The organism is Nocardiopsis sp. NPDC055551 (assembly GCF_053619415.1).
Genome location: NZ_JBSHJJ010000005.1, coordinates 287102 through 344772, shown reverse-complemented (window position 1 = coordinate 344772; position 57671 = coordinate 287102). Strand labels below are relative to the sequence as shown.

52 protein-coding genes and 1 tRNA gene (2 of these 53 running past the window's edge) are annotated in these 57671 nt (G+C 69.3%); 18 read left to right on the top strand and 35 right to left on the bottom strand.

Annotated elements, in window-relative coordinates; translation table 11 throughout:
- From atpE to ACWGSK_RS11850, 17 genes are all read right to left on the bottom strand, one after another.
- Window positions 1–128: the 5' portion of an ATP synthase F0 subunit C gene (atpE, locus tag ACWGSK_RS11930; RefSeq protein WP_211714590.1), read on the bottom strand. Its footprint begins 100 nt before the window's first position; the window shows 128 of its 228 coding nt (coding positions 1–128); its start codon is at window positions 126–128; its stop codon lies beyond the left edge, outside the window.
- A 125-nt stretch (window positions 129–253) separates the two neighbouring features.
- Window positions 254–1084 (bottom strand): F0F1 ATP synthase subunit A, encoded by an 831-nt coding sequence (gene atpB / locus ACWGSK_RS11925; protein WP_358512291.1) that lies wholly within the window; start codon window positions 1082–1084, stop codon window positions 254–256.
- A 105-nt stretch (window positions 1085–1189) separates the two neighbouring features.
- Complete coding sequence (locus ACWGSK_RS11920) at window positions 1190–1420, bottom strand: AtpZ/AtpI family protein (protein WP_358512222.1); 231 nt, start codon at window positions 1418–1420, stop codon at window positions 1190–1192.
- Between the two features lie 105 nt (window positions 1421–1525).
- Window positions 1526–1948: a hypothetical protein gene (locus tag ACWGSK_RS11915; protein ID WP_358512225.1), complete on the bottom strand. Its 423-nt coding sequence runs from the start codon at window positions 1946–1948 to the stop codon at window positions 1526–1528.
- A gap of 224 nt (window positions 1949–2172) precedes the next feature.
- Window positions 2173–3339, bottom strand: a complete 1167-nt coding sequence (locus tag ACWGSK_RS11910) for an MraY family glycosyltransferase (protein ID WP_358512228.1) — start codon at window positions 3337–3339, stop codon at window positions 2173–2175.
- Window positions 3340–3350: 11 nt separating this feature from the next.
- Window positions 3351–4184 carry an L-threonylcarbamoyladenylate synthase gene (locus ACWGSK_RS11905; protein ID WP_358512231.1) on the bottom strand — a complete coding sequence of 278 codons (834 nt, stop codon included), beginning with the start codon at window positions 4182–4184 and terminating at the stop codon, window positions 3351–3353.
- An 83-nt stretch (window positions 4185–4267) separates the two neighbouring features.
- Window positions 4268–5131, bottom strand: a complete 864-nt coding sequence (gene prmC / locus ACWGSK_RS11900) for a peptide chain release factor N(5)-glutamine methyltransferase (protein WP_358512233.1) — start codon at window positions 5129–5131, stop codon at window positions 4268–4270.
- Window positions 5128–6198 (bottom strand): peptide chain release factor 1, encoded by a 1071-nt coding sequence (gene prfA, locus ACWGSK_RS11895; RefSeq protein WP_452455818.1) that lies wholly within the window; start codon window positions 6196–6198, stop codon window positions 5128–5130. The genes prmC and prfA overlap by 4 nt, the downstream gene beginning before the upstream one ends.
- A gap of 114 nt (window positions 6199–6312) precedes the next feature.
- Window positions 6313–6522: a 50S ribosomal protein L31 gene (gene rpmE / locus ACWGSK_RS11890; protein ID WP_358512239.1), complete on the bottom strand. Its 210-nt coding sequence runs from the start codon at window positions 6520–6522 to the stop codon at window positions 6313–6315.
- 197 nt (window positions 6523–6719) lie between these two features.
- Window positions 6720–8540, bottom strand: a complete 1821-nt coding sequence (locus tag ACWGSK_RS11885) for an L-lactate permease (protein WP_358512242.1) — start codon at window positions 8538–8540, stop codon at window positions 6720–6722.
- A gap of 200 nt (window positions 8541–8740) precedes the next feature.
- The gene (rho, locus tag ACWGSK_RS11880; RefSeq protein WP_452455817.1) at window positions 8741–10762 is read right to left on the bottom strand and encodes a transcription termination factor Rho; all 2022 of its coding nucleotides are present in this window, start codon (window positions 10760–10762) and stop codon (window positions 8741–8743) included.
- Window positions 10763–11200: 438 nt separating this feature from the next.
- The gene (gene thrB, locus ACWGSK_RS11875; protein ID WP_452455834.1) at window positions 11201–12139 is read right to left on the bottom strand and encodes a homoserine kinase; all 939 of its coding nucleotides are present in this window, start codon (window positions 12137–12139) and stop codon (window positions 11201–11203) included.
- A 51-nt stretch (window positions 12140–12190) separates the two neighbouring features.
- The gene (gene thrC / locus ACWGSK_RS11870) at window positions 12191–13249 is read right to left on the bottom strand and encodes a threonine synthase (RefSeq protein WP_358512294.1); all 1059 of its coding nucleotides are present in this window, start codon (window positions 13247–13249) and stop codon (window positions 12191–12193) included.
- Window positions 13250–13482: 233 nt separating this feature from the next.
- Window positions 13483–14769, bottom strand: a complete 1287-nt coding sequence (locus ACWGSK_RS11865) for a homoserine dehydrogenase (protein ID WP_358512250.1) — start codon at window positions 14767–14769, stop codon at window positions 13483–13485.
- A 71-nt stretch (window positions 14770–14840) separates the two neighbouring features.
- Window positions 14841–16226, bottom strand: a complete 1386-nt coding sequence (gene lysA / locus ACWGSK_RS11860; protein ID WP_358512253.1) for a diaminopimelate decarboxylase — start codon at window positions 16224–16226, stop codon at window positions 14841–14843.
- A gap of 121 nt (window positions 16227–16347) precedes the next feature.
- Complete coding sequence (locus tag ACWGSK_RS11855) at window positions 16348–17454, bottom strand: DALR anticodon-binding domain-containing protein (RefSeq protein WP_358512256.1); 1107 nt, start codon at window positions 17452–17454, stop codon at window positions 16348–16350.
- On the bottom strand, window positions 17451–17849 hold the full coding sequence (locus tag ACWGSK_RS11850) for a response regulator transcription factor (RefSeq protein WP_358512259.1): 399 nt from the start codon (window positions 17847–17849) through the stop codon (window positions 17451–17453). Before ACWGSK_RS11850 ends, ACWGSK_RS11855 begins: the two co-directional genes overlap by 4 nt.
- A gap of 119 nt (window positions 17850–17968) precedes the next feature.
- Between ACWGSK_RS11850 and ACWGSK_RS11845 the strand changes: the two genes are divergently transcribed.
- Both ACWGSK_RS11845 and ACWGSK_RS11840 read left to right on the top strand, forming a co-directional pair.
- Window positions 17969–18040, top strand: a tRNA-Arg gene (locus ACWGSK_RS11845).
- A gap of 88 nt (window positions 18041–18128) precedes the next feature.
- Window positions 18129–18590, top strand: a complete 462-nt coding sequence (locus tag ACWGSK_RS11840) for an SgcJ/EcaC family oxidoreductase (protein WP_358512262.1) — start codon at window positions 18129–18131, stop codon at window positions 18588–18590.
- 19 nt (window positions 18591–18609) lie between these two features.
- Here ACWGSK_RS11840 and ACWGSK_RS11835 read toward each other — a convergent pair whose 3' ends face one another.
- Complete coding sequence (locus tag ACWGSK_RS11835) at window positions 18610–19311, bottom strand: exonuclease domain-containing protein (protein ID WP_358512264.1); 702 nt, start codon at window positions 19309–19311, stop codon at window positions 18610–18612.
- A 159-nt stretch (window positions 19312–19470) separates the two neighbouring features.
- On the opposite strand from ACWGSK_RS11835, the gene ACWGSK_RS11830 reads away from it, so the two are divergent.
- A complete protein-coding gene (locus ACWGSK_RS11830; RefSeq protein ID WP_358512266.1) occupies window positions 19471–19914 on the top strand; it encodes a hypothetical protein in 444 nt (147 codons plus the stop codon).
- A gap of 9 nt (window positions 19915–19923) precedes the next feature.
- Window positions 19924–20421 (top strand): LURP-one-related/scramblase family protein, encoded by a 498-nt coding sequence (locus ACWGSK_RS11825; protein WP_358512268.1) that lies wholly within the window; start codon window positions 19924–19926, stop codon window positions 20419–20421.
- A gap of 242 nt (window positions 20422–20663) precedes the next feature.
- On the opposite strand, the gene ACWGSK_RS11820 is transcribed toward ACWGSK_RS11825, so the two are convergent.
- From ACWGSK_RS11820 to ACWGSK_RS11805, 4 genes are all read right to left on the bottom strand, one after another.
- Window positions 20664–21563: a bile acid:sodium symporter family protein gene (locus ACWGSK_RS11820; RefSeq protein WP_358512271.1), complete on the bottom strand. Its 900-nt coding sequence runs from the start codon at window positions 21561–21563 to the stop codon at window positions 20664–20666.
- Between the two features lie 188 nt (window positions 21564–21751).
- Window positions 21752–22303, bottom strand: coding sequence for an ATP-binding protein (locus tag ACWGSK_RS11815; protein ID WP_452455816.1), 552 nt, complete (start codon window positions 22301–22303; stop codon window positions 21752–21754).
- Window positions 22304–22521: 218 nt separating this feature from the next.
- On the bottom strand, window positions 22522–24045 hold the full coding sequence (locus ACWGSK_RS11810) for a glycerol-3-phosphate dehydrogenase/oxidase (RefSeq protein ID WP_452455815.1): 1524 nt from the start codon (window positions 24043–24045) through the stop codon (window positions 22522–22524).
- Window positions 24042–24650, bottom strand: coding sequence for a TetR/AcrR family transcriptional regulator (locus ACWGSK_RS11805; RefSeq protein WP_452455814.1), 609 nt, complete (start codon window positions 24648–24650; stop codon window positions 24042–24044). The genes ACWGSK_RS11810 and ACWGSK_RS11805 overlap by 4 nt, the downstream gene beginning before the upstream one ends.
- A gap of 17 nt (window positions 24651–24667) precedes the next feature.
- On the opposite strand from ACWGSK_RS11805, the gene ACWGSK_RS11800 reads away from it, so the two are divergent.
- A complete protein-coding gene (locus ACWGSK_RS11800) occupies window positions 24668–26314 on the top strand; it encodes an FAD-binding oxidoreductase (RefSeq protein ID WP_358513292.1) in 1647 nt (548 codons plus the stop codon).
- Window positions 26315–26368: 54 nt separating this feature from the next.
- Here the strand turns inward: ACWGSK_RS11800 and ACWGSK_RS11795 are convergent, their stop codons facing one another.
- Window positions 26369–27043, bottom strand: a complete 675-nt coding sequence (locus tag ACWGSK_RS11795; protein WP_452455813.1) for a hypothetical protein — start codon at window positions 27041–27043, stop codon at window positions 26369–26371.
- A gap of 91 nt (window positions 27044–27134) precedes the next feature.
- Window positions 27135–28043 (bottom strand): hypothetical protein, encoded by a 909-nt coding sequence (locus ACWGSK_RS11790; RefSeq protein WP_452455812.1) that lies wholly within the window; start codon window positions 28041–28043, stop codon window positions 27135–27137.
- A 242-nt stretch (window positions 28044–28285) separates the two neighbouring features.
- On the opposite strand from ACWGSK_RS11790, the gene ACWGSK_RS11785 reads away from it, so the two are divergent.
- Complete coding sequence (locus ACWGSK_RS11785; protein ID WP_358513298.1) at window positions 28286–30829, top strand: ATP-binding protein; 2544 nt, start codon at window positions 28286–28288, stop codon at window positions 30827–30829.
- The gene (locus ACWGSK_RS11780) at window positions 30810–31487 is read left to right on the top strand and encodes a response regulator transcription factor (protein WP_358513300.1); all 678 of its coding nucleotides are present in this window, start codon (window positions 30810–30812) and stop codon (window positions 31485–31487) included. Before ACWGSK_RS11785 ends, ACWGSK_RS11780 begins: the two co-directional genes overlap by 20 nt.
- Before the next feature lie 44 nt (window positions 31488–31531).
- Here ACWGSK_RS11780 and ACWGSK_RS11775 read toward each other — a convergent pair whose 3' ends face one another.
- Both ACWGSK_RS11775 and ACWGSK_RS11770 read right to left on the bottom strand, forming a co-directional pair.
- Window positions 31532–32452: an aminoglycoside phosphotransferase family protein gene (locus ACWGSK_RS11775; RefSeq protein ID WP_358513302.1), complete on the bottom strand. Its 921-nt coding sequence runs from the start codon at window positions 32450–32452 to the stop codon at window positions 31532–31534.
- Between the two features lie 253 nt (window positions 32453–32705).
- On the bottom strand, window positions 32706–33383 hold the full coding sequence (locus tag ACWGSK_RS11770; protein ID WP_452455811.1) for a sirohydrochlorin chelatase: 678 nt from the start codon (window positions 33381–33383) through the stop codon (window positions 32706–32708).
- Window positions 33384–34229: 846 nt separating this feature from the next.
- On the opposite strand from ACWGSK_RS11770, the gene ACWGSK_RS11765 reads away from it, so the two are divergent.
- The 3 genes from ACWGSK_RS11765 (at window position 34230) to ACWGSK_RS11755 (ending at window position 36900) form a co-directional block, all read left to right on the top strand.
- A complete protein-coding gene (locus ACWGSK_RS11765; protein ID WP_358513306.1) occupies window positions 34230–35042 on the top strand; it encodes an aminoglycoside adenylyltransferase domain-containing protein in 813 nt (270 codons plus the stop codon).
- A gap of 86 nt (window positions 35043–35128) precedes the next feature.
- Window positions 35129–35686: a peptide deformylase gene (gene def / locus ACWGSK_RS11760; RefSeq protein ID WP_358513308.1), complete on the top strand. Its 558-nt coding sequence runs from the start codon at window positions 35129–35131 to the stop codon at window positions 35684–35686.
- Between the two features lie 257 nt (window positions 35687–35943).
- Window positions 35944–36900, top strand: a complete 957-nt coding sequence (locus ACWGSK_RS11755; protein WP_358513310.1) for a coiled-coil domain-containing protein — start codon at window positions 35944–35946, stop codon at window positions 36898–36900.
- Between the two features lie 77 nt (window positions 36901–36977).
- On the opposite strand, the gene ACWGSK_RS11750 is transcribed toward ACWGSK_RS11755, so the two are convergent.
- From ACWGSK_RS11750 to ACWGSK_RS11740, 3 genes are read right to left on the bottom strand one after another with little or no spacing between them, the layout of a single operon-like run.
- Window positions 36978–38225: an MFS transporter gene (locus ACWGSK_RS11750; RefSeq protein ID WP_358513312.1), complete on the bottom strand. Its 1248-nt coding sequence runs from the start codon at window positions 38223–38225 to the stop codon at window positions 36978–36980.
- A 32-nt stretch (window positions 38226–38257) separates the two neighbouring features.
- A complete protein-coding gene (locus tag ACWGSK_RS11745) occupies window positions 38258–39076 on the bottom strand; it encodes an alpha/beta hydrolase (RefSeq protein ID WP_358513314.1) in 819 nt (272 codons plus the stop codon).
- A 20-nt stretch (window positions 39077–39096) separates the two neighbouring features.
- A complete protein-coding gene (locus tag ACWGSK_RS11740; RefSeq protein ID WP_452455810.1) occupies window positions 39097–40485 on the bottom strand; it encodes a CPBP family intramembrane glutamic endopeptidase in 1389 nt (462 codons plus the stop codon).
- Window positions 40486–40667: 182 nt separating this feature from the next.
- Between ACWGSK_RS11740 and ACWGSK_RS11735 the strand changes: the two genes are divergently transcribed.
- On the top strand, window positions 40668–42815 hold the full coding sequence (locus ACWGSK_RS11735) for an elongation factor G-like protein EF-G2 (RefSeq protein ID WP_452455809.1): 2148 nt from the start codon (window positions 40668–40670) through the stop codon (window positions 42813–42815).
- Window positions 42816–42821: 6 nt separating this feature from the next.
- Here ACWGSK_RS11735 and ACWGSK_RS11730 read toward each other — a convergent pair whose 3' ends face one another.
- Entirely contained in the window at window positions 42822–43541 is a 720-nt protein-coding gene (locus tag ACWGSK_RS11730; RefSeq protein ID WP_358513320.1) for a M48 family metallopeptidase, read from the bottom strand.
- An 84-nt stretch (window positions 43542–43625) separates the two neighbouring features.
- Complete coding sequence (locus ACWGSK_RS11725) at window positions 43626–45554, bottom strand: amidohydrolase (RefSeq protein WP_452455808.1); 1929 nt, start codon at window positions 45552–45554, stop codon at window positions 43626–43628.
- Window positions 45555–46035: 481 nt separating this feature from the next.
- Here ACWGSK_RS11725 and ACWGSK_RS11720 point away from each other — a divergent pair, with 481 nt between their 5' ends.
- Entirely contained in the window at window positions 46036–47202 is a 1167-nt protein-coding gene (locus ACWGSK_RS11720) for an acyltransferase family protein (protein ID WP_452455807.1), read from the top strand.
- 310 nt (window positions 47203–47512) lie between these two features.
- Here ACWGSK_RS11720 and ACWGSK_RS11715 read toward each other — a convergent pair whose 3' ends face one another.
- Window positions 47513–48436: a CDP-alcohol phosphatidyltransferase family protein gene (locus ACWGSK_RS11715; protein WP_452455806.1), complete on the bottom strand. Its 924-nt coding sequence runs from the start codon at window positions 48434–48436 to the stop codon at window positions 47513–47515.
- 244 nt (window positions 48437–48680) lie between these two features.
- Here ACWGSK_RS11715 and ACWGSK_RS11710 point away from each other — a divergent pair, with 244 nt between their 5' ends.
- Complete coding sequence (locus ACWGSK_RS11710) at window positions 48681–50120, top strand: GuaB1 family IMP dehydrogenase-related protein (protein ID WP_358513328.1); 1440 nt, start codon at window positions 48681–48683, stop codon at window positions 50118–50120.
- A gap of 63 nt (window positions 50121–50183) precedes the next feature.
- On the opposite strand, the gene ACWGSK_RS11705 is transcribed toward ACWGSK_RS11710, so the two are convergent.
- Both ACWGSK_RS11705 and ACWGSK_RS11700 read right to left on the bottom strand, forming a co-directional pair.
- Window positions 50184–50960, bottom strand: coding sequence for an endonuclease V (locus tag ACWGSK_RS11705; RefSeq protein WP_452455805.1), 777 nt, complete (start codon window positions 50958–50960; stop codon window positions 50184–50186).
- A gap of 87 nt (window positions 50961–51047) precedes the next feature.
- Window positions 51048–51884 (bottom strand): M23 family metallopeptidase, encoded by an 837-nt coding sequence (locus tag ACWGSK_RS11700; RefSeq protein ID WP_358513333.1) that lies wholly within the window; start codon window positions 51882–51884, stop codon window positions 51048–51050.
- Between the two features lie 191 nt (window positions 51885–52075).
- Here ACWGSK_RS11700 and ACWGSK_RS11695 point away from each other — a divergent pair, with 191 nt between their 5' ends.
- Genes ACWGSK_RS11695 through ACWGSK_RS11680 form a run of 4 tightly spaced genes read left to right on the top strand, consistent with a single transcriptional unit; the run spans window position 52076 to window position 55974 of the window.
- Window positions 52076–52774, top strand: coding sequence for an ATP-binding cassette domain-containing protein (locus ACWGSK_RS11695; RefSeq protein WP_358513335.1), 699 nt, complete (start codon window positions 52076–52078; stop codon window positions 52772–52774).
- Window positions 52775–52826: 52 nt separating this feature from the next.
- Entirely contained in the window at window positions 52827–54869 is a 2043-nt protein-coding gene (locus tag ACWGSK_RS11690) for a YhgE/Pip domain-containing protein (protein ID WP_358513365.1), read from the top strand.
- Between the two features lie 12 nt (window positions 54870–54881).
- On the top strand, window positions 54882–55526 hold the full coding sequence (locus tag ACWGSK_RS11685) for a TetR/AcrR family transcriptional regulator (RefSeq protein WP_358513337.1): 645 nt from the start codon (window positions 54882–54884) through the stop codon (window positions 55524–55526).
- 43 nt (window positions 55527–55569) lie between these two features.
- The gene (locus tag ACWGSK_RS11680; protein ID WP_358513339.1) at window positions 55570–55974 is read left to right on the top strand and encodes a DUF3592 domain-containing protein; all 405 of its coding nucleotides are present in this window, start codon (window positions 55570–55572) and stop codon (window positions 55972–55974) included.
- Window positions 55975–55977: 3 nt separating this feature from the next.
- Here the strand turns inward: ACWGSK_RS11680 and ACWGSK_RS11675 are convergent, their stop codons facing one another.
- Window positions 55978–57078, bottom strand: a complete 1101-nt coding sequence (locus tag ACWGSK_RS11675) for an antibiotic resistance protein VanZ (RefSeq protein WP_452455804.1) — start codon at window positions 57076–57078, stop codon at window positions 55978–55980.
- 458 nt (window positions 57079–57536) lie between these two features.
- Here ACWGSK_RS11675 and ACWGSK_RS11670 point away from each other — a divergent pair, with 458 nt between their 5' ends.
- Window positions 57537–57671 carry the start of a nitrate- and nitrite sensing domain-containing protein gene (locus tag ACWGSK_RS11670; RefSeq protein WP_452455803.1) on the top strand. 2424 nt of this gene lie beyond the right edge of the window, so 135 of the gene's 2559 nt are visible here — the first part of the coding sequence; the start codon lies at window positions 57537–57539; the stop codon falls past the right edge of the window.

The window sequence follows — 57671 nt, the reverse complement described above, 5'->3', positions numbered from 1 at the left end:
GCCTCGGGCTGGCGGGCGATGGCCTGCATACCGAGACCGAACACGATACCGACACCGATACCGGCGCCGATGACGCTGATGCCGTAACCGATGGTGTTGATGTTGCCGGTGATCGCAGCGATGTCCATTGTGTTTCCCTTTACTCGACGTCCGGCGTTGCGGTACGCAATAGGTCAGTTCGCCGGTTTGGACGGGTCTTAAGCACTCCTCGTCCCTGTTCCGATCGGGGGACCGGGGGAACTCGGAGGGGGTCTTAGTGAGCCGCTTCGAGCGACTGGTTGAGGTACAGGCTCGCGAGCAGAGTGAACACGAAGGCCTGGATCAGCATGATCGCGATCTCGAAGAGGAAGAAGGCGACGTAACCGAGCAGCGCGGCGCCGGAGAAGACCACGGAGACCGCGGCGAGGACCGGCTCGGCCGAAAGGTTCAGCATGTACCAGCCGCCGTAGGCGAACACGGCCAGAAGCAGGCTGCCCGCGAACATGGTCGCGAACAGACGCAGGGCGTGCGTGACCGGGCGGATGAGGAAGACCGAGAGGATCTCGATCGGGGTGACCAGGACGTAGATCCACTTCGGCATCCCGGGCGGGAAGATCTGGTTACGGAAGTAACCCCAGCCGCCCTGGTTCTTGATACCGATCACGATGGTCATCACGTAGATGACCAGTGCGAACATCGCGGTGAAGGCGAGGTTGCTGTTGACCGGCAGCATGCCGGGGATCAACCCGGTGAAGTTCATGGCCAGGATGAGGGTGAAGACGCCCGTCATGAACGGGATGAAACTGTCGCCCTTGGCACCCATGGTGGGCCGGGTGATGTTGTCCCTGATGAACAGGACCAGCATCTCCCCGACACTCTGCCTGCGGCCGGGGACGAGGCTCAGCTTCTTGCTGAACCACGACCACAGGAGCAGGACGGCACCGACCGCGACGAGCAACAGAACCAGGTACAGGTCGATGCCCGTGCTGAGGGGGATATTGGCGAACCACGGTTCGGGGAAGAACATCCCGATGGTGGGGGCCTCGAACCCGCACCCGTTGTCACCGAAGAGATGGCAACCTGGTTCGGCCGCGAGAATGCGCACGTCAGCACTCACGGCGAATCCTTTCGTCGTGACGCAAGAAAGCCTCGTTGATGGTTGTTACTGCTAGCGTCGTCGCGGAACGGGCGACGCGGGACTGCGGGGTGCTCAGATGTGACGCGTCTTGGCGACGATCAGATAGATCGAGCCGGCCATACCGAGAACCGCCCCGATGGGCAGGAAGAGGGCCTGGAAATCCAGGAGCCTGTCCGCACCCCAGCCGATCGCGCTCCACACGAGAACACCCGAAAGCAGAGTGGAGAAGAGCGCCCAACCATCGGCCTCGCGTGGCGCGGGTAGCGCTTCGGGGCCCTTCTTCTCGGTTGGCTCGCTGCTCATCTCGCTCCGGAATATAGCATGTGGGGCGCGGCTGGAAGGTGGCCTTCCGCCTGCCGTGGAACAGGTTATAACGCCCGCTCCAACGGAACGCGGCGGGGCACCCCATCACGAGTTCTCCGAACTCTCACTGGGGTCCACGTGGAGGATCTTCGCCTGGGAGGTGGCCCAGGTCTGCCCACCAAGCCATGCCAGCACCACGACCAGCGCGCTGTAGACGAAGGCGTTGGTGCTGAGGTCGGCGATGAGAGGGCTTCCTCCGAGGGTCACCAGCAGGATGCCCAGCAGCGCCATCTTGACCACGAAGCCGATGAGGTTCGCGGCAAGGAACAGGTCCTTGTTGCGCCGGGTGACCAGGATGACCGCCCACTGCCCCAGACCGAAACAGGCGATGACGATGGCCACCGCCAGGGCCGAACCGAGAGCTCCCGCGGTACCTGCGAGCAGGGCCGAGATCGCAATGGCCAGGGCTCCGCACGCGGCGCTCGGAAGCGCGGCGCCGCGGAGGATCCGGGCGTCGTGTCCCTGCATGACGAAGCTCCGTGGGGTTAAGTGGTTACCTGCTCGTGAAAGCTATCACAAGGTTTTCGGTACGAAATCCAGGGACCCCTTAACGCACCCTTAACGCGGCGCGAAAGGCCCGTACCGGGGCCTCTTCGGACCTTGTGTCACCTTGAACACACTCGGCTCGACCTTCACAAGCAGGCACATTCGGACCGCCCGAGAGGACCTCCGTCCCGAACGTGATCGGCCTTTTATCCATCGGTTGACGAATGGTGATCTGTTCGCGATCGAGAAGCCTTCCGCCGGCTCCCGGGCAACAACCCACGACGGTGCAGACGCGGCAGGGCGATGAGACCGACCGCACAGGTGGCCACCAGCACGGTGACCGAGAGGACGATGAGCGCGGAGTCGAAGATCGACAGGGACACCGCGGCGAACGCGACGATGCCCGCCCACAGGTACATCAACAGCACCGCGCGGGTATGGGTGTGCCCCATGTCCAGTAGACGGTGGTGCAGATGCCCCCTGTCCGGGGCGAAGGGGGACTTGCCCGCGAGTGTGCGCCGCACGATCGCCAGCACCATGTCGGCGAGGGGCAGCGCGATCACCAACAGCGGCAACAGGATGGGAAGGAAGACGACCAGGCCGGAGGAGTTGAACTCCTCCCTGGCGGTGTTCGCGTCGAACTGACCCGTCACCGTGATGGTGATCGAGGTGAGCAACAGACCCAACAGCATCGAACCGGTGTCGCCCATGAACACCCTGGCCGGGTGGAAGTTGTGGCAGAGGAATCCCAGGCAGGTGCCCGCCAGGATGATCGCGATCATCGCCGGGTAGGACTGGCGCTCGAACCCCTGGTCCACCGCGACCACGTAGTAGTAGGCGAAGAACGCCAGCGAGGAGATCGCGACGATACCGGCTGCCAGGCCGTCCAGGCCGTCGGCGAAGTTGATCGCGTTGATGGTCGCCACGATGAGCAGGATCGACACCATCGCCCCGAGCCACGGGCCCAGGGACAACTGGGTGCCGGGCAGTGGCAGCCACAGCAACTGCACGCCCTGCCAGACCAGGATGCCCGCGGCGGCGGTCTGGCCCGCCAGCTTGCTCAGCGCGTCCATCCCCCATCGGTCGTCGATGACGCCGATGACGGTGATGAGCCCGCCGGCCAACAGCAGGCCGATCCAGGTCTTGGCCACGAACACGTTCTGCAGATGCGGTAGCTGCGCCGAGATGAGCAGCGCCGCGGCGAACCCGCCGTAGATGGCGAGTCCGCCCAACCGTGGAATGGGTTCGGTGTGCACGTCACGGTCGCGCACGGGGGGCGCCGCGCCGAAGGCGATCGCCAACCGACGTACCAACGGCACGAGCAGGTAGGTCACCGCGACGGCGATGACGAAGGTGAGCGCGTACTCCCGCACGGCCGGCCCCTCTAGTTCTTGTCGCTACCGGACGTGTCGGACTCGGTGCCGGTGGACGACGACTCGGCGGTGTCCTCGGTCTTGCCGGAACCGTCTGTCTCGCCGTCGTTGTCGGCGTCGTCGAGGGCCTCGGCGGCGGCGGTCTCCGCGTCGATCTCGGCGGCGTCGTCCTTCTTCGGTTTGGCCCGACCCTTGCGCAGCTCACCGATGACGGTGCCGCACACGGCCCGCAGCTCCTCGATGGAGATGGCGCCCGACCGCAGCACACGCGGTACCGCGTAGGTCAGGTCGACGATGGTGGAGGCCACCGGATTGTCGCTCTCACCACCGTCCAGGTAGACGGCCACGTCCTCGTCGCCGAGCTGCTCGATGGCCTCACCGGCGTTGGCGGCGGCCCGCTCCCCCGACTTGTTGGCGCTGCTGACCGCCATGGGGCCGGTCTCCTTGAGCAGCTCCAGGGCCACCGGGTCCATCGGCATGCGCACGGCCACGGTCCCCTTGGTGTCGCCCAGGTCCCAGGACAGGCTGGGGGTGGCGGTGCACACGAGGGTGAGCGGACCGGGCCAGAACTCCTCCATGAGGTCCCGGCCGTGGTTGCCCAGGTCGTCGATCAGGGCACTGGCGGCCCGGATGGAACCGACCAGCACGGGCGGTGGCATGTCCCTGCCGCGCCCCTTGGTCTCCAGCAGGCGCGCGACCGCCTTCGGACTGAAGGCGTCGGTACCGATGCCGTACACGGTGTCGGTGGGCAGTACCACCAGGTCGCCTCGGCGTACCGCGGACGCGGCGTCGGCGATGCCGTCCTTGCGGGCGGTCTCGTCCGCGCAGTCGTAGATGCGGCTCACCCTGGGTTCACCTCGATCTCGAACGGGTCGACCGGACAGATGTCGGTTCGACGGTGGGGTTGGGGGGTGAGGGCGAAGGGCGGCTAATCGTCCTCGTCGGCCCGGCGCATGACCACGAAACGGTCGCGCCTTGCCATGTCCTTGCGGTTGAGGACGTCACGCCAGCCCTTGTCCTCGGGGAACAGCCGGGGGATGTCGATGCCCTGACCGTCATGGTGTTCGATGGCCATGGCCCCGCCCGGACGCAACAGCCTACGGCCGACCGCCTCCAGGTCGCGGATCATGTCCAGACCGTCCTCGCCCGACCACAACGCCGGGGCCGGGTCGTAGTCGCGTACCTCCGGCGGGATGACGTGCGCCTCCCGGGTCGGAACGTAGGGCGGGTTGCTGATGAGCAGGTCCACCCCGCCATCGAGCTCGGGCAGGGCGGTACGCATGTCACCCTCGTGGGCGGTCACCCGATCGGCGTGCCCACTGGACTCCACGTTGCGGCGGGTCCAGCGCAGCGCCTCGGGATCGATCTCGACCGTGTGCACCCGTGAACGCGGCACCTCCTGGGCAATGGAGATGGCGATGGCCCCGGAACCGGAGCCCAGGTCCACGACCAGTGGGTCGGCCACGTCCATGGACCGCAGTGTCTCGATCGCCCAGTCCACCATGATCTCGGTCTCGGGGCGGGGCACGAAGACACCGGGCCCGACCTGGAGTTCGAGGTAGCGAAAGTAGGCGCGTCCGGTGATGTGCTGGAGGGGTTCGCGGGCCTCTCTGCGGGAGACGCACTCCCAGTAACGGGCGTCGAAGTCGGCGTCGGCGACCGAGTGCAGTTCCCCTCGACGGACACCATGCACGAACGCCGCGAGTTCCTCGGCGTCGGTGCGGGGTGAGGCCACGCCCGCCTCGGCCAGCCGGAGCGTGGCGCGGGCGACCTCGTCGAGTAGGAAGTTCATGATGTTTGGGCGGCTTCGAGCCTCTCCTTGGTGTCCGCGTCCACCAGGGCCTTGATGACCCCGCCCAGTTCTCCGTCGAGGACCTGGTCGAGGTTGTAGGCCTTGTAACCGACCCGGTGGTCGGAGATGCGGTTCTCCGGGAAATTGTAGGTGCGCACGCGCTCGGAGCGGTCGACGGTACGGACCTGGCTCTTGCGTTCGGCGCTGGCCTCGGCGTCCGCGCTGGCCTGGGCCTCGGCGTAGATGCGGGCGCGCAGGATACGCAGGGCCTGCTCCTTGTTCTGGAGCTGGCTCTTCTCGTTCTGGCAGGAGGCGACGATGCCGGTCGGCAGGTGGGTGATGCGCACCGCGGAGTCGGTGGTGTTGACGCTCTGCCCGCCGGGGCCGGAGGAACGGTAGACGTCGACGCGAAGATCCTTCTCGTGGATCTCGATCTCGATCTCCTCGGCCTCGGGTACGACCAGGACACCGACGGCGGAGGTGTGGATACGCCCCTGGGACTCGGTGACGGGCACGCGCTGCACCCGGTGGACACCGCCCTCGAACTTGAGCATGGGCCACGCGCCCGAGCCGGGCTCGGGGTTGCCCTTGTTCTTGAAGGCGATGGTGATGTCCTTGTAACCGCCCAGGTCGGAGTGGGTGGCGTCGATGACCTCGGTCTTGAAGCCCTGCCGTTCGGCGTAGCGCAGGTACATGCGGACCAGGTCGCCGGCGAACAAGGCGGACTCGTCACCGCCCTCACCGGCCTTGACCTCCATGATGAGGTTCTTGTCGTCGGCGGGGTCGCGCGGGATGAGGAGGAAGCTCAGGCGCTCGGTGAGCTGCTCGGCCTCCTCGGTCAGCCGGTCGGCCTCCTCGGCGAAGGAGGAGTCCTCGGCGGCCAGCTCACGGGCGGCCTCGATGTCGTTCTCGACCGCCTTGAGCTGCCGGTAGGCCTCGATGATCGGGGTGAGCTGGGAGTAGCGCTTGCCCAGCCTGCGCGCCTCGGCCGGGTTCGCGTGCACCTCGGGGTCGGCGAGCCGCTGTTCCAGCTCGTAGTACTCCCCGAGTAGGTCGTCCAGCTTCACTATCCCATTCCCGTCTTCTCGTCCGCCCTGGCTGTTCCCCCGGATGAGGGGGCTGCGACCGGTCCGGTGGCGCGCCCCGCGGACGGAGCGGTGCCACCGGGCCGAAGGGCAGCGCTACTTGCGCTTGCCGAAGCGCTTCTCGAAGCGGGCGACCCGACCACCGGTGTCCAGGATCTTCTGCTTGCCGGTGTAGAAGGGGTGGCACTCGGAGCACACGTCGGCGCGCAGCTTGCCCTCGGTGAGGGTGCTCCGGGTGACGAAGTGGGCGCCGCAGGTGCAGGTCACCTCGGTGGCGACGTACTCCGGGTGGATGTCGGCCTGCATGTGTTCTCCTTGCTAGTGCGCGACCGCCGGACGCATGACCACGGCACCCACCTCACAGGTGGGGCCGTGTCGAAACCATGCGCGAACCGGTGCCGCGGCGATCCAGGTGATCGGGTGGCGTGCTCTCCCGGTGACAGGAGGACGAACCTACCCTCACTACCAGTTTGCCAGATCGACAACCATGCCGGGACCAGTACCTATTCCCGAGCCCCCTTCCGGGGCTCGGCGTCGCGCATCGTGCTGGACGGTGGTTTGTTCGCGTCGGCCCGTCGCAGTAGCAGGACCAGGCCGACCAGCACGGCCAGGAGCAGGGCCAGCACGATCGTGCCCGCGTTCGCTCCGAGGCCGTAGATGAACACGTAGCTCACCGATCCGGCCAGGACCGCGTAGTAGGTCAACGGGATGAACGTCTGGCGGATGAGGTCACCCTCACGACCGACCAGGCCGACCACCGCCGAGGCGGCCACGATGTTGTGCACCGTGATCATGTTCCCGGCCGCGCCACCGACGGCCTGGGTGGCCACGACGGTCTCCGGTGGGACCCCGATCTGTTCGGCGGTGGAGAACTGGAAGAGGGAGAACATCAGGTTGGAGACGGTGTTGGAGCCGGCGACGAAGGCGCCGAGTGCGCCGATCCACGGGGCGTAGAGAGGCCAGGCGGTGCCGCCGAGCTCCGCGGCGCCGGTCGCCAGGGTCAACGGCATGCTGTCCAGGGTGGTTCCCCCGAAGTCCGCTCCGGTGTTGATGAAGACACGGACCAGCGGCACGGCGAACAGCAGGGCGACGGCCGCCCCCGCGAGCTGGGAACCCGCCATCTTCCAGGAGGCGAGGATCTCCGAGCCCTTCATGCGGTGCAGTCCGTAGGTGAGGAGGCAGACCAGGATGAAGGTCGCCCCGGGTGAGTAGAGGGGTTCGACGGCCTGAGCGATGGAGGTGCCGAGGATGTCGTCGGAACCGATGGTGATGCCGGACAACCATTCCTGGACGGGGGCGATCGTGCGGCTGCCAACCAGGATGGCGGCGACCAACAGGTAGGGAGCCCAGGCCTGGAGCAGCCCCATGCGACGACCGACGACCTCCTCCCCATTGCCGGACTCGATCCGGCCGGTCCAGCGGGCGAGCCAGTCCTCCCGCGGCGGGAAGTCCCAGATCCTCTTCGGCATCAGGAAGCCCTTACGGGCGGCGAGGACGACGATGACCAGACCGGTCAGGCCGCCCAGGAGGCTGGTGAACTCGACCCCGAGGAAGTAGTTGTACAAGATCGACGGGATCGTCATGACGAAGGCGCTGAACAGGGCGAACCTCCAAACGCCGAAGCCGTCGGAGAAACGCCGGTTCTCCCCGTAGAAACCGCAGAGCATGCAACAGATGAAGAGGGGGATGAGGGTTCCGGCCACGGCGTGCAGGAGCACTGTCTGAAGGCCGATCTCGCTGACGAACCCGGGCAGGGTGAGGCCGAGGACGGAGGCGCGTTCGGCGACCTGCTCCGAGCCGTCCAGGCCACCGGCGACCCCGACGAGGATCGGGGTGCCGACCGCGCCGAAGCTGACCGGCGTGCTCTGGATGACCAGCCCCACCATGACGGCGGCCATGGCCGGGAAACCGAGGGCGAGCAGGAGGGGCGCGACCACGGCCGCGGGGGTACCGAACCCGGAGGCGCCCTCGATGAAGCTGCCGAACAGCCAGCCGATGATCACCGCCTGGATACGCCGGTCGGGGCTGATGTCGGTGAAGGTGGCCCGGATGGTGGCCACGGCGCCGCTCTTGGTGAGGGTGGAGAGCAGGAGCAACGCGCCGAAGATGATGTAGAGCAGGCCCGCGGCGAGGATCAGGCCTTGGAGGGTGGAGGCCGCGATGGCCATCCAGTCGGTCTGCCAGAACAGGACCGCGATGCCGACCACGACTACGTACCCGGCGGGCATCGCGTACATGGCGGGGAGGCGGAACCCGACGAGCAGGACTCCGACCACGAGGATCGGGGTGAGCGCGAGGAGACTGAGCAGGGCGATGTTGTCCATTCCAGACGGCTCCCTGATACGGGGTGTGCACTCGGCTGGCGCGACACTAGATCCGCCGGAGCGCTCCCACCATCCCCCTTTTGTGATCTGCAACACAGTAGTGATATTCGAGTTCCGTATCCCGAAAAGAACTCGGTCGACCGGCCCCGGACACACGAAAGGCCCCCTTCCCGAACCCGGGAAGGGGGCCTGCCGTTCGGTTACGAGCGCTCCGGCCCCACCGTGGTCTTCTGGATCTGCATCAGGAACTCGGCGTTGCTCTTGGACTCCTTCATCTTGTCCAGGAGCAGCTCGATCGCCTGTTGCGTGTCCAGGGCGTGCAGCACCCGGCGGAGCTTCCATACGACGTTCAGCTCTTCCGGCGACATCAGGATCTCCTCCTTACGGGTGCTGGAGGCGTCCACGTCCACGGCCGGGAAGATCCGCTTGTCCGCCAGGGACCGGTTGAGCTTGAGCTCCATGTTGCCGGTGCCCTTGAACTCCTCGAAGATCACCTCGTCGGCGCGCGAACCCGTCTCGACCAACGCGGTGGCCAGGATGGTCAGCGAACCGCCGCCCTCGATGTTGCGGGCCGCACCGAAGAACCTCTTCGGCGGGTACAGGGCGGTGGAGTCCACACCACCGGACATGATGCGTCCGCTGGCGGGAGCGGCCAGGTTGTAGGCGCGGCCCAGGCGGGTGATGGAGTCGAGCAGGACGACCACGTCCATGCCCATCTCCACGAGGCGCTTGGCGCGCTCGATCGCCAGGTCCGCGACGACCGTGTGGTCCTCGGCCGGACGGTCGAAGGTCGAGTGGATGACCTCGCCCTTGACCGTGCGCTGCATGTCGGTGACCTCCTCGGGACGTTCGTCCACGAGGATCACCATGAGGTAGCACTCCGGGTTGTTCTCGGTGATGGCGTTGGCGATCGCCTGCATCACCATCGTCTTACCGGCCTTGGGCGGAGAGACGATCAGACCGCGCTGGCCCTTACCGATCGGGGCGACCAGGTCGATGATCCGCGTGGTCAGCACGTTCGGCTCGGTCTCCAGCCGCAGGCGCTCCTGCGGGTAGAGCGGGACGAGCTTGGAGAACTCCTGGCGCCCCTTGGCCTGGTCCGAGGACATGTTGTTGACCGAGTCCAGGCGCACCAGGGCGTTGAACTTCTCGCGTCGCTCACCGTCGCGAGGCTGACGGACCGCACCGATGATGTGGTCGCCCTTGCGCAGGCCGTACTTGCGGACCTGGGCCAGGGACACGTACACGTCGCTCTGGCCGGGCAGGTAGCCGGTGGTACGAACGAAGGCGTAGTTGTCCAGGATGTCCAGGATGCCCGCGACCGGCAACAGGACGTCGTCCTCACCGATGACCGGCTCGGTCTCCGGACCGCTGCTACGACCCCGACGGTCCCGCCGGTCCCGACGCCGACCGCGCCGGCGGCCGCCGCCGAAGTCGTCGTCATTGCCGCTGTTGCTGTTGCTGTTACCGCTGTTGCTGTTACCGCTGCTACTGCGACCCTGGTTCTGGCCGTCGCCGCCGCCCTGCTGACGGTCGGTGTTGTTGGTGTTCTGGTCGTCACCGCCACGGTTGCGGTTGCGACGGTTGCGCTGGCGTTCGCGACCCTGCCCGGACCTGTTGTCACGGTCCTCGGAGTCGGGGCCGTTCTTCTGGGGGGTGCTGGATGTCTTGGTCACGCTGCTCGCGGAGGTTGAGGAGTCGGTGCCGTCCACCGAACGGGGCTGGTCACCGGATTCGTCACCGCGTTTGCGGGACGAGCGGCGGTTGCGGGAGGGCTTGTCGCCCCTCCCACCCTGGGACTCGGTCACGGCCTGGTCCGATGACCGAACACCCGAACCCTTGTTCTCCACCTCGTCGGAACCCGACGGGGTGGACGAGGCGGGTTCGGTCCGGTCGTCGGTTCCTTCGACCTTACCGGCCTCAGGGGCGGCGTCGGACTTCTTTGCCGACTTCGATTTGGCCGGGGCCACGGGACCGCCCTGCTTGGCTTCGATCGCGGCGATCACGTCGCTTTTGCGCATGCGCCCCGTACCGGTGATGCCCATGCTCGACGCGAGCTTTTGGAGCTCGGGGAGCTTCTGGGCGGCGAGACCGGTGCCGCGCGAGGCCGCACGCGACCTCGACGCGCCCGTTGGTGCGGCTTCGCCGGCCTCCGTGGAGGCGTCGGCGCCGTTCTTGCTGTCGACCGCCGCGTCCGTTCGGAGTTCGGTGGTGTCGCTCACTAAGGGTCCTTCCCAAGGAGCGGGCTTCGGCCGTCAGCGTTGTGCTTGATCGGCCGGCCCGATGGTGCGAACCGGCAGGGGCCGGGTAGGGCGTGCCCCACGTGGATGTCGGAAACCGGCGTTGTCGGTCCCCTACCCGATCGCGGCGGGCTCTGGGTACAGCCAGACGTCAGGGCGGATAGCTCGGAGGTGATGCCCGTCAACCGTCGTGGCACGCTCATCCGAGGAGGAGCGGACTTCGAAGACGTGGGCACAGTCGCGGGGAGACCGCTGACTCGACACATTGGCCGCCGCTTCCGACTGATCGTGAGATCGGACCGCCGGAGTATGGGATGCGGAAGCCGCTGTGGCGGATGAGCACACGCCCCGTGACGGGGCATCTGGTGCTTCACCAAGCCTAACATCACCTGAGGCCACGGCTATTCCTCGACACAGATGCTACGGATGGGGAGATGGGGTCCGCACCCCCGCCGGCTCAACGTGCAGGGGGCGTATGTCCCAATCATTACCCGCCCACCGAGCGATCGAATCAATCTGTCGGGCGATTTCCGGCGAATTCACCTCCGCGCGTCCCTCGGCGACCGTGCACAGCACCAGCGCCGTGGGCCCCGCACCGGAGACCACCGCGGCGAGTTTCTCGTGTTCTCGCAGGTCTTCGACGAGGGAGAGGGTGCGCGGCATGGCGGGCGAGCGATAGGACTCGTGCAGCCGATCCCGGGTGGCCGAGAACAAGGATTCCGGTTGGCCACATACGGCCGCGGTCATCAACGCGGCGCGTCCGGCGTTGAAGGCGGCGTCGGCGTGGGGAACCGTCTCCGGCAACAGCCCGCGGGCGCGTTCGGTGGACAGCTTCCAACCCGGCACGCACAGTACCGGCAGGATCCGTTCGTCCGGGGTGAGCCGGGCGACGCCCCAGGTGTCGTCGTCGCGATAGGCCACGGTGTAACCGCCGAAGACACAGGGGGCCACGTTGTCGGGGTGACCCTCCATGTCCGCGGCGATCTGGTAGATCCAGTCGCGGTCCGGGCCGCCGTCTGGCCCGGCCCTGCCGAGCAGTGCCGCCGCCGCCGCGACCCCGCCGACGATCGCCGAGGACGAGGAACCGAGTCCGCGCGCGTGCGGGATGTCGTTCTCACAGCGCAGGTCCAGGCCGGGAAGTTTCTCCCCGACCCGGTCGAAGGCCTCGGCCATGGCCCTGATGACGAGGTGACGCCGGTCGAGCGGCACCTCTCGGCAGCCCTGCCCCGCGGCGAAGACGTGGAGCTCGTCGTCCTCGCGCAAGGAGACGTCGAAGCGGTTGTACAACCGGACGGCCAACCCGAGGCTGTCGAACCCGGGCCCGAGGTTGGCGCTGGTGGCCGGGGCGTCGACGGACACCCGGCGCGGACGTGGTGAGGTCACTGGTGGCTACCTAGGTCGGTACGGAGCTCAGATCAGGTCCAGGGCCTTGGCGGCGGCCTGGGCGTCGACGGGGACGGTGATGGCGGAGGAGGCACCGGCCAGGGCCCAGTCGGGGTCCTTGAGGCCGTTTCCGGTGACGGTGCACACCACGCGGCTGCCCTTGGGGACCTCTCCGGCCTCGACGGCCTGTAGGAGGCCGGCGACGCTCGCGGCCGAGGCGAGCTCGACGAAGACGCCCTCTTGGGAGGCGAGGAGCTTGTAGGCGGCCATGATCTGCCGGTCGGTGACCTTGTCGATGGCGCCACCGGACTCGTCGCGCGCCTGTTCGGCGAGCTTCCAGGAGGCCGGGTTGCCGATGCGGATGGCGGTGGCGATGGTGTTGGGGTTGGTCACGGGCGCCCCGTCGACGATGGGCGCGGAGCCGCTGGCCTGGAAGCCGAGCATGCGGGGGGACCTGGTGGACATCCCGTCCTTGGCGTACTCGGTGTAGCCCATCCAGTAGGCGGTGATGTTGCCGGCGTTGCCGACGGGGATGCAGTGAACATCGGGGGCGTCGCCGAGGGCGTCGACGATCTCGAAGGCGGCGGTCTTCTGCCCTTGGAGACGGTAGGGGTTGACCGAGTTCACCAGGGCGACCGGGTAGTCGACGCTGAGCTTGCGGGCGAGTTCCAGACAGTCGTCGAAGTTGCCGTCGACCTGGAGCAGGCGGGCACCGTGCACGAGGGCCTGGGCGAGCTTGCCCATGGCGATCTTGCCCTGGGGCACCAGGACGGCGCAGGCCATGCCCGCGCGGATGGCGTAGGCGGCGGCGCTGGCGCTGGTGTTACCGGTGGAGGCACAGATGACGGCCTTGGCGCCGTCCTCGGCCGCCTTGGAGATCGCCATGGTCATGCCGCGGTCCTTGAAGGAGCCGGTGGGGTTGAGGCCCTCGACCTTGAGGAAGACCTCGCAGCCCGTGAGCTCGGACACGCGTGCGGCGGGCAACAGCGGGGTGTTGCCCTCCTGGAGGGTGACGACCGGGGTGTTCTCGTTGACGGGAAGGCGGTCGCGGTATTCCTCGACTAGGCCTCGCCAGGCCCGTGCCATGCTCACGACGGTGTCCCTTTCGGGTGGTTGCTGTTCGCTTGACGCGTGCCCTCGGCGGGCGCGCGGGAAAGTCGTCCCTCTAGGGAAGACGGGTGTGGGGGTCTCGCCGCGGCGGAGCGTCCCCACTGGTGACGAGTGTACGACCCGACCTGCGAGGTCTTGCGTCGCGGCACTGTGATCTCAGTATCCGGACACCGGGGGTCGCTTTCCGCCGAGCGACCCCCGGCCCTCGATCAGTCCTGGAAGTTCTCCACGCGCATCACGCTGGCCACCTCGCGGACCATCGGGTGCGTGCTGAGCCGTTCGACCGTGCTGCTGAGCGCGGAATCGGGTGCGGGGTGGCTGACCAGCACGAGCTGGGCGTCGTCCCCGCTGCCCTCCTGACGCACGTTCCTGATGGAGACACCGTGGTCGGCGAAGACCTCGGCGACCTGGGAGAGCACGCCCGGACGATCGGCCACGTCCAGCGCCACGTGGTAGCTGGTGATGGTGCGGCCCATGTCGTGCACCGGCAGGCCGGTGTCGTGGCCTCCCTCGGCCACGGACGTGCGGGCCATCCGGTTACGGGTCACGCCCACGATGTCGCCCAGGACCGCGCCCGCGGTGGGGGTGCCCCCCGCCCCGGCGCCGTAGAACATCAGCCGGCCGGCCGACTCGGCCTCCACGAAGACCGCGTTGTAGGCCTCCTTGACGCTCGCCAGCGGGTGCTCCAACGGCAGCATGACCGGGTGGACGCGTACGCCCACGGACTCGCCGTCCTCGGAACGCTGACAGATCGCCAGGAGCTTGACCACGCACCCCATGTCCCGGGCACTGGCGATGTCGCCGGCGGAGACTCCCGTGATGCCTTCGCGGTGCACGTCGGCGGCGGTGACGCGCTGGGTGTGGAAGGCCAGCCGGGCCAGGATCGCGGCCTTGGCCGCGGCGTCGAAGCCCTCCACGTCGGCGGTCGGGTCGGCCTCGGCGTAGCCCAGGCTCTGTGCTTCCGCCAAGGCCTCGGTGAAGGACGACCCGGCCGAGTCCATGCGATCCAGCACGTAGTTGGTCGTGCCGTTGACGATCCCCAGGACCCGGTTGACCTTGTCACCGGCCAGGGAGTCGCGCAGCGGGCGCAGCAGCGGGATGGCCCCGGCCACGGACGCCTCGTAGTACAGGTCGACCCCGGCCTCGCGGGCCGCGGCGTGCAGGGTCTGTCCATCCTCGGCCAGCAGCGCCTTGTTCGCGGTCACCACGGACTTGCCGGACTTGATCGCCGAGAGGATCAGCGAACGGGCCGGCTCGATCCCGCCGATGACCTCCACCACGACGTCGATGTCCGGGCGGGTGACCAGCGCCGTGGCGTCGGTGGTCAGCAGCGCCGGGTCGACCCCACGGTCGCGGTCGAGCCTGCGTACCGCGATCCCGCCGATCTCGATCGGCGTGCCGATCCGCGCGGCCAGTTCCTCGGACTGTTCGTTGACCAGGCGGACGACTTCCGAACCCACAACGCCGCATCCGAGCAGCGCCACCTTCATCGCCATTTGGGCGTGACTCCCACTTCTCTCGTGTCCGACCCCTCCGGACGCCGGTCGACGCCCGTGTGACGAACGTTTCAGCCTACGTCGAGGCGGAGGAGGTCCTCCTCGCTCTCCCTTCGCACGATGACCCGTGCGTTCGCGTCCCGAACCGCCACCATGGCGGGGCGGGGCAGGTGGTTGTAGTTACTCGCCATGGAGTAGCAGTAGGCGCCGGTGGCGGCGACCGCCACCAGGTCGCCCGGCCGCAGGTCGGCGGGCAGGTACAGGTCGTGCACGATGATGTCACCGCTCTCGCAGTGCTTGCCGACCAGACGGGAGAGCATGGCCTCGGCGTCGCTCTCGCGAGAGACCAGCCTGCCGGTGTACTCCGACCCGTACAGGGCGGTGCGGATGTTGTCGCTCATCCCACCGTCGACGCTCACGTAGGTGCGGATGCCCTCCACGTCCTTGACGGTGCCGACCTCGTAGAGGGTGACCCCGGCGGGACCCGCGATGGCACGGCCGGGCTCGACCGCGATACGCGGCATGGGCAGGCCCGCCTCGGCGCACTCGCGGCGCACGATCGCGGTGAGGCTCTCGGCGATGGTCTTGGGGTCGAGGGGGTCGTCGTCGGAGGTGTAGGCGATGCCCAGTCCGCCACCGAGGTCGAGTTCGGCGAGGGTGACGTCGAGTTCCTCATGGATCCGGGTGAGGAACCGGGTGACGCGGCGGGCCGCGACCTCGAACCCGGAGGTGTCGAAGATCTGCGAACCGATGTGCGAGTGCAGCCCGACCAGTTCCAGGTGGTCGGCGGCCAGGACCCGACGGACCGCCTCGGCGGCGGCGCCGGTGCTGAGCGCGAACCCGAACTTCTGGTCGTCGTGGGCGGTGGCCACGAACTCGTGGGTGTGCGCCTCCACGCCGGTGGTGACGCGGATCAGGACCTTGGGGCGGGCGCCGATCTCGGCGGCGACGGTCGCCAGACGGTCGATCTCGTCGAGGGAGTCGACGATGACGCGGCCGACTCCGACCTCGACGGCACGGCGCAACTCGGCCACCGACTTGTTGTTGCCGTGCATGGCGACGCGGTCGGTGGGAACGCCGGCGGCCAGGGCCACGGCCAACTCACCGCCGGAGCACACGTCGATCTTGAGCCCTTCCTCGATCACCCAACGGGCGACGGCCTTGGTCAGCAGGGCCTTGCCGGCGTAGTACACGTCGGCGTCGGTGAAGGCGGTGGAGTAGTCGCGGGCGCGGGAGCGGAAGTCCTCCTCGTCCATGACGAAGAGCGGCGTCCCGTACTCGGCGGCGAGGGCGCGCACGCCGATGCCACCGATGGTCAGTTCTCCGTCCAGACGGCGCGAGGTGGCGGGCCACACGCGTTCGTCGAGGGAGTTGAGGTCCTCGGGCGGCAGCGGTGGGTTGTCCTCCGGCAGGATCTCCGCGTGGCGGGATCCTGCGGGGTGGGCGTAGCGGCTCATGGCGGGTCTTTCGGCTGGACCTTCGTATTGCTGTTCAGGGGGGACCCTGCCCATTGTCCATCAAGAAGATCGGAACACAGGGGTTGGGATCTCCCCCTGGGACCCGCGGCGGACGAAGTGTCTACAGCCTTGTGGGCGCCGACACCCCGAGCAGGAAGAGTCCGGTGCGGAGCACACCGGCGACGGCCGCGGGCAGGGCCGGGTCCAGGGCGGCCCGCGTGGGTTCGTCCCCGCCGGCACCGACGGTGGAACCCGTCCGCCACTCATCGTAGGCACTGCTCAACGCTTCCAGGTATCTGACCAGGATATGGGGTTCCTCTCGGCGCGCGGCGGTGTCCAGGACACCGGGGCCGTCGAAGAGCAGCGCGCGCACCTTGGCGTTGGCGCCATGGCGGCATTCGGCCGCCGCGAGCCCGGTGTCGCGGGCCCATCTCAGGCTGGTCAGCGCGTGCGCGTGGGCGTAGCGCAGTCGGAAGGCCGGGTTGGCGTCGGTGAGGCGGGCCCAGGCCCCGGGGTGCTCGGCCGAGGGCAGCACCGGTAGGTCCCTACCCGTGGACTCGTTCTCCCTGGGTCTGTCGGGCACCGAGCGGCAGAACGCCACCCGGGCGCTGTCCTCGCCGATGCGTCCCAGGGTGCGGCCGGCGGGTGTGTACAGGTCGGTGCGATCGGTGTCCAGGTAGTGGTCGCGCCAGGACACCTCGCCGCTCGGTTCGGGGGGAGGGTCCTCGTCGCCCACGGCCATGGCGATGCGGGCGCGGGCGTCGGCACGGGCGAAGCGTCGCGCCTGCGCCACGGGGCCGGCCTCGTGCAGGTCGGTGCGGGGCCACTCCCCCGCCCCGGTCCAGGGGCGTCCGGTGAGGAAGCGCGGGCCGTCGGCCGCCGCACGCAGCAGGCTCTGGCGCTGGCGGCAGGTGAAGGTGATGTTGACGAAGCCGCGTTTGTCGCCGAGGACCTCGGCGAATCCGGCCTCGGGGTCATCGCCGTCGGACAGGGATTCGACCTGCTCGACGATACGAGCGGAAACCGTGAGGCGGTGGGTGTCGTCGCGCCCCTCGGGGAGCCGGTCGCGCACCCGGCTCACCAGCCGCGGGGCCAGGGCCACGGAAGCGTCGGCCGAACCCGCGGCCTGGTCCGCGCGCGGCCACACGAACGGGATGTCGGTGTCGTCCAGATCGAAGGCGCGCAGCGCGGCACGGCGCACCACGGCCTCCAGGGCGCGTGGGGTCACGCGAGTCCCCCCATGCCGTCGTCGCCGTCACCGTGCAGGGCACGGATGAGGTCGACGAGCTCGTCGGGGTCGAAGGGCTTGGTGATGTAGTCGTCGACGCCGATCCGTTCGCCCCGCCTGCGGTCGTCCGCCTGGGCGCGGGCGGTCACCATGACGATGCGCCGGTCGTAGCCGTCGGCTCGTAGGCGTTCGACGGTGCTCCAGCCGTCGAGGCGGGGCATCATCACGTCCATGGTGATGACGGCGGGTCGGACGTGACCGACCTGGTCCAGGCAGTCCTGTCCGTCCATGGCGGTGAACACCTCGAACCCCTCCAGTTCGAGGTTGAGGCGGATGAGTTCACGGATCACTTCGTCGTCCTCGACGACGAGAACCCGTACGGGAAGGGCGTTCACGATCGTGACACTACCTCCGCCGAGCGCGACGACACCACCGGATCGGAGCATTCGGACGACCCCCCGAAACGATTGGACGAACCTCCCTCAACCCCTGCTAGAGTTGACCTCGCAACAGCGCCCCCTTAGCTCAGGGGATAGAGCACCGGCCTCCGGAGCCGGTTGCGCAGGTTCGAATCCTGCAGGGGGCACAGTTCGAGAGGGAACACCGCGACGGTGTTCCCTTTTTCGTTTCCGCGCTTCGGGGACGTCGCCGCTCCAAAGCGCGAAGGGAGTGAGATGACGGTCGGCCTTGAGCGCCCGGAGGACGTTCCGACGGGTTTCGCCCGGGCGTGGAACCGAGGGGACGCGGAGGGCATCGCGAACCTGTTCGTTCCGGACGCGGACTTCGTCAACGTGGTCGGCCTGTGGTGGCGCGACCGCGAGAGCATCCACCGCGCCCACGACTACGGTCTGCGGGTGATCTTCCCCGGCTCCGCCCTTCGTGTGTCCGGTGTTCGGGTGCGCGAGTTGGGCGACGACGCCGCGGTGGTGCACTGCCGTTGGTCGATCACCGGTCAGACGAGCCTGGACGGTGGACCCGCGGGCCGCCGGTCCGGGGTCTTCACCTTCGTCGTCCAACGCGGGTTCGATGGTTGGCGGGCCGTGGCCGCGCACAACACCGACCGGGTCCCCGGCGCCGAGACCCACGTCTCCGGTGAGACGGGCCTGACCCCGACCGACTACCGCGAACGGCCTTAGGGCGTGCGGCCGGGCTCGGTCAGGGGGCGGGGGTGAGGGGCCAGGTGCCGTCGACCACGGCGTCGGGGTTGCGGCGGCGCAGGTACTCCTGGAAGCTCGCGGACTGCTCGGCCTTCCACTTGATCTGGGAGGAATGCAGGTCGTCGATGGACAGCTCCGCGATCTCCGGGTACCTGGCGGCGATCTGCCAGGCCAGACGGGCCGCGGCCAGGGCGTCGGCGGCGGCCCCGTGGGCCTCCTCCTGGGCGAGGGGCACCTGGTAGTGGGCGCACACGTCGACGAGTTTGCGCGAACCCCGCCGGAAGGTGTCGACCCGCTTGTCCAGTACCAGTGGGTCCACCACCAGCGGCGGCGCGGCCAGGGGTGGCCGGTGCCGGGCGATCTCGCGGTCGAGCAGGGTGAGGTCGTAGGGCGCGTTGTAGACCACCAGGGGTAGGCCCTCGGCCACGACGGCCTCTATGGCGGCGGCGATCTCGGTGACCACCTCGACGGTCGGGCGGCCCTCGGCCCGAGCCCGTTCGGTGGTGATGCCGTGGATCTCGGCGGCCTCCGCGGGGATCTCGATCCCCGGGTCGGCCAGCCAGGCGGTGACCTCCTTGGTGCCGCGCGCGGGGTCGATCCGCCACAGGGCGGCGGTGACGATCCGTTCGTTCTCGACGTCCAGGCCGGTGCTCTCGATGTCGAAGGCGGCCATGGGCTGGGTATGCCAGGAGGTGTGCACGTGGTTCCTCACGGTTCCGGTCGTCCGATTCCGAACACGCTAGTGACATTACAGATCACCGGTGACAAGCGGCGCCGAATCGTCCTCACGTGGGAATCCGCTTTACTCCGTATCACTCGGAATGCCAGGATCTCTCCAATCGAGACGAGTGGAGTGGTGATGGAGCGGAACGACCATGAGAAGACGCGAGAACGGGAGGTCGCCGCGGGCGACCCTCTCGGACTCGGTGTCACCCCTGAGATGAACGGGCTCGCCGAACGTGGATCGTCCGCCCGGATCGCGGGTGGGAACGATCGGGACGCCACCGCCTCGAACGCCGTTCGCGGATGGCTGGTCCACATCGCTCTCTCGTTGGTGCGCGTGGTCCTGGTCACCGTCGGCATGGTCGCTCTGGTCCCCCAGGGACTGATCCCGTTGGGGATGAACCTGGTGGGCGCGAACGATTCCCTGCGTCTGTGGCTCCTGGCCCGGTACCTACCCCCGGAGTGGCAGGTCCTGGCGGCGTTGGGCTTCGTGGTCTCCGGAGCGTTGACCATCTGGATCGGGCTGCTGCAACACCGCTGGTTGGGGACGCGTCTGGTCGGCGGGGGCATGGTGCAATAACGTCATCGCATGAAGTTTCTGGTACGCGAACGCGTTTTCGACATCGGCGATGATTTCTGGGTGACCGACGAACAGGGCAACAAGGTGTTCTGGGTCGACGGCAAGGCCCTGAAGATCCGCACCACCTTCGAGCTCAAGGACCCCCAGGGCAACGAGCTCATGGTGATCCGCAAGAAGCTCTTCAAGGTCCGGGACCAGATGCGGGTCGAACACGACGGCAAGACCGTGGCGACCGTCCGCAAGCGCCTGTTCAACCCCATCCGCGACAAGCTCAACGTCGAGGTCGAGGGTGCTCCGGACTGGGAGGTCGTGGGGAGCTTCCTGGACAAGGAGTACTCCATCAGCGACAAGGAGGGCACCGTCGCGGTGGTCTCCCGAAAGTGGTTCCGCGTGCGGGACACCTACGCGATCGACGTCAACACCCACCGTCGTGACGTCGCGGGGGACCCCGCGCTGGTGATCAGCGTCGCCGTCGCCGTGGACGCCCTGACCTCCGACGACGACTGATCGGCCCACGGTCCGGTGGCCGCCGCCACCCTTCGGATCGGGTGGCGGGCTGTGGTGACCGATCGATCGGTCTCCCGCCAGACTGTCGGTGTCAACGGCGAAGTCGACCGACGAGGAGCCGAGCATGAGGGACGTGTGGCGGGGGCCGCTTCGGGCGTGCGGTTACCTACTGGTCACCGGGGCCGCCGGCCTGGCCGGCCTGATCCTGTTGCCGCTGGGCCTGGTGGTGGCGCCCCGGGTGATCAGTCCCCGCTCGCGGTGGCCTCGGCCCTCTCCTCCCGGGCGTCGCGACGGGTGAGCAGGGCACCGGCGACGGCGGCGGTGAAGAACATCAGCACCCCGTAGACCGCGGACGGGATGGCGATCTCGGTGCTGTTCAGGACGGTGATGGCGATGGTCATCGACAGCGTGGTGTTGTGCAGACCGATCTCCATGCAGGAGGCGATGGCCTCGGGACGCCCGGTACCGACGAGGCGGGGCGCCCAGTACCCGATGGTCAGGCTCACCACGTTGAAGACGAGCACCATGAGGCCGACCGAGACGATGTACTGCGGCAGGTTCGCCCACTCGGCGGCGATCGCGCCGATGATCACCGCGACCAGCACGATGCTGGAACCCAGCTTGACCGGCCGCTCCATGCGTTCGGCGAAGGCGGTCATCCTGGCCCGGACGAACATGCCGATCGCGACCGGGACGAGGATGACCGCGAACACCTGGATCATCTTTCCGGCCTGAAGACCGATGGACCCGCCCTCGGTGAAGTAGCCGAGTGAGAACCCGGTGATGAGCGGGAGGGTCACGATGGCGGTGACCGAGTTGATCGCGGTCAGCGAGATGTTGAGCGCGACGTTGCCCTTGAACAGGTAGCTGTACAGGCTCGCGGTGGTGCCGCCCGGGGAGGCCGCCATCATCATCATGCCCACCGCCAACAGCGGTGCCAGGTCGAAGTACTCGACGAAGACCAGCACGAGACCGAAGCAGAAGAGCGGCAGCAGGAGGATCTGGCAACCGAGGACGAGGAGGATCGTCCAGGGCATGGTGAGGAGTCGGGTGAAGTCCCGGACGGTCAGGCTGAGGCCGAGGCCGAGCATGATGACGCCGAGGGCGACCGGCAGGCCGACCGTGGTGAGGGCCGAGTCCATGGGGGACCCCTTGGGGGATGGGCCGGCGACGCGGCCGAGCTGTAGGGACGCGGGGACACGGGGGCGTACCGTTCAGTGACGCACGCCACAAGCTACCCGCAGGTAGAGATAGTGGCATGGGTCACCCCGCCTGGCAAGGGTCACGTGAGCTCGGCGGCGAGGCCTTCAGGGGCGGCCCTTACGCGGGATCAGGCCGCGGGCCAGGAGCTTCCGGTGAGGTCGTAGGCCAGGTGGAACCACACCTTGCGAATGCTCGGGTGGCCGTTGTCGCCCCAAGTGGTGGCGAAGCTGTCGATCAGGGCCAGCCCGCGGCCGTCCTCCGCGGTGAGCCGGTCCTCCGGCGAGGCTGCGATCAGCAGCCCGCCCCGGCCCTCCACCGCGCTGGTGGGCATCCCGTTGTCGCGACAGGTCACGGTCATCCCGTTCGGGCCGCGATCCACCCGGATCACGAAGGTCTCGTCCGGTTCACCGGACCGGCTGTGCCGGATCGCGTTGGTGGCCAGCTCCGCGCCCAACAGGGTGAGCACGTACCGGTAGTCGGAGTCCCGACCGGCGGCGCAGGTCTCCAGGAAGGCCCTGACCAGGGGCACGCTCACCGGCTCACCGGCGAACTCCCAGTGGCGTTTGGTGAACGGTACGGGCACCCGACCGTTGAAGTAGTGCCGGTACTCGTCCGGGACCCCCGCGAAGACGTCTTCCTCGGTGCTGGTGAGGGTCGGCACGGCGACGAGCGTGGGCATGAATGACTCCTAGGGCGGGACGGCTCAACGGGCGTGCGCACCATAGCGGGGGTGGCCGCGGAGGCTTCGAGGGGGGAGGGGGCTCGAACCGGTATGACCATACGCGATCACATCGTGGCGGACCAGAGGCCCCCGGTGTGGTGAGTCCCCGAATTCCTCGGCCCCATCGGGCCATCGCCACGACTTCGGCCGGTTCGTCTCCCGCTCCCCCACCTCCCCTACCCCACCGAGACCAGGGCCTCCTTGGCCGCGGCCTCGGCACGGTCGCGGTCGGTGTGCACCAGTGCGATACGGGTGCGCCGCTCCAACAGGTCGGCCTCGTCCATGGCGCCCTCGTGGCGCACCCCGAACCGCAGTTCGGCCGGGGTGACCCCGCAGGCCACCGGAACCAGCAGTTCGGGGTCGTCCTTCGCCTCGGCCATCACGGCCGGTGCCTCGGTCCCGTACCGGGAGACCAGGTGGCGCGGGGCGTCGAGGTCGTCGAGCTCCTCGTGGGAGGCCGCACCCACCAGCGGCAGTTCCCGGGTGCGGCAGGGGCCAGCCTGGAGTCGGTGTTCGGCGACGGCCGCGTCCACGGCCTCCTCCGCCATCGCCCGGTAGGTGGTGAGTTTGCCGCCGGCCACGGTGACGGAACCATTGGGCGCCACCGACACCAGGTGCTCACGGGACAGTTCCGCGGTGGAGCCGTCCCCGTGCAGCAGCGGGCGCAGCCCGGCGAACGAGCCGATGACGTCGTCCCGGGTCAGCTTGGTGGACAAGGCCCGGTTGAACTGGGCCAGGAGGAAGTCCACGTCCGAATCGGGCACCTCGGGCACCCGAGGGGCGGGACCCTCAAGGGGTTCGTCGGTGAGCCCGGCGTAGATCCGACCGTCGGGCTGGGGCAACGCGAACACGAACCGGCTGACGCTGCCGGGCAACGGCACGGTCAACGCGGCACGGGGGCCGCCCATCACCGCGCCGTCCAGGACCAGGTGGGTACCGCGGCTGGGGCTCAGTCGGATCCGCGGGTCGAGGTCGTCGGCGTGCACACCGGTGGCGTTGACGACCGCACGCGGACGCACCGGGACGAGCCGCCCGTCGGTCTCGTCGCGCAGGAGGACGCCGTCGGCGGTGATGCTCTCGGCGGAGCAGCGGGTGATGACACGAGCGCCCTCACCGGCGGCGGTGCGCGCGATCGCGATGACCAACCGGGCGTCGTCGACGAGTTGACCGTCGAAGGAGACGATCCCGCCGAGCAGACCGTCGGGGTCGACCGCGGGGAGCAGGCGGCGGGTCTGGCGGGCGTTGAGCATCCGGGGGCCGGGCAGGACCGAGGAGGGGGTGCCGGAGAGCATGCGCAGCAGGTCTCCGCCGCCCATTCCGGCGCGGACGGCGAAGGTCCGGGCCAGGCCGGTGTCCCGGTGCACGGGGATCACCATCGGCAAGGAACGGACCAGGTGGGGCGCGGTGACGCGCATGAGGACGTCGCGTTCGCGGGCGCTCTCGTAGGCGATGCCGACCTGCCCCTTGGCGAGGTAGCGCAGACCGCCGTGGACGAGTTTGGAACTCCACCTGCTGGTGCCGAAGGCGAGGTCCTCGCGTTCGACGAGGACCGTGGACAGCCCCCGGGAGGCGGCGTCCAGGGCCACTCCGGCTCCGGTGACGCCTCCACCGACCACCAGTAGGTCCACGTCGGGACGGGCCTCCAGGTCGGCGAGGTCGGTCGTGCGGCGGGTCGCGTTCAGGGATGTGGACCGGCTCATGGGCCTTCCTTCCGTTCTCGGGGTCGCAGGTAGCCGTCCAGCAGGACGGACAGTTCGGCGACCAGCCCGTCGGTGTCGAGGACCTCGGCGAACAGGCGATGGGAGGTGACGGTGTTCTGCACGGTCACCATGACCAGGTGGGCCAGGACCACGGGGTCGCCGTCCCGGATGGAGCCATCGGTCTGGCCGTCCGCGATGGCGGGTTCGACCAGTTCGAGGGCGGCCTTGTGGCTACTACCGAGCCGGTGGAAGGTGTAGGTGGCCAGGAGTTCCGGTTCGGTGTCGATGATCCGGCCGACGAGGGGGTGGGCGAGCATCGCCCGGGCGACCCTGGTGGCGTGTCGCACCAGGCCCGAGCGGACGCTCTCCTCGGCGACGTCGCTCCCGGCCGCCATCTCCTCGGCGATGAGGATGTGGCGGAGTTCGCGGGTGAGCAGGTCCGCGACGAGCGCGGTGACGTCGGGCCAGCGGCGGTACACGGTGGGCCGGCTGACCCCGGCGCGGCGGGCCACGTCGGTCAGGGTGGTGCGTCGTACACCGAACGACTCCACGCAGGCGCGGGCCGCGTCCAGGATCTCGTCCTCTACGTTACGTTTTGACGCCATGTGTAAAACTGTAGAGCATGACCCACGATGCGCAAGACTCCCCCGCCGGAACGACCGACGCCACCGGGAGCACCGACACCGCACCGGAGATGAGCTGGTTCGCCTGGGGCGACCCCGGGCGGGCCACCCGATTGGACCCCGGAACGCGCGACCTCATCACACAGGTCCTGCGCACCCGCACCGAGGACATGCCCCCGGTCCCGGAGGAGGACGTCGTCCTGCCCCCGACCCGCCTGGACGAACGTCTCCGTGACGCGTTCGCAGAGGTCGTCGGCGCCGAACACGTGCGAACCGACGGGCCCACCCGGCTGCGTCGCAGCGGCGGCAAGAGCACGCCCGACCTGCTCGCCCGCCGTTCCGGTCGGACCGACCTCGCGCCCGACGCGGTGCTGTCACCCGCCGACCACGAACAGGTGGAACGGCTCCTGGCGCTGTGCTCGGCCGAGCGCGTGGCGGTGGTCCCCTTCGGCGGTGGCACCAGCGTGGTCGGCGGCCTCACCCCGATCCGCGGTGACTTCCGGACGGTCGTCTCCCTGGACCTGCGACGGCTCGACCGGTTGGTGTCCCTGGACACCACCTCCCTGACCGCCGTGCTGAGCGCCGGTGTGCGCACCCCGCACGCCGAGGCGATGCTGGCCGAACACGGCCTGACCCTGGGACACATGCCGCAGAGCTACGAGTACGCCACCATCGGCGGGTACGCCGCGACCCGCTCCAGCGGCCAGGCCTCCTCCGGTTACGGCCGGTTCGAGGACATGGTCGTGGGCATGCGGGTGGCCACACCGCGCGGCACCCTGGAGTTGGGAGGGCCGCCCGCCTCCGCCGCCGGCCCCGACCTGCGTCGGCTCATGGTGGGTTCGGAGGGCACCCTGGGCGTGATCACGGAGGTCGCCGTGCGCGTGCGGCCCCGACCCGAACGCGTCCTGGACGAGGCCTGGTCCTTCCCCGATTACACGACCGGCGTGGCGGCGCTGCGCACGCTCGCCCAATCGGACGTGCGCCCCACCATGGCGCGGTTGTCCGACGAGACCGAGACGTTCGTGAACGCCGCGTTGGCCGGTCGTGAGGCCACGCCCGGCTGCCAGGCGGTGTTGGGCTTCGAGGGCACCGACTCCGACGTGACGGCGCGCGCGGCCGCCGTGCGCGAGGTCATGGTGGCGGCCGGTGGCACCCCGTTGGGGTCGGCCCCGGTGGCACACTGGCGCGAGACCCGGTTCACCACTCCGTACCTGCGCGACTCCCTGCTGTCCGCGGGCATCCTCGCCGAGACCCTGGAGACCGCGGCGACCTGGAGTGACCTGGAGACGCTCTACCGGGCCGTGGTGGACGCCCTGACGGGCGCGCTGGACGACGACGTGAGCGGCGTGGTGGTGCTGTGCCACGTCTCGCACACCTACCCGACCGGGGCGTCCCTGTACTTCACGGTGGCCACGGGTGCGGGCGAGGACCCGTCGGCGCGCTGGGCCGAGGCCAAGCGAGCGGCTTCGGACGCGATCGTCGCCAACGGCGGCACCATCACCCACCACCACGCGGTGGGCACCGACCACCGGCCCTGGATGACGGACGAGTTGGGCCCGCTCGGCGCCGACGTGCTCCGCGCGGTGAAGTCCGCGCTGGACCCGGAGGGCGTGCTCAACCCCGGCAAGCTCATCCCCGACGCCTGACCCCGCTCCCGCGGGACCGGTGAGCCCGGAGCGGGTGGGGCCCCTCGCGGGGCCCTACCCGCCCAGCCGTTCGGTGACCTCGACGGCCAGGTCCTCCAAGGCGTCCAGGTCCTCCACGGGATCCACCGGACCATCCGTGCGGTGGAAGAGGCTCACCCGCGCGTTGTCGAACGAGTACTCCAGGGAGGACCACAGCTCGTCGGTCCCTTCCTCGTCCACCGGTCCGGACGCCGTGGCGTATCCCCCGTCGCCCACCGACAGAGAACGCCACTCCACCGCGCGCATCGGCGGGTCACCGTACTCCGACTCGAAGTCGTCGTCCTCACGGGCCAGCCGTCCTTGGGCGACGGACTCCCGCATGCGGCGCACGCTCTCCTCCTCGGCGGGGTCGTACAGCACCACCTGGAGGCTGAAGTGCGCGGTGTCACCGTCGACGTCGTCGGCCGCCTCGCAGTGGGCGACCTTGAGCACGTCCTCTTCCTCCACCGTGTCCCGGATCTGGCCGCCCAACTCGGTCTCCCCCGCCCCGGGCAGACGTTCGGCCAGATCCACCGGGAGCAGGTCGGCGCAGTCCCCGGGCAGGGAAACGCCCTCGTCCCGGGTGTCGTTCGACCACACGTACAGCCCGCCCAGGGCCAGTGCCACCGCCGCGCCGACGCCGGCCAGGGCGAACGGAAGGCGGCGGCTCCGCTCGGGTGAGCGGCCGGATTCCGGAAGGGGCGTGTTCACTCGTGGGTTCCGTCTGTCTCGGTGGTCGGTCGGGATACTCGTTCGGTGGGCCCGGAGTTCGAAGACCCTCGGACCCGCCGAACGGAGGGGGTCACTTCTCGGCGACCCTCGAAATACGGCTTTGCAGGTCGGACGCGCTGCTCTCGATGGTGGCGTACACGGTCTCGATGTCGACACCGCCACTGTTCGTGCCGATCACGACCGCGCCGGCCGCGTTGCCCGACAGGAACACGCTCGCGCCGAAGCCGCCGCCCTCACCGAACTCGCCACCGTCCATGATCGAGACCACGGTCATGCCGCGTTCACCGATGCTGCTCTCGTCCCACAGAACCTGCCCCTCGGGGCCGTAGTCCAGGTCGAGGTCGCTGACCACACCCGGTTCGGTGGCATCCGCTCCGAACTCCTCCGCCGGGTCGAACTCCTCCTCCAGGATCTCCTGGAGCTGTTCCTCGGTGTCGGGGTGCTCCATGTCGAAGAGCTCGACGTGGAAGGAGACCATCAGGTCACCGGACTCGCCCTCACACGACATCTCACCGTAGGAACCGTCGGACGAGCCGCCCTCCGGGTCGAAGCCACCGTCGAAGGAGGGCATCGGACCGAAGTCGGAGTCCTCCAGCGAGTTGCCCTCGAACACGAGTGCGCAGTCGTCGGGCATGGAGACGTACTCACCACCGGAGGCCGCCCACGCCGCGATCCCGCCGATCGCCGCGATCAGTACGACCGCGCCGATGGCGCCGCCGACGATCAGACCGGTCTTCTTCTTGGGCTGCTCCGGGCCGCCGGGACCCGGCGGCCCGTACCCGGGCGGCGGACCCTGCGGCGGGTACTGCCCGTGCCCGGAGGGCGGACCTTGTGGGGGCTGCTGCCCGTACCCGGGCGGCGGGCCCTGTGGCGGATACTGCCCGTATCCGGGCGGCGGACCCTGCGGCGGCTGTCCGGGCTGTCCGGGTTGTCCGGGGAATGGTCCCTGCGGACCGGGTTGGGGCGGGGGCTGACCCATGGGGGAACCTCGTCGTCCTCGTGTCGGCTGTCGTGATCCGGAATGTTCCGGGGGAACTCCAGTCTTATCCGACACGGGAGACAGCCGGCCCCATACCGACGGTGATCACCGTCATTGGCCGGAACAGGCCGATGTCCCGACCGAGCAGGCGCGCTCGCCCTCCAGGACGAGCCACCCGCCGCGGGTTCCCCGCACGCGGATCATGGCCGTTCCCGCACCCCGCGCCCCCGAACCCGTCGACAATGGGTGGCGTGAAAGGACGACTCCGCATCCACCTGGGTTCGGCACCCGGGGTGGGCACCACCCACCACGCCCTGACCGAAGCCCGTCGCCGGGCCGAACGCGGCACCGACATCGTGATCGGCGCGGTGCACACCCACCGCAGAGTCGACACGGCGGCCCTGCTGCGTGGGCTCGAAACCGTTCCCGAGCACACCTCGGGGGCCATGGACACCGCCGCCGTCATCACCCGCGCCCCCGAACTCGTCGTCGTCGACGACCTGGCCAGGCCCAACCCACCGGGGGCGCCCAACCCGACCCGCTGGCAGGACGTGGAGGAGCTGCTCGTCGCCGGAATCGACGTTCTCTCCACCGTCGGCATCCACCACCTGGAGTCGCTGTACGACGTCGTCCACCAGATCACCGGGGTGCGCCCCGAGCACACCGTGCCCGACCGGGTGGTGCGTTCGGCGGAGGAGATCGAACTGGTCGACGTCACCCCGCAGGAACTGCGCCGACGTATGGCCCGCGGCGACCTGCACCCCGCCGAACGAGTGGACGCCGCCCTCGCCGACTTCTATCGCGAGGGCAACCTGGCGGCGCTGCGGGAACTGGCGCTGCTGTGGACCGCGGACCGGGTGGAGGAAGGACTCTCCCGGTACCGGGGCGAGCACAAGATCCGGGACACCTGGGAGGCCCGGGAACGGGTCGTCGTGGCACTGACCGGCGGACCCGAGGGAGAGACGCTGATCCGACGGGCGGCACGGGTCGCCGACCGGTCCCGCGGCGGTCGTCCGCAACCCAGCGATCTGATCGCGGTGCACGTGATCCCGCCCAGCGGCCTGGGAGAACGACCCACCGGAGAACTCCTGCGCCAACGTCGACTGCTCGCGGAACTGGGCGGCACCTACCACCAGGTGGTGGGGACGGACGTGCCGTCGGCGCTGTTGGAGTTCGCCCGGGGCGCGCACGCCACCCAGATCGTCCTGGGTTCCTCCCGCAGGCGCGCCTGGCAGTACGTGTTCGGTCCGGGTGTGGGCGCGATAGTGGCCCGCGAGTCCGGCGACATCGACGTGCACATCGTCACACACGAGGAGGTGGGCGGCGGCCGGTGGCTGCTGCCCGCTCCGGGTCGGGGGCTGAACGAACACCGCCGCGTGTGGGGATGGACGCTTTCGTTGATGGCTCCGCCGCTGGTCACCCTCATCCTGGCGCTGCCGTTCTTCTCGGAGGTCGGCCCCGCCTCCGACCCGCTGTTCCTGCTGCTCATCACGGTGGTGACCGCCGCGGTGGGCGGTCTGCCTCCCGCGATCGCCTCCGCGTTGTGGAGCGCGGTGCTGCTCACCGTGCTGTTGTCACCGTTGCACGACAGACCCTCGGTGTCGGTCGACAACTTCCTGGCGATGACCGCGCTGCTCCTGGTCGGGTCCCTGGTGGCGGTGATGGTGGAGATGGCCGCCCGCCGCTCGGCGCAGGCGGTGCGCGCCCGCGCCGAGGCAGACGCCGTCGCGGTGCTGGCCGCGAGCGTACTGGCCGGGAACGAGCCCCTACAGGCGCTGCTGCGGCGGATCCGGGAGACCTTCGGACAACGTTCGGCGACCCTCCTGGAACGGTTGGACGACGACCGTTGGCATCCGGTGCACAGCGTGGGCGCCCCGGCGTGTGACTCACCGGAGGACTCGGACGCGTTGGTGCCGGTGTCCGACAGCATCGTTCTGGCGTTGCGGGGCCGGGTCCTGCCCGCCGCCGACCGCGGGGTGCTCGGCGCGTTCGCCACCCACGTGGGCATCGCCCTGGAACAGCAGCGCCTGGCCTGGGACGCGGCGGAGGCCCGCGCCCAGGCGGCCGGGAACCGGATGCGCACCGCGCTGCTCGCGGCGGTCTCGCACGACCTGCGCACCCCGTTGACCTCGATCAAGGCGAGTGTGTCCAGCCTGCGCGCCACCGACATCGAGTTGTCCGACGAGGATCGGTCCGAGCTGCTCGAAACCGTGGAGGAGTCGGCGGACCGGCTGAACCGGCTCATCGGGAACCTGCTGGACATGAGCCGGGTGCAGACCGAGAGTGTGATTCCGCGCCTGCGGCCGGAGAACCTGGACGACGTCCTGTCGGCGACCCTGCTGGGGATTCCGGGCGATTCGGTGGTGGTCGACGTGCCCCACGAACTGCCTCGGGTGCGGGTGGACGCGGGGCTGTTGGAGCGGGCGATGGCCAACGTGGTGACCAACGCGGTGCGCTACAACCCGGCCCCCGGCTCCCCGGTGCTGGTCTCGGCCAGCGCGCACGAGGGGTACGTGCAGTTGCGGGTGGTGGACCGGGGCCCGGGGGTGTCGGACGAGGCCAAGCAGCGGATGTTCGAGGCGTTCCAGCGGTTGGGCGACGCGCCCCAGGGCACGGGCGTGGGTCTGGGGTTGGCGGTCGCCCGTGGTTTCGTTGAGGCGATGCACGGCACCCTGGCCCCCGAGGACACGCCGGGCGGCGGATTGACGATGGTGATCACGTTGCGTGCGGTGACACCGGTTGACGAGGAAGACGAGAGGCGGGCCGATGCGGGTCCTGGTCGTTGACGACGACGTGCAGATCATCCGCGCGATGCGGATCAACCTGCGAGCCCGAGGTTATGACGTGGACACCGCCAAGGACGGGGCGAGCGCGCTTCGCCTGGTGGAGGACCACCTGCCCACGGTGGTGTTGCTGGACCTGGGACTACCGGACATGGAGGGTGTGGAGGTCATCCAACGGCTGCGCGGGTGGACACAGGTGCCGATCATCGTGCTGTCGGCCCGGCATTCGGCCGGTGAGAAGGTGCGCTGCCTGGACCTGGGCGCGGACGACTACGTGACCAAGCCGTTCGGGATGGACGAGCTGCTGGCCCGAATGCGCGCCGCCGAACGCCGTGCCGTTCAGGTGGAGGAGGCCCCGATCGTGCGGACCGAGGCCTTCGAGGTGGACCTGGGCGCCAAGCGGGTGCTGCGCGACGGCGCAGAGGTGCGCTTGACCCCCACGGAATGGCACATCCTGGAGATCCTGGCCCGCAACGTCGGCCGCCTGGTGAGCCAGCGCCATCTACTGCACGACGTGTGGGGACCCGCCTACCAGAACGAGACCAACTACCTGCGGGTGTACCTGGCCCAGCTGCGTCGCAAGCTCGAACCGGACCCCTCCCGCCCTCGCCACCTGATCACCGAGGCCGGCCGCGGCTACCGCCTCGAACGCGACACCTGACCGCCCCCTGGACGCGCGTCCCCGAGTCCGGTGCGGCGGGGGTGTCAGGCGGGCACGTGGCACAGGTTCATGAGCAGCTCGAACTCGGGTGTTCCGACCTGACCGCGGTTGGCCTTGGCGACCGCCATGCACGGAGCGAACGCGCGCGCCCACTCCAGCAACCGGTCGCCGTCCACCTCCATGGTCTGGGAGAGCACGCTCACGCGGCGCTCCACCTCGGCCATGTCGGTGGCCTTCCACAGGGTCCAGTCGACGGCGTCCACGGCACCGTCGCCCAGGCAGGCGTGCGGGTCCAGGACCACCAGTCCCCGTGGGCCGCCGTCGATGACGTTGCCCGGGTGCAGGTCACCGTGGAGGGGGACGACGTCGACGTCACCGTTGGCGAGGTCACGGCCCTGGGCACTGGCTCGGTGCATCAGGGCGGCGGGCACGATCTCGGCCGCCGGTCCCTGCAGGCGCTCTCGGCTCCACCGGTCGAAGAGGAACTGCACGCGCGCGGTGAGCGGGCGCAGCTCCGCGCGCTGGTCCGGGCTCACCTCCACGCCGTGCAGCCGCGCGATGAGACCACCGATGGTCTCCATGGGCGGGACCACGCCGCCGGCGGCGACCGTGTCGCCCTCCACACGTTCCATCAGGATGGCACCGTGACCGGCGTCGAGCGCCCACACGTCGGGCACCCTCCGAGAAGCACCCCACATGCGCAGCAGACCCGCCTCGGCCACGGCCAGACCGCTGTCCGGGGAGAGCTTCAGGACGCCCTCGGTGTCGTCGGCGCGACGAACGTAGAGGACGACGGAGGTACGGCCGTGCGGAGCCGGTCCCTCCACCGTGAGTCGCCACTCCGCCGCCAGTCTCTCGACGACCGAGGGCAGCCCGGCCAGCCAGTCGACGACGTGGCCGCCGAAGCGCCGTATCAGCCGACGGCGTTGCCGTTCGTCGACGAACCGCGCTGTGACGTCGTTCATGGATCCACCTTAGATTCGGCCCCCTCGACACTTGTCGAGGTCCGAGCGCCGAGCCGCCGCGTCCGCCCCGCTTCAGGAAGGGAGCCGCCCGGACCGTCGCCGCACCGCGTGGGTGTCGACACGGCGGCGGGGAGCATGCCGCGGGCACGGGGAGTTCCCGCCCCTGAGGCATATACCCATCTCGACGGTCCGGGTAACGGAAATCTCGACGCTTCGTATTCTTTTCGTCATCGAGGGTGTTCGTCCGTGCACGTCAGGTGAGGCGGCCCTTGGCGGCCCGGTGCTGGGCCAGCAGGGTGTCCACGACCAGGTCGGACGGCCACAGCGGCGCGGTGAGGGCGGTGACGTCGAGCTCGCGGAGCAGGTCGAAGTCCGGTCCCTCCACCAGGTGCCAGGCGGCGACGGCGACGCGGTCGCGCCCGTCACGACGCAGTCGGTCGACGGCGTCGTGGACCGACGGCGCCCAGGTGCGCAGGTAACCGACCTGGACCGGGGAATCGAGGCGCCTGCTCAACATCCGGGCCACGTCCATGACCACCTGGCGTTCCTCGGTACCGGTGGTGCCGTCCGCGGCCAGGACCACACCGTCCTCGGCTCGCCGACCGGACTCGGCGAGGCGGCCGGCCAGGTCGGCGACGATCGAAGGGACCGCACCGAGTGGCGTGGTCCGGCAGGAGTCCTCCAGCCGGGTGAGGTCGAGCCGGGAGAACATGTGGGAACTGGCGACGTCCCCACCGGCGACGAAGGCGGGGACCACCACCTTGGGTCCGCTCACGGAGCGGATCCTCTCGTCGACCTCGGCGGGACTTCCGAAGGCCGCCGTGACGGGCACCTCACCTCTTTCGGCGACCGCTTCGGCCAGCCCGCGCAGGGCCTCCCGGCGCTGCGCGTCACTCGAATCATCGGCTACGAGGACCATCGTGGGGACCATCCATGGCTCCTTGGAATCGCTTCATGAACCGCCGTTGCCCACCGAACGTAATGAGGTGTGGTTTCAGGGAGGTTCTCCGGTGTTACGCCGCGAAGAACAGTGAGCAATGGCTGCTATGGTTATCACCAGGGGATTCATTGGTGAACCATAACAATCCTCTAAAACCGACGCCCTGTCCACTTCCGGGAAAGTGACGCCGGTCGCCCCCTCTCCACCCGGGCGACCCACGGATCACCCATCCGAACCCCTGACAACAGGGATGATCTGCGGCAACACCTTTGTTCCGGGAAAAACCCGTCGATCCGCCAATCGCCGGAAGTTGTCGAACACCACACCCCCTCACCCACGGGCGACGGCGAACACAACTTCAGTGGGGACTTCTCCAGAGAAATCACCACATGTCCGCGCAAATGCAAATGCACGGCACATTTGCACGTGCCAGGGAATGCTCGGGGAAATTCCATCGGCCCGGGGACCTGCGATCACGCTCGGTGCGCACGCCGCCGGCACCCCGTACCCCCCCCCGAGAACCGCCACGCGCCCGCCCGAGACGAGCCAACTTCGACTACCACGCGTGAAAGAGCCGTGTCAAGGGTGCGAACTCCCCCACACCCCCATACCCGCACACCACTTGACGTGGGGAGACAGGGTGCGAGTCCGGTGTCATCACTTGCCAACCCGCCCCGACGCCGGCCACACTTGAACTCGACGGGGTGACTCCCCAGGGCCTCGATCGCCCCCGGTCCACCTCCGTCGCCGCGAGCCGGCGCCGCCGACAGGTGTACCGTCGCATCCCCCACATCCGTAACGCCTCGCGTCCGCAGAGCCGTCCAGACTGGAGTGAGCATGGCCGTCCACCCTCGGGTGCAGACGCTGACCCAGGCCTTTCTCGCCAATGCCGACCAAGAGGCCCCCGGTCTCGTCCAGGGCCTGTACCTGACCGGCTCGGTCGCTCTCGGCGATTTCCGCCCGCACACCAGCGACGTCGACTTCGTCATCGTCACCGAACGCCACCCGGTGGGGGAGGAACTCGACGCGCTGCGCCGCATCCACCACCGGACCAGACACCAGGTGTCCGCTCCGCAGTTCAACGGAATCCACGTCACCTGGGGCGAGCTGGGACGCGACCCCTCCGAGTGCGGCCCCGTCCCCTCCGTCATCAACGGTCGTTTCCGCACCCGCGCGAGCGCCGACGTCAACCCGGTGACCTGGCACGTCCTGGCCGAGCGCGGCGTCACCGTCCGCGGACCCCACCCGGCCGAACTGGACGTTTGGGACGAACCCGAGAGCCTGCGCACCTGGTCCCTGGGGTCGTTGGACGAGCAGTGGCGCCGCTGGCGGGAGAAGGCCGGGCGCCTGGTCACCCCCCGCGGATTGGCCGTCCTCGGCTCCCTCGCCCCGTCCTGGAGCGTGCTCAGCGTGAGCCGCCTGCACTTCACCCTCAAGACCGGCGAGATCACCTCCAAGTCCGGCGCGGGCGCCTACGCACTGCACGCCTTCCCCGAGCGCTGGCAGCGCATCGTCAACGAGTGCCTACGGGTGCGTCGCGGCGCCCGGTCGCCCTCCCTGTACGAGAGCGCGCTGGCCCGTCGTCGCGCCGCCCTGGACTACATCGAGATGGTCCTGGACGAGTCCTTGCGCCCCGGTCTGGTCACCTGAGCCAGGGCGCCCCTTGAGGCACCTTCCACGCCGTGGTCCTCTCCCTCGGTACCCCTCGGTCATGCCCCACGACTATTCTGGGTCGTATGACCATGCGCCCCATCGTCCGATTCGGCGATCCAGTCCTCGTCACCAAGACCACCCCCGTCACCACCTTCGACCAGCGCACGGAGAAGCTGGTGCGGGACCTGCTCGACACCGTCGACGCTCCCGGACGGGCCGGGGTGGCCGCCACCCAGATCGGCGTGGGCTCGCGGGTGTTCAGCTACGCCGTCGAGGATCGCATCGGGTACGTGATCAACCCCGAGATCGTGGAACTGTCCGAGGAACTCCAGGACTGCGACGAGGGCTGCCTGTCCATCCCCCGCCTCTGGTACCGCACCGAGCGCGCCCAGAGGGCCGTGGTCAAGGGCGTGGACCTGCGCAACGAGCCGATCACCGTGGAGGGCACCGGGCTCATGGCCCAGTGCCTACAGCACGAGACCGACCACTTGGACGGCATGCTCTACATCGACCGGCTCTCCCCCGAGGACCGCAAGCGGGCGCTGCGCGACATCCGTCATTCGGATTGGTTCCTGCCCGCGGAGAAGCCCGCGCCGACCACCGCGGTGCGCCTGCCCAGCGCCTTCGGCGGCAATTCCTGACCCTCGCTTGACCCGCCTCGGGGCCACTCCGGCCCCGGGGCCGCTCCCCTACCGGCCGGTACGTGCCGTTGTGGTCGTACTCCCCGGGTATCTTCGGACAGACCCCGCTCTCTCCTCCTCATCCTCACGAGTCAACTCACAGTGCACATAACACCACGATCTCGTATGGTCGGCTGAGGCACCTCTGCCCCTCCCGTGACGGAAGACGGACCGTCCTCGGGCATGGCCGACGCCCTCAGACCATCGCCGGAGCCCACATGACTTCCACTCCTCGCAACGCCTCACGACGCGCCCTGCCACTGGCCGCCGCCACCGTCGGCGCCGCGACCCTCCTGAGCCTGTCCGGGGTGGCCCACGCCGACCCCGACGACGTGGACATCGACGAACTGACCGAGCGCGCCGAAGAGCTGGAGGAGTCCTACGACGGCGAACTGCTCCAGTTCACCGAGATCAAGGACCGGGTGGACGAGGCCGAGGAGACCCTCGAAGAACTCGAAGGGCGCCTGGAAGGCTCGCGGACCGGGGTGTCCGCCATCGCCGCCGCCCAGTACAAGAGCGACGGCTTCGACCCGACTCTGCAGATCGTGTTCTCCAGCGAGCCGGAGGAGATGTTCGCCGACGCCGCGACCGTCAGCTACCTGGGCGAGAGCCAGGCCGAGGAGATCACCGACCTCATCGACCTGCGCGACGACCAGGCCACGGTCACCGAGGAGCTCCAGGGCGAGCTGGCGGAGGCCTCCGACCTCATCGACACCCTTGAGGAGGAGCGCGAGGAGGTCACCGAGCGCATCGCCGAGTACGAGGCGGAGCAGGTTCCCGAGACCCCCGGCGACGGCACCATCCCCGACAGCGCCCGCGGCGGCGGTTGGGACCAGACCCAGCCCCGGATGGCGGCCATCCGCGACGAGATCATCATGGAGTTCGGCGCGCCCTTCCCCGTGGGCTGTTTCCGCCCCAGCGCCGACGACCACGGTGATGGCCGGGCCTGCGACTTCATGATGAGCGCCAACGGCGCCTCCCCCTCCGAGGCCAACCGTCAGCTGGGAACCCAGATCGCCGACTACGGCATCGCCAACGCCGACCGACTGGGCATCAAGTACATCATCTGGGAACAGCAGATCTGGCAGTCGACCTCACGCCAGTGGACGTTCATGAACGACCGCGGCGACCTGACCCAGAACCACTACGACCACGTGCACATCAGCTCATACTGATCATTTCTTAGCGGCGCAGACCCCCGGCTTCAGCCGTGGGGAGGAAGTCAACGGATCGTTCGCACGCCCCATGCCGGTCAGCGGGATCGGCGAAGGGCCAAGGGGACGACGGCGGCGAGGGCGACGGTGACCACCGCGAACGCCGGCCCGTAGCCGAGCAGCTGGATCACCAGACCCAACCCGACGGAGCCCGCGCCGGTGCCGGCGTCGTATCCGATGTTCCACACCGCGCTGGCCCGGCCGTGTCCGGTGGGACCGGCCCGCTCCAGCATCACGGTGACGGTCTCGTTCTGTACCGCGCCGAAGCCCAGACCGAACAGGGCGGCGCCCGACAGCACCAGCGCGGCCGTCATCACGCCGGGGGCCGCGTCGCCGTTGCTCCACAGACCCGCCGCGAGCAGCCCCATGCCCAGCACCGCGACGATCGCTCCGGGCAGCAGCAGGATCGTGCGGCCGTGCCGGTCGAACAGCACCCCGGCGGTCCAACGCCCGGTCACCAACAACAGCGCGTACCCGGCCAGCAGGGCGCTGACCAGCCAGGCCGACTCCTCCAAGGGGATGGCGAGGAAGGTGACGATCCCACTGGCCGCCGAGGACAGCACCAGCATCAGGACCAGCGGCGCGGCCAGGGCGGCGAACAGGGGCAGGCCACGGGGTGCCGGCCGCGCGTCCTGGGGGGCCTCCCCCGCGTAGCGGAGCACGGCCCGGTTGCGGCCGCCGTCGGCGAACAGGATCCCCGAGGACAGCGCGGCGGCCACCACTCCGCAGATCCCGGTGAGCCAGAACGCGGTGTCGAAGCCGAACTGCAGGGCGAGCGCCACCCCACCGGGCAGGATGACGACCTGTGGCAGTCCCACGGCCAGACCGTAGTAGCCGGTGGCCCTGCCGACCTGGGCCGGGGGCACCAGGCGGGCGGCCAACGCGGTGCCGGCCACGCTCACCATGCCGAACCCGACACCCCGAACCGCCGACACGGCGATGAGCGGGCCGAGGTCGGTGGTGAGGGCGAACAACGGCGTTGGCAGGCCCATGATGAGCGCGCCGACCGGGAACGCCCACTGGTAACCGGCGGCCCGATCCAGCAGCCAGGGCATGCCCAACTGGGTCAGGACCGTGGTGAGCATGAAGACGGCCGTGGTGGCCCCGGCGCCGAACTCGCCGGCGCCACCACGGGAGGCCCACAGGGGTACCAGCGGTAGCACCGCCGCGAAGCCGCACAGGCCCACCGCCGTGGCCAGGATGAGGAGCGTGAATCCGCGGCCCCTCAGCCCAGGGATGTCAGCGGAGGAGGTGACGCTCCCAGAGGGAGAACCGGATCGGATCATCCCCCCTTTGTACCGGGGTCGACACGTACTGTCTAAACACCCTCTTCGTCCCGGTTCGCTCCGTCGCTCCGTTCGTGGAGCCGTTCGTCGAGCCATTCGCGCAGACGGGACACGAGGTCGGGATCGACCGCCCGTTCGGCGTGCCCCATGCCGGGGATGATCCACAGGTCCTTGGGGTGGCGCGCCGCGTCGTAGATGGCCGTGGCGTGGGTGACGGGGAAGTAGGCGTCGGAGTCGCCGTGCACCACCAGCAGGGGCGCGGGCGCGACCTGGCCGGCGATCTCTCGCGGTTCGGCCGGGATGGGGTTCCAGTGCCGGTCGGTGACCCTGACCTTGCGGAAGCGTCGGAGGATGGCCCTGCCCAGCGTTTTCTCGATGGCCAGGTGAAGCAGGCGCATGGCCCGGGTGCCCCGGTAGTACCAGCGACTGGGGCCGCTGACCGAGACCACCGCGGTGCTTCCGCCGTAGATGGCGGCGTGGCGGATGGCCACGGCCGCGCCCATGGAGAACCCGACGGTGGCGATCCGGTGGTAGCCGAGCTCGCGCAGTCGACCCACGACGGCCTCCAGGTCGTGGATCTCGGCGTTGCCGACGGTGCTGTGTCCCCCGGAGCCGTGATGCCCTCGGAAGTCGAAGGTCATGACGTCGCCGACGGACATCAGTCCCTCGGCGATGCCCCGGGTGGGCGGGCTCTGATGGCTGCCGGTGAAGCCGTTGGCCAGGACGACGGCGGTGGTGCGGGGTTCGATGCCGCGCAGCAGCACGGCGTCGATTCCCACCCCGTCGGAGGTGGTGAGTCGGTAACGGTGCTCCCGCGAACGTGCGGTGTGATGGTCGGTGGTGTCGGACACCGTTCCATCGTGCCCGATCATCACCGGCCGGTCGGTCCCGACCCCGGTGTGTCGTCCCCGGGCCGATAGCGCCGATCGATCCACTCGTCCGGGTGGAGTCGGCGTCCGTCCTGGTCACGACCGGCCCCCGGATAGGGGGTCGGGTCGTCGGAGAGGAAGTCGCCGGGGACGTGCCCGGGCGGGGGTGGAGGGGCGCCGTAGGGAGTGCTCGGTGGCGGGCCCTGCCGGTAGGGCGGTTGGGGCTGTTGTGGCTGTTGGGGCGGCAGAGGCGGCTGCGGGGGTCCGGGCCTCCCGGGCCAAGGCTCCTGATGGGACGGCGCGCCATAGGGGTTGCCTGGAACACCGGGAGGCGGACCCTGCGGAGCGGGCGCTCCGAGAGGCCCGGGGTTCCCGAACGGCGGGGTACCCGCGGGCGGACCCTGTCCCGGCGTCACCCCGGTGGCCTCCTGGGGTTCCGCCGCGCCCTCGACCGCCTCGAACTCGCCGGTGTACCCCTCCTCGTACTCGTCGTCGTAGTAGTCGTCCTCGTAGGCGGCGTACTCGTCGGCCTTGGCCAACTCCGAGGCCGGTGGGAAGACGATCGAGCGCAGGTTGAGGGCGACGTGTACGAGGATCGGCACGACCAGACTGCCCGTGCCCAGGTACAGGATGGTGAAGAGCGTGCCGGAGAAACCGGCACTGACCAGCCCCCACCAGCCCTGGTAGAGGTGGGCCAGGGAGAACAGCACCACCGACAGGACCGCGGCGATCCACAGCGGTACGTCCATGCTCGCCACCAGGACGATGAACAGTCCGCGGTAGAGCAGTTCGGCGAACACACCACCGGTGACGGCCATGCCCGCGGCCAGGGCGCGTTCCTTGGTGGTGCGCGGCAGCAGCAGGTACTGGCGACGACCCGGGTCGGGCAACGTCATGGGCTTGGCGGGCGCCCGGCGGCCGCGGTGACCACGGTGGCCCCTGCGCCCGCGCGACTCCTCCGAGGCGTCGTCGCCGCTCCCCTTCTTCCTGTTCCTCTTGCCGAGCGCCGGCAGCTTCCCAAGGGCCGGGAACCGCTCCTTGGTGGGCATGCCGTTGACCAGTAGCCAGAAGGCGAGCAACGCCACCAGGCCACCGAGGGCACCACCCACGATCGGACCCCACGCGTCGGGGAAGCGAAGCCCGAGGTCCACCGGGTGCAGCTCCGGCGAGGTGAGCACCACCGCGAGCACGAGCACGCCCCACAGGATGTGGACGCCCATCGTGACGGCGTACAGCAGTTCCAGGGCGCGGCCGTCGCCCTCGCGGCGGGACAGCCACGAGAACGCGCGTCTCCCGAGAAGCGGCTCACCGACCGCCGCGAAGAACAGGAGCAGGACCGTCAACAGGGTCCCGGTGAGACTGAACTGGGGAAGGATCTCCGACCAAGGCACGGGGCATAGCCTAGAAGACCATCTCGGGTCATAGCGCCCCGAAGTCTCCATCCGTGGATGATCATCGGTCCTCCCCTTGTGATCAGGCCGGTGAACCGCGACCGTAGAGAGTGTCACAGGTCACACTTTCGGTGGTGGCTCTGGAGACCACCACCCGGACCCCGAAGGGCTGGGTAGCAGGGATGGTAGATCGAGCCGTAGCAGCACCGAGGGCCGACCGGCCCCAGAACATCCGCAACGTCGCCCTCGTCGGCCCGACCGGGGCCGGCAAGACGAGCCTGGTCGAGGCGCTCCTCCTCACCGCCGGGGAGATTCGACGCCCCGGCAGCGTGGAAGAGGGCACGACCGTCAGCGATCACGACGACGTCGAGATCCGCCGCCACCGGTCCGTGCACCTCACGGTGAGCCCGGTGATGGTGGACGGGGTCAAGGTGAACCTGCTGGACACCCCCGGATACGCCGACTTCATCGGGGCGATGCGCGCCGGCCTGCGCGGCGCCGACGCCGCCCTGTTCGTGATCTCCGCCCTGGACGGGGTGGACGGCCGCACCCGACTGTTGTGGCGCGAGTGCGCCGCCGTGGGCATGCCGCGAGCGGTGGCCGTCACCAAGATCGACCACCCGCGCGCCGACTTCGAGGGCGTGGTCGCCCAGTGTCGAGAGTCCTTCGGTTCGGGGGTGCACGCCGCCTACGTCCCCGCGTTCGAGGGCGATGGTGACCGACGCTCGCTCGTGGGCCTGTGGGGACTGGTCTCCGAGCGTTACTACGACTACTCCGATGGGGGCGGGCCCGGGTCCGCCCCCATCTCGCGTCTCGCGCCGGACCGGTTGGTCGAGGCCGCGGGGCCGCTCCGCGAGACCCTCGTCGAGGAGGTCATCACCGAGAGCGAGGACGAGGCGCTCATGGAGCGCTACATGGAAGGGGGAACCCTCGACCCGGACCTGCTCATCGCGGACCTGAAGCAGGCGGTGGCGGCGGGCGGGTTCCATCCGGTGCTGGCGCTCAGTCCCACCCGTGGCGTGGGGGTCCGGGAGCTGCTGCGCGAACTTCCGCTGTCCTGCCCCGATCCACTCCGGCGTCCCTTTCCGACGGTGGTCCGGCCGGACGGGCGCCCCGTGGAGGGGTTGTCCTGCGACCCGGACGGCCCTCTGGTGGCGGAGGTCCTGAGCACCACCGGCGACCCGTACGTGGGCCGGATGAGCCTGGTCCGGGTGTTCTCCGGCACCCTGACCCCGGATTCCGCAGTGCACCTGCACGGCCACGGAATGGGTTCGAGCCTGGGCCGCTCCGACGAGCTCGACCGCACCGGCGACGACGCGCGGATCGGCGCATTGTCGGTTCCGTTGGGCCGCGAGGCCCGCCCCGTCGACGCGGTGATCGCCGGTGACCTGGGCACGGTCGCCAAGTTACCGGCCGCGCGCACCGGCGACACCCTCTCCTCGCCGGAACTCCCGCTGCGGGTGTCCCCGTGGGCGTTCCCGGATCCGATGATGCCGGTGGCGCTCACCGCCGTCTCCTCTTCGGACGAGGACAAGCTCTCCCGGGCGGTGTCCCGACTGGTGGCCGAGGACCCCTCGCTGCGGGTGGAGGTCGACCCCGAGACCCACCAGATGGTCCTGTGGAGCCTGGGGGAAGCGCACCTCGACGCGGCCCTCGATCGGTTGGAACACCGGGACGGCGTGCGGGTCCGCACCGACGACATCCGCGTCCCGCTCCGGGAGACGTTCTCCATGCCCGCCCAGGGCACCGGCCGCAACGTGAAGCAGAGCGGTGGCCACGGTGAGTTCGGGGTCTGCCGGATCCGGGTGGAGCCGCTGGAGTCCGGTGCGGGGTTGGAGTTCGTCGACCGGATCGTGGGCGGTGTGGTGCCGCGCCAGTTCATCCCATCAGTGGAGAAGGGCGTGCGCGCACAGATGGCCGAGGGGGTGGATGACGGCCACCCGCTGGTGGACCTGCGGGTCACGTTGTACGACGGCAAGGCCCACTCGGTGGACTCCTCCGACATGGCCTTCCAGAAGGCTGGGCGTCTGGCCCTTCGCGACGCCGCCTCGACCTGTGACCGCACGGTGCTGGAACCGGTGGACAGCGTGACCGTGGAGGTGGACGAGGCCCATCTGGGAGCGGTGCTCAGCGACCTGTCGGCCCGGCGTGGCCGGGTGGTGGGCACCGAGGCGGTCGACGGCGGCCGGGTGAGCGTCCGGGCGCAGGTCCCGGAGTTGGAGATCGTGCGCTACGCGGTGGAACTGCGGTCGGTCTCGCACGGCACCGGCGAGTTCACCCGCGACTACCTCCGCCACGAACGTCTGCCCGATCACATACGCCGTCGTTAGGGCGTGTCAAAGGACGCGGCCGGGTCGGGTGCGGTCGGCCAGGGCGTCGAAGCGGAACGTGTTGACCGGGTGGCTGGAGAGCAGGTTGACCAGCATGACGAAGAACCCGGTGTCGGTGTGCGCGCGTGCGGCGATGTCGTCGAAGTCCACGTCCCGGTACAGGTACTTGCCCGCGGCCAGGATCCGCAGCCCTTGGACCCCTTCGGGGCAGTACTCGTAGGCGTGGTTGTCGGCGGTGTACTCCTGGGCGCGTCCCAGGGTGCTGCCCACCCCGGGGATGATGTTGGCGACCGAAACCCCGAACTGCCGCCAGAACGACGTGTGTCCGGCGGCGATGTGGCCCACCTCGTGACCGATCACGAAGCGCAGCGCGTCCGGGTCACGGGCGCCCACCTCGAACAGGTCGCTGTTGACGGCGACGTAGCGGCGGAACCCGTGGCCGGACGCGAACGCGTTGACGACGCCGTTGCCGAGCACCACGTAGGCGTCGGGCACCTGGTGCATGCCGAAGCGTTCGGCGGCCTCGGTCACCATCCGGTACGCCTCGGGGAACTGTTCCTCGGTGATGCGCACCCCGTTGACCCGCTGGCGGGCGTAGAGCTGGCCCCGCACGAAGTACACCAGCGCGGGGATGCTCAGCAGCAGCAACGGCTCGTTGGGGTCACCGGACAGGGCACGGCTGACCGCGCCCGCGATGGTGAACAGCGTGACCAGGACACATCCCATCAGAATGGGTGTTTCCCGGTGATGTCGCAGGGACCGGCGCACACGGGGGTCACCCCATCGCCACGGGATGGCCCCCACGCGCGGTCAGTACCGGTACTGGGAGCCGGGCCGATCGTCGTCGACCCCGGGGGGCGGGGGTGCGTCGTGTGCTCCGCCCGCCGGAGGCGGACCGCCGTAGGCCGGACCGGCCGGGGGACCGGAGGGCGGCGGAGGCGCCCCCTCCTCGTCCATGAGGGCGGCCATGTCCGCGGACAGGGTCGACTCCTCTCCCCTGCCACCGTGCCACTCGTCGCGCGGCTCCCGATCCTGTTCGCCCATGACCGCGCCCATGTCGGCGTCGGCGGTGGACTCCACGGCGGGCTCGTCGGGCGCCGGCCAGGACGAGGCGAGGAACGCGCTGTCGTAGGCGTCGTTGCTCTCACCGAACGGCGATCCCGTGGGGGGCGGTCCGGTGAGCGGGTCCGACCCGCTCTCGGAGGGCGGCGGGAAACCCGCATAGGCGTCCTGCGGCCCCGAGGGCACAGCCATGTATCCGTCCGCCACAGGGTCCGGGGCGGCGTAGCCCCCGGAGGAGGCCATGCTCTCGCCGCCGCCGGTGTGGGCGCGCGGGTCCGCCGCCTCGGTGGGAGCGGGTCCGGCGAAGGCCGGTCCGGCCGGAACCTCGGTCGGCGGCAGGCTCGGCGTCGACGGGTTCTGGTTGTCGCTGCCCAGGTAGGACAGGGCGGCCACGGTCATCGCGGCGAGCCCGGCACGCAGCGTGGGTTCGCGGGCCGGCGAGAAGAACGGCGAGTGGTTGCTCGGGACGTTGCCCATCTTCTCGTAGGGCGTGTCACCGGGGGCCGCCTCCCACACGTCGTGCGGGGTGGCGCCCACGAACCAGAACACGTACGGGATGGGCTGCAAGTCCTCGGGCAGACCGAAGCGGCAGAAGTCCTCGGTGGCCGGGGAGGGATCCGGCAGGTGGATGACGTACTCCTCGCCGAAGTAGGCGAGGTGCGCGGAGGCGACGTCGGAGGTGCTCGTCGGGTCGTTGTGGGTGACCCCACTGCCCTGGAAGCGCTCGACCCGGGGTTCGCGGCCGGCGCCGGAGGCCGCGGCCTCGGCGCGCACGATCCGCTCGATCGCCTGTTCCAGCTGCTCGGTGACGTTCTCGTTCAGCGCCCGGGTACTGATCTCCAGGTACGCCTCGTCGGGGATGATGTTGGCCTTGGTGCCGGCCTGGATCCTGCCGACGGTGAGGACCGCCATCTCGCTGGGGCTGATCTCTCGGGAGACCACGCCCTGGAGGCGGCTGACGATGTTGGCCGCGATGAGCACCGGATCGACGGTGGTGTGCGGCTGGGAGGCGTGTCCGCCCTCGCCGAAAACGCGCACCCGGTAGGCGTTGGCGGCGCCGAGGATGATGCCGGCGCGGTGGGAGATGAGTCCGGCGGGCTGCGGGCCGAGGTGCTGGCCGAGGATGACGTCGGGGCGCCCGAACCGGTCGTACAGACCGTCATCGATCATGCCCTGGGCACCGTCGAGGGTCTCCTCACCCGGCTGGGCCACGATCATGAGGGTGCCGGCCCACTCCTGGCGGGTCTCCGACAGCAGGTCCGCGACACCGACCAGGCAGGCGGTGTGCGCGTCGTGGCCGCAGGCGTGCATGACGGGCACCTCGACGCCCTCGTCGTCCACCGCCTTGGCCGTACTGGCGTAGGGCAGCCCGGTCTTCTCCTCCAGGGGAAGCGCGTCCATGTCGGCCCGCAGCATCACCGTTGGCCCGGGGCCGTTGCGCAGGATGCCGACCACACCGGTTCCGCCGACGCCCTTGTGGACCTCGTAGCCGGTTCGGGTCAGCCATTCCGCGACGACACTGGCGGTGCGCTGTTCGGAGTGTGAGAGCTCCGGGTTCTTGTGCAGATCGACGTAGACCCCCTCCACGAGCGGGAAGATCTCGTCGAGGAGTCTCATGACCACGCTTCCGTGCTGAGCGGCACGGTTGGGGTCCACCGCGTGCGGCACGGTTTCCACCGCCTTCTTCGTTCTCGTCCTGGCAGAGGCTGCAAGGGGAACAGCCGCCTTCCTGCACCTTATCTTTGGGAGGGTCGCGGATTCACACCGGCGCGTCCCGTCCATAGGTCCGATGATGGGCACCTTGGGTGCACCGGTAAGTGCCATGGGTTAGGGTCTGCACACGGTAAGCCATCTCCGGTCCGCCTCCGCGCGGGCCCGTCGGGGCCCGCCCCACACCGCTTTCGGGGGATGCGACCGGCTCTGTGAACTTTTGCCGGATTCGTGCGAACCACTGGCGGACATGTGCATGTCTCAGTAAGGTAACGGATCATGTTCGCCGACACTCCTTCGGTGCCCCCGACGCGCGCCACGCGGCACCGGACCGGCCGGTCTCCCGCAACACCTGGCAGGTCGGTGCCCTCCCCCCGACCGACGAGTCCGGGGCGACGAAGAACAAACCCCACATCCCCGTACGACGGAGTCCCTAGTGGCCTCATCCTTGACCAGTCCGACGACCCCGCGAGCGAAGGGGGACCGGCGCGGCGCGAGCTCTGGTTCACCGAACGCCCGTCCACCGGAGAACGCGCCCGGTCGTGACGCCCGTCTGGACAACGCCAAGTTCATCCTGATCGCCCTGGTCGTCATCGGCCACGCGATCGAACCGCTCAGCGACTACAGGCCCTCCAGTGCCCTCTACTACTGGATCTACTTCTTCCACATGCCCGCGTTCATCATGATCAGCGGCTACCTCTCGCGGTCCTTCGACGCGTCGTCGAAGCGAGTGGAGAAGCTGTTCCTGTCGTTGGCGGTGCCCTATCTCATCTTCTGGACCCTGCACCAGACGTTCTACGCGGTCGAGCGCGGTGGTCTTCCCGACACCCTGTCGATCCTCAAGCCCACCTGGACCCTCTGGTTCCTGGTGGCGCTCTTCGTGTGGCGGCTGACCGTTCCGGTGTGGCAGCGGTTGCGTTGGCCCGTGGCCATCTCCCTGGCCATCTCGCTCTTCGCCACGACGACGGACCTGGGCACCACCCTGTCCGTGGGTCGTGTGCTCAGCCTGCTGCCCTTCTTCGTGCTGGGACTCAGCCTGCGCCGTGAGCACTTCGCCCATCTGGACCGGCTCTGGGTACGAATCTGCTCCGTGGTGGTCATGTTGGTGACGGCCGTCCTCGCCGTGCCGGTCTCCGACCGCTTCAGCCGGGACTGGCTGTTCTGGCGGGACAGCCTCACCGACCGCGACATCGATCCCCTCATGCCGAGCATCCTCATCCGGATGATCTTCATGGCCATCGCACTGGCCATGACGTTCGCGATGCTCGCGCTCACCCCCAAGCGGCGCACCTGGTTCACGTCGCTGGGCGCCTACACCCTGTTCGTGTACCTGGGTCACTCCGTGATCCTGCTCGTGCTCAAGGCGTCCCCCTGGCACGACGTGATGTCCGGAGCCGTGGGCCTGGCCACCACCGTCGCGCTCGGCGCCGGGATCACCCTGCTGTTGTGCACCCCTTGGGTGCGCAAGGCCATGGGGTGGGCGGTCGAACCCCAACTCACCTGGCTGCTCCGTCAGGACGACAAAGGGCTCGCCGGAGCGAAGGCCGACGCCGCCCGCGCGGCACCTGAACCCGGACCCGAGGAGAAGAACCCGGACCCCAAGGCCTCGGTATAGGGACTGTTCTGTGAACCGCGGGGGGTTACCCGTTCGGGCGCCGTCAGGCCCTGTTCTCTGGGAACCCGGGGAGGTGCCGGCGGTGGGATAGCACGCTTTTCGCCATCACACCAAAGGCGCCACGGTGTCTCCTCCAACCCATTCCTGACTTTTTGGGGCGCCCGAAAGAAGGAGGATCGTCGGCCGCCAGGCCGTCCGTTGAGGGTGGTGGCGGGCGACGGGTGGGTCAAAGCGCTAGCGGAGGCGCTAAAAGATACGAAAGAAGGGGCGGTGCGCACCGCCCCTTCTTTCATGCCGGAAGGTCCCGGGCTCAGTCTTCGGTTCCGGCCGAAGGAGCCGCGGCGAGTTCGCGACGACGCACCTCGAAGCGGCGCGTCTCCTTCCACAGCCGCAGTACCAGGACCACCTCGAAGAGGGCCAGAGCCAGGACGGAGAAGACCGCCACCGGGATGATGAGGCTGTTCAGCGGAGTGAAGAACGCCACGATCACGGTGATCGGGGCGACCACGCACAGGAACATCTCGAACTCGATGCCGCTGAACAGGTGCGGACGCACGCGGTGCCGCATCAGCAGGCCGCGGGCCCGCGGGTACAGGCCCTTGGACGACGCGGAGGTCGCCTTGCTCTCGGACTCGGCGGACTCGTCGTCCTCGGGATCGGCGGCCTGGGAGGAGGTCGCGTAGTCGTGCACCCGGTCGGCGTCACCGGAGGCGATCGCCAGGGCCTGCCTCATGGACTTGCGGGTCTTGGCGACCTGGGAACCGTTGAGGTAGCGCAGCAGGTCGAAGAAGACCACCACGGGCGCGACGATCAGGTAGGCGGGGTCGTCGGTGATCAACCACTGCCCGATGAGCAGCGTCATCACGCAACCGAAGAAGCGGATGCGGTCGAAGACGAAGTCGACCCACGCCCCGAAGATCGAACCGTTGCCCTTCAACCGGGCGATCTTGCCGTCCATGCAGTCCAGCACGAAGCTCAGGTGGAACAGCAGGGCGCCGGCCACCAGCCAGATCCACCCGGTGTCACCGGCCCAGATCGGAGCGAGGAAGCACAGGGCGGAGAACAACCCCAGTACCCCGGCGCCCAGTGTGAGCTGGTTGGGGGTGATGTTCGTGCGGTTCGCCGTCCACACCACCAGCCGGCCGGCCAACGGGTCGACCAGGAAGACGGTCCACCAGGCATCCTTGGCCTTGTAGGTCTCTTCCTTGACTTGCGCGAGAGTGAAACGCGACATGCTGGATTTCTCCTGAAGGGATCTGGTGTCCCCTGCGCCCACCGGCAGCGGCGTTGTGTCACCGGCTCCGGGCATGGGTCAGGCACCGGGTCGAGGTGGGAATCGAATCATCATTACAGACGGAGGTACCTCCAAGGTAGTCGGTCACGGCATACTTGAGTCGTAAGAGGGGGATCAACAGGGTGCCGCCGGCGCCTAACGGCGGAGTGGTCCACCCCCTTCGGTCTCGACCGAGGTAGAGGCATTGCGTTTTCTCAACGACCAGGTTCCCGATCAGGACCTGACGTACAGCGACGTGTTCATGGTCCCGGGCCGCAGCGCCGTGGGTTCCCGTCTCAGCGTGGACCTTTCGTCGCCGGACGGTACGGGGACCACCATCCCGTTGGTCGTGTCGAACATGACCGCGGTGGCCGGCCGGCGCATGGCGGAGACCATCGCCCGACGCGGCGGGATCGCCGTCATCCCACAGGACATCCCCATCGAGGTGGTGTCCGATGTCATCTCTTGGACCAAGCAGCGGAACCTGGTCTACGACACCGCCATCACCCTCAACCCGACGAGCACCGTCGGCGAGGCCCTCAACCTACTGCCCAAGCGGGCGCACAACGCGGTGATCGTCGTCGACGACGACCGGCGTCCGCTCGGTGTGGTAACCGAGGCCGACTGCGCGGGCGTGGACCGCTTCGCACAGCTGCGCGACGTGATGTCCGACGAGTTGCTGACCATCCCCGCGGGCACCGAGCCCCGTGAGGCGTTCGGCATACTGCACGACTTCCGCCACCGGTTGGCCCCGGTCGTGGACGAACAGGGCGCCCTGGTGGGTGTGCTCACCCGCACCGGCGCGCTGCGCTCCACGCTGTACACGCCGGCCGTGGACTCGGAGAACCGGCTCCGCGTGGCCGCCGCCGTGGGCATCAACGGCGACGTGGCGGGCAAGGCCGCCGAGTTGCTGGCGGCGGGCGCGGACACGCTGGTGATCGACACCGCGCACGGCCACCAGGAGAAGATGATCGCCGCGATCGAGAAGGTCCGCGCGCTCTCTCCGAACGTGCCGATCGTGGCGGGCAACATCGTCACCGCACAGGGCACCCGCGACCTCATCGAGGCCGGCGCCGACATCGTGAAGGTCGGCGTGGGCCCGGGTGCGATGTGCACCACCCGGATGATGACCGCGGTGGGCAGGCCGCAGTTCTCCGCCGTGCTGGAGTGCGCGGCCGCCGCCCGTGACATGGGCGGACACGTGTGGGCCGACGGCGGTGTGCGCCACCCGCGCGACGTCGCGCTCGCCCTGGCCGCCGGCGCCTCCAACGTCATGGTGGGCTCGTGGTTCGCGGGCACCTATGAGTCTCCGGGCGACGTCCTGCGCGACGCGCAGGGCCGCCAGTACAAGGAGAGCTTCGGGATGGCCTCGGCCCGCGCGGTGAAGCTGCGCACCGCCGAGGACTCGCCGTTCGAGCGGGCCCGCAAGGCCCTGTTCGAGGAGGGCATCTCGACGGGTCGGATGTACCTGGACTCCGAGCGTCCGGGTGTGGAGGACCTCGTCGACCAGATCATCGCGGGTGTGCGCAGCTCCATGACGTACGCGGGCGCCACCTCGCCGGCCGAGTTCCACGAGCGTGCCGTGGTGGGCGTGCAGAGCGCCGCCGGCTACAACGAGGGGCGCCCCGTGGAGAACGGCTGGTAGACCCCGGCCACGGCGGACGACGAAGGGGGGAGGGGCTTCGGGCCCCTCCCCCGCTTCTCGTGTTCAGGCGCCCGTCGCCCCGCCCTTGGCCTTGTACTCCTTCCGGTACGCCCCGCACATGCGGTCGGCGTGCCGGATGGGTTCGGGGATGCGGTACTTGGGTGACATCCGCAGGATGAGGTCGGCGGCTCCGGCCAGGTCCACCCGGTGGCCCACGGACACGTACACCGGCTTGGTGCGGCTCCGGGTGCGCAGGGTGCGGCCGATCACCTCGCCGCCTTGTTCGGCGAGGGTCTCGGTGTCCTCGACGAGTTCGGAGCGTCCGGCCACCATGGGGGTCCAGGAACCACGTTCCTCGCCGGGCAGGGAGTTCCGTCCGTAGAGCACCGTCTTGGCGGAGCCGACCACGCGGGCGTCGAGGAGGACGCCGAGGTGGCTGGCGATCCCGAAGCGGCGGGGGTGGGCCAGGCCGAAGCCGTCGCTGACGAAGACGTCGGGGGTGACGTTCAACCCCTCGATGGCCTTGAGGACCGGCGGCAGCTCACGGAAGGCGAACAACCCGGAGATGTAGGGGAAGGAAGGGGTGTCGGCGACCAGGGAGGTGTCGACGACCTCCAGGGTGCGTGCGTCGAGGACCACCGCGGCGGCGGCGAGTTCGGTGTCGCCCACCCCGTAGCTGACGTCCAGGCCACAGACCAGTTCCACCGCGTCGGCGTCGAGTGGTTCGGAGCGCACGCGGTCGGCGAGCGACCGTTGGCGGGCCACCGCCTCCTTGGGGTCCATCGGCCAGTTCTCCGGGTCGTCCAGTGCCTTGGCCGCCCGTTCGGCGATCTCCGTCATCGGTCCCCCACCATCTTCCGCCTGTCTGCCAGGCGCAGTCTAGGCCGTACACCTCGGGCCATGCCCCCGTACACGGCCCGAGGTGGATCAGTGCGCGGCGCGTTCCACGGTGAACGGCTCTCCGTTCGCAGGGACCCCCACCCCGGCCCAGGTGAAGGGGAGACCGCCGGCCCGGTCCGGGTCGGCGTGGTCCATCAGTTGGAAGTGCAGGTGCGGTTCGGAGGAGTTGCCGGAGTTCCCGCACTCGCCGATCTTGTGGCCCGCGACGACGTGGTCGCCCTCCCGCACGGCGACGGAACCCTGCCGAATGTGGGCGTAGGCGGCGTACACACCGTCGCCCAGGTCGAGGATCACGTGGTTGCCGAGGATGCGACCTGGTCCGCCCAGGGCTCGGACGAAACCTTCCAGGAAGAGGTAGAGCAACCCCGGATAGGAGTTGCGGCTGAGGTGGTCGCGCTGTCCGTCCGAGGTGTGCACGACCGTGGCGTCGGCGACGGCGAACAGGGGCGCCCCGAAGGACGGGAAGTCGGCGGCCGGGCGCATGACCGGCCGCCAACCGTCGACGATCGGGCGACCGGAGTCGATGAGGATGTCGATCGCGAAGGTCTGCCCGAGGCCGTGGGTGCCGTGGCTGGGCACCTTGTCGGAGGGTCCGTTGAGTCCGGTCCACTCGCCCTCCACCGGTGGCGCGACCTCGATGGGGGGCAGGTCGATGCGGCGCGAGGTCCGTCGTCCGGCGAGCGCCCCGCACGCCATCGCGGCGAGGTAGAGGGCGAGCGCCGGCACGGCGACCAGGAAGCCCGCGTAGCCGGGGATGGGCGCGCCCAGGTTCGACGCGATGACCAGCACGAACACCACGGCCGTCAGCACGAAGAAGATCCGTGTCAGCACGGCACCCGTCTTGCGCAGCCTCACTTCGTTCATGGCCCCTCCTTGTCTCGTCCGCCCTGTCCACAGGATTACGCAATTACGTATCTATTGCAATAGATACGGGAAAACGAGTGAACCTGTGCGGGAGACCACAGTCCCGGGCGATCGCGGCGCGGGTTCGACACAGTACGGTGGAACCCGAATTTGTACTGACTGGTCAGTTCAAAAATAGGAGGACACCAGGAATGCGTCGGGCCACCGGAGCACGCGTGCACGCCGAGGACGTCACGCTCACCACCCGTGAGGGCCCCGTCTACACGGGGGTCGACCTCACCGCCCGGCCGGGAACGCTCACCGTCTTCCAGGCGGACTCCGGCGGAGGCCGCAGCTCCCTGCTCCTCACCCTCACCGGGCGTATGCGCCCCACCGGGGGCGAACTGCACGTCGACGGCCACCCGCTGCCCGAACAGGCGCGCAAGGTCCGCCGCATCAGTGCCCTCGGCCTCATGGACGACGTCAACGTGCTCGACGAACGCCTGCGTGTACGCGAACACCTCTCCGAGGCCCGCCTGCTGCGACTACGCCCCGCCGCGAGCACCGTCGCCGACGAGGCCATGGCGGCGGTCGGCCTGTCCGACCTGGACCGGAGCACCCTCATCAAGGAACTACCGATGCCCGAACGCCGACGCCTGGGCATGGCCCTGGGACTGGTGCACGAGCCCCGCCTACTGGCGGTGGACGACGTCGACGGCGGGCTGAGCCCCCAGAACCAGGCCGCCATGTGGCGCACCCTCAAGGACCTGTCCGACGAAGGACTCACCGTCATCGCCACCTGCGCCGACGCCCGGGAACTGGCCACGGTGGCCGATCACGACACCCAAGGACCGATCCCCATCCGGCAGCGCGACCGCCGCGAGGGAGGCGCCCACCGTGTCCAGGACTGACCGGACCCCGCGCCCGCGCCCGCTGGCCGTCCCCCGCCTCGGGCTGCTCACCATGCGGTCCTTCCTGCGGTCGCCCCTTCCCACCGCCGCGCTGGCCGCCCTGACGCTCATCCCCCTGCTCTACTCGGGGATGTACCTGTGGTCCTTCTGGGACCCCTTCGACCGCATGGAACACCTGCCCGTCGCCCTCGTCGTCGAGGACGAGGGGGCCGAGGTGGACGGTGAGCGGATCAACGCCGGCGAGGAACTCTCCGACACCCTCCTGGAACGCGGTGACCTCGACTGGCGCCTCGTCGACGCCGACGACGCCGCCCGAGGCCTCGCCGGTGGCGACTACTACGTCACCCTCACCGTCCCCGACCACTTCAGCGAGTCCCTCACCTCGCCCTCGCGCGAGCGGGAGGACCCCACCACCGCCCTGCTCGTCGCGAACTACAACGACTCCAACAGCTACATCGTCCGCCAGCTGGCCGGCAGCGCCTTCAACGAGATCCGCCAGGCCGCCGCCTCCTCCGCGATCAGCGACTACCTCGACCAGATCTTCCTCGGCTTCAACGAGATCCACGACAAGACCGAGGAGGCCGCCGACGGGGCCGACCGGCTCTCCGAGGGCGCGGGCGACGCCGAGAGCGGTTCCGGTGAACTCTCCGACGGCATCGACGACGCGCACACCGGAGCGGGCTCCCTCGACGAGGGGATCGGCGACCTGTACGAGGGTTCCAAGACGCTGGCGAGCGGCGCCGGCGACGCCTCCGAGCAGGTCTCCGCCAAGGTCGACGAGCTGGACACATTGGCCGACGACGTCCTCCCCCGGGTCGAGGAGGACATCCCCGACATCCAGGAGCGCGCCGAGCTGATCGCCGACGTGGCCGCCGGGGTGAACGACGCCCTCGACGAACTACCCGAGGAGATCGACGTCTCCGGCATGGAGGAGGTCGACGGCCGCCTCACCGCCTACCTGGAGGAGAACCCCGAGCTGGAACGGGAACAGCCCGAACTGCACGTGCTGCTGACCGACCTCCAGGACGCCATGGACACCGCCCTGGACGTGGCCGGGTTCGTCGACGACAACCGCGCGCAGATCGACGCGACCGCCGACGACGCCGCCGCGCTGAGCGAGCGCGCCACCGAGATCGCCGACGACCTGCCCGACATCGTGGGCCAGGCCGAGGACGCCCGCGATCAGATCGACGAACTGGACGAGGGATTGGCCGACCTGGCCGAAGGCGCCGGGAAGCTCCGCGACGGGCTGTCCACCGCGTCCGAGGGCGCGGGTGAGCTCAACACCGGTCTGGGCACCATCGGCGACGGCGCGGGCGACCTGCACGACGGGCTCGGGGAACTGTCGTCGGGCTCCGACGAGCTCGCCTCCGGCCTGGCCGATGGGGTGGAGGAGATGCCCACCTACTCCGACGACGGGCGGACCACCGCCGCCGAGATGATGAGCGACCCCGTCCGGCTGGACAGCGAGGTCGACAACGAAGTGCCCGACTACGGCACCGGATTCGCCCCGTTCTTCGTACCCCTGTCCCTGTGGGTGGGCGCGATGGTCGTGTTCATGGTGTTGCCGGCCCTGTCCGACCGCGCCCTGGCCTCGTCCGCGCCGTCCTGGCGGGTGGCGTGGGCCGGTCGGGTGGCGCCCATGGTGCTCGGCTGGGCGCAGGTGGCGGTCATGATGGCCGTCCTGCACCTGGGGTTGGGCCTGGAATCGGTGAACTGGCCGCTGATGCTGGCGTTCCTGTTGCTCACCGCGTCCGCGTTCGCCGCCACCGTGCAGTTCCTGACCGTTCGGCTCAAGGCGGCCGGTCGTGTGGTGGCGCTGGGGCTGCTGGTGCTCCAGTTGACCTCCGCCGGTGGCACCTATCCGATCGAGACCAGCCCGGGCTTCTTCCAGGCCATCGGGCCCTACCTACCGTTGTACTGGGGTGTGACCGCGATGCGGCACCTGATCGGTGGCGGTGACATGGCGTTGGTCGCACAGGCCTTCGGGGTGATGTCCCTGTGGTTGGTGATACCCCTGTTGTTGACGTGGCTCGCCGTGGCCCGCAAGCGCTCATGGACGATGTCCACGCTCCATCCGGCCTTGAGGATTTGACCGGCGGGCACAATGGAGGCGATGAACGTGCAGACCCCGGGCCCGGCCCGACGTGTGGGAGGCCGCCGCGAGGCGACCCGACGCAAGCTCTTCGAGGCCGCCGTGACCCTGGTGTCCGAACAGGGATACGGCGCCACCACGGTGGACGAGATCGCCGAACGGGCGGGAGTCGCCAAGGGCACCGTCTACTACAACTTCGGGGGCAAGGACGAGTTGTACGCCGCCCTGCTGGAATGGGGCGTGACCCGGCTGGCCGACACCCTGCGGCAGGCCGTCCCAGGTCCCGAGGTCGAGCCCCGCCAGGCGCTGACCGAAGTGCTGCGGGCCGGTGTGGTGTTCATCGGCGCCCACGAGGCGCTGGCCCGGCTGCTCATGGCGGAGACCTGGCGCACCAACCGCTCCTGGTACACCACCGTCCGACAGATCCGCACCCAGGCGATCGGGGTCATCACCGAACAGCTCGACGCGATGGTCGAACGTGGTCTGACCCGGCCGGACCTGGACACTTCACTTGCGGGATCCGCCCTGTTCGGCATGGTGGTGACCGTGGCACTCGACTGGCGGACGCTCCAACCCGAACGTCCCGTGGAGGAGATCCACACCACCCTTGCGCACGTGGCCGACGGATTGATCGGCTCCCCCACCCCGACGCGCTGAGCGTCACCCCCACCCCGCGCGAACCCGGAAGGACTCCCCCGACATGGCCGACCTCTATCCCCTGTTGCCGGCTCTGGCCGGAGCGATCATCCTGTTGGTCGTCGCCCGGGACACCCGAATGGAGCTACGCCTGATCAGACACGGCGTGCGGGCCAAGGCCCGGGTCATCGGCTACCACGAGACCTCGGTCGCGTCCCGGATGATCGTGCAGTTCCAGACCGAGGACGGCAAGGAGGTCCACGCCGAGCACGAGAACACGGGGTGGACCGCCTCCCGCGCGGGGGAGATCGTCACCGTCTCCTACGACCCGGACAGCCCCGAGCGGGCCCGGATCGTCTCCGCCCCCTGGTTGAGCCACTACGTGCGGGCGCTGTTCGGCACCCTGGGTCTGATCCTGGTACTGGCCGGGATGTTCCTCGGTTATCTGAACTGGAACGAGACCCCCTGAGGCTCATACGGGGGTGGGCCGCCGCTCCGGTGGGCCGGGGTGTTCGGTGTCGGGCGCCGAGTAGCGCACCAGACGTCCGGGCAGCCCGCCGTCCAGGGTGGCGCGGGTACGGACCCGGGTCCCGCAGACCAGGTCGACCAGTCCCGTGCCGTCGGAGCGCACCAGCGCGGTGCAGGCGTGCAGGGCGACCACGATCAGTGACCACCACCCCAGGCCGAGGGCGATGAGCGCCACGATGGGCGCGTGCAACAGGAGTGTGCGCGCCAGGACGCGGTGCCGGGCGGCCGGGCGGGCCGCCGTGGGTTCGGTCAGCGCGAGACGGACGGCGGAGCACCCCGGGGTGGACCGATCGCGACGCAGCAGGGGCAGGAAGAGCGAGAACACCACCGCCAGGCCGAGGAGCATGGCGGCGCGCACCTCGTTCTCGGCTCCGGGTTCGACCACTCCATAGGCGTGCGCCAGCGCGACGACGAGGGCCGATCCGTACCACCACGACCCCAGGTCCAGCAGGACGCCGAGAACCCGGCGGGTGAGGTCGGGGAGGCCGCGGTCGGGCACCGCGCCCGGCCAGGAGCGATGCGGACCCCACGGCCACAGCGCCGGCACCAGGCGGGCCAGGAGCCACCCGAGGAGGACCCCGGCCACGGCGATCCCCGTGAGCGCGCTCGCGTCGTCGGCGTAGGAACAGGGGTAGAGGCCCAACACTCCGGTCGCCCGGATCGCGGTCACCGCCAACGCCAGTGCCGTTCCCAGGGCGATGGTGACCAGGAGACCTCGACGGAAGCGGGCGCGGGCCAGGATTCCGACCGGGAGGAACACCCCGAGGGCGAGCAGGGCCGAGCCCACGTCCAGGGCGGGTGCCGGTCGAGGCACTACCGGGCACAACCCGTCGATGGAGGTCGGCAGGGGCCAGACCGCGTAGGCGGCCAGACCGATTCCGCTGAGCAGCGCGGCCAGTGTGAGCTGTCCGGGCCAGCCGACCAGGCGACCGTAGCGCCGGTGTTGTCCGCGTAGGTAGAGGGCGGACCCGATCACCATCAGCAGTGGCAGGCCGACCACCGCCACGTCGATGGAGGCCTGTCCCCCGCCGAACGCCTGCCCCATGGTGTCCCTCTCCCCGTTCCCGCGCCTCCGGGCCGCAACGCTAGTACGGACGAGGGCGAGGTGGGCACGGTACCGAGTTTTTGGAACCCCATACCCATTGGTACGACGGTCGTATGTACCGGTGAATAACTGTTGTCGTACCCCTATGGCCGCATGTGACCTTTGTCCTATAGTCGTGCGCAACATCAGCACCATACTCACCAGTAGGTGGCAGACCAGCACTTGTATGAACATTTCACCGGTTCATGGCAGACTGCCTCCACCCCCGGATAATCCGGCGTTTCCCAGCCGAGATAAGATCCCCCAAGCCGAAAACCCCCATATGTGGTTACTCTGCGGCAAGACCGTGTCACCCACACCCCAGGAGGGGCACGGCGTCTGGGCGGGAGGCGGTGTGCACACGCCGGTCGCGAAGAGCGACGAGGCGGACACGCCCCCGAGCCCGAATGACTCACCCCATGACGCGGAGCGACAGGAGCATCGTGCAGGCAGTACCGAGAAAACGTGGGCGTACGATCACCGCCCGTATCCGCGCCATGGTCATGATCCCCACGACCGCCCTGCTCGTGCTGTGGCTGGCCCTCACCATCGTT

Bases quoted from the DNA above. Each gene is read 5' to 3' on its own strand.
- ACWGSK_RS11680 (WP_358513339.1), top strand. From the start codon at position 55,570: ATGGCCGACCTCTATCCCCTGTTGCCGGCTCTGGCCGGAGCGATCATC.
- ACWGSK_RS11805 (WP_452455814.1), bottom strand. From the start codon at position 24,650: ATGGCGTCAAAACGTAACGTAGAGGACGAGATCCTGGACGCGGCCCGC.
- ACWGSK_RS11800 (WP_358513292.1), top strand. From the start codon at position 24,668: ATGACCCACGATGCGCAAGACTCCCCCGCCGGAACGACCGACGCCACC.
- ACWGSK_RS11920 (WP_358512222.1), bottom strand. From the start codon at position 1,420: ATGAGCAGCGAGCCAACCGAGAAGAAGGGCCCCGAAGCGCTACCCGCG.
- ACWGSK_RS11830 (WP_358512266.1), top strand. From the start codon at position 19,471: ATGGAGCGGAACGACCATGAGAAGACGCGAGAACGGGAGGTCGCCGCG.
- ACWGSK_RS11790 (WP_452455812.1), bottom strand. From the start codon at position 28,043: ATGGGTCAGCCCCCGCCCCAACCCGGTCCGCAGGGACCATTCCCCGGA.
- ACWGSK_RS11765 (WP_358513306.1), top strand. From the start codon at position 34,230: ATGGCCGTCCACCCTCGGGTGCAGACGCTGACCCAGGCCTTTCTCGCC.
- ACWGSK_RS11705 (WP_452455805.1), bottom strand. From the start codon at position 50,960: ATGACGGAGATCGCCGAACGGGCGGCCAAGGCACTGGACGACCCGGAG.
- ACWGSK_RS11685 (WP_358513337.1), top strand. From the start codon at position 54,882: ATGGAGGCGATGAACGTGCAGACCCCGGGCCCGGCCCGACGTGTGGGA.
- ACWGSK_RS11820 (WP_358512271.1), bottom strand. From the start codon at position 21,563: ATGGACTCGGCCCTCACCACGGTCGGCCTGCCGGTCGCCCTCGGCGTC.
- ACWGSK_RS11865 (WP_358512250.1), bottom strand. From the start codon at position 14,769: ATGGCGATGAAGGTGGCGCTGCTCGGATGCGGCGTTGTGGGTTCGGAA.
- ACWGSK_RS11675 (WP_452455804.1), bottom strand. From the start codon at position 57,078: ATGGGGCAGGCGTTCGGCGGGGGACAGGCCTCCATCGACGTGGCGGTG.
- ACWGSK_RS11810 (WP_452455815.1), bottom strand. From the start codon at position 24,045: ATGAGCCGGTCCACATCCCTGAACGCGACCCGCCGCACGACCGACCTC.
- ACWGSK_RS11840 (WP_358512262.1), top strand. From the start codon at position 18,129: ATGACGGTCGGCCTTGAGCGCCCGGAGGACGTTCCGACGGGTTTCGCC.
- ACWGSK_RS11690 (WP_358513365.1), top strand. From the start codon at position 52,827: ATGCGGTCCTTCCTGCGGTCGCCCCTTCCCACCGCCGCGCTGGCCGCC.
- ACWGSK_RS11915 (WP_358512225.1), bottom strand. From the start codon at position 1,948: ATGCAGGGACACGACGCCCGGATCCTCCGCGGCGCCGCGCTTCCGAGC.
- ACWGSK_RS11785 (WP_358513298.1), top strand. From the start codon at position 28,286: ATGGGTGGCGTGAAAGGACGACTCCGCATCCACCTGGGTTCGGCACCC.
- ACWGSK_RS11885 (WP_358512242.1), bottom strand. From the start codon at position 8,540: ATGGACAACATCGCCCTGCTCAGTCTCCTCGCGCTCACCCCGATCCTC.
- ACWGSK_RS11775 (WP_358513302.1), bottom strand. From the start codon at position 32,452: ATGAACGACGTCACAGCGCGGTTCGTCGACGAACGGCAACGCCGTCGG.
- ACWGSK_RS11695 (WP_358513335.1), top strand. From the start codon at position 52,076: ATGCGTCGGGCCACCGGAGCACGCGTGCACGCCGAGGACGTCACGCTC.
- ACWGSK_RS11730 (WP_358513320.1), bottom strand. From the start codon at position 43,541: ATGGGATGTGTCCTGGTCACGCTGTTCACCATCGCGGGCGCGGTCAGC.
- ACWGSK_RS11825 (WP_358512268.1), top strand. From the start codon at position 19,924: ATGAAGTTTCTGGTACGCGAACGCGTTTTCGACATCGGCGATGATTTC.
- ACWGSK_RS11715 (WP_452455806.1), bottom strand. From the start codon at position 48,436: ATGTCGCGTTTCACTCTCGCGCAAGTCAAGGAAGAGACCTACAAGGCC.
- prmC (WP_358512233.1), bottom strand. From the start codon at position 5,131: ATGAACTTCCTACTCGACGAGGTCGCCCGCGCCACGCTCCGGCTGGCC.
- ACWGSK_RS11815 (WP_452455816.1), bottom strand. From the start codon at position 22,303: ATGCCCACGCTCGTCGCCGTGCCGACCCTCACCAGCACCGAGGAAGAC.
- ACWGSK_RS11770 (WP_452455811.1), bottom strand. From the start codon at position 33,383: ATGGTCCCCACGATGGTCCTCGTAGCCGATGATTCGAGTGACGCGCAG.
- def (WP_358513308.1), top strand. From the start codon at position 35,129: ATGACCATGCGCCCCATCGTCCGATTCGGCGATCCAGTCCTCGTCACC.
- thrC (WP_358512294.1), bottom strand. From the start codon at position 13,249: ATGGCACGGGCCTGGCGAGGCCTAGTCGAGGAATACCGCGACCGCCTT.
- ACWGSK_RS11755 (WP_358513310.1), top strand. From the start codon at position 35,944: ATGACTTCCACTCCTCGCAACGCCTCACGACGCGCCCTGCCACTGGCC.
- rpmE (WP_358512239.1), bottom strand. From the start codon at position 6,522: ATGCAGGCCGACATCCACCCGGAGTACGTCGCCACCGAGGTGACCTGC.
- ACWGSK_RS11735 (WP_452455809.1), top strand. From the start codon at position 40,668: ATGGTAGATCGAGCCGTAGCAGCACCGAGGGCCGACCGGCCCCAGAAC.
- ACWGSK_RS11700 (WP_358513333.1), bottom strand. From the start codon at position 51,884: ATGAACGAAGTGAGGCTGCGCAAGACGGGTGCCGTGCTGACACGGATC.
- lysA (WP_358512253.1), bottom strand. From the start codon at position 16,226: ATGAGCCGCTACGCCCACCCCGCAGGATCCCGCCACGCGGAGATCCTG.
- ACWGSK_RS11780 (WP_358513300.1), top strand. From the start codon at position 30,810: ATGCGGGTCCTGGTCGTTGACGACGACGTGCAGATCATCCGCGCGATG.
- ACWGSK_RS11750 (WP_358513312.1), bottom strand. From the start codon at position 38,225: ATGATCCGATCCGGTTCTCCCTCTGGGAGCGTCACCTCCTCCGCTGAC.